The sequence below is a fragment of the Croceibacterium mercuriale genome (assembly GCF_000802385.1).
GTDB lineage: Bacteria > Pseudomonadota > Alphaproteobacteria > Sphingomonadales > Sphingomonadaceae > Croceibacterium > Croceibacterium mercuriale.
On record NZ_JTDN01000002.1, the window covers coordinates 1 to 55830 of the forward strand.

The window sequence follows — 55830 nt, forward strand, 5'->3', positions numbered from 1 at the left end:
TCAAACGTAATGGATACGAATGAACATGCTCAAGATCCCGATGCCCGTGGTGAGCACCAGAACCCGGCAACGACCTGGTTACTGCCAACCGGAGCCTTAAAACCCCCGGCAGCAGGCGCCGTCGCCCACATGTCCCTTCATCAAAATCAACAATGTCAAAGAACCACCAAATACCTTGCAGCGAACAACCATCCTACCCGATCTTCACCGAGTGTCAGATTGTCCGTCCAAGTTGGCGACCAACTGTTCGGCGCCGGTCAAAACCGGCAGCGCCCCGTCGGTGAAACGGCATATATGGGGCAGGTCCGGACCGGTCAACGGCCTTCTGCAATTTAATTGTAATGATGTGGCAAAATGCAGGAAAACTGCCATTTTGCGGCTGCCTGATCCTGCCGGGTCCGGCCACCGGGCAGGCGATGATGTCGAGAATCGAGCCGTCTAGGTGATTCTTCGTGCTGCCCTTGCGCTTTCCACCTGCTCGACCGCTCCCCACATCCGGCTGCAATGAACCAGCCATCCCCCGAGACACGTCGCGCCGACCCGGCCGACTGGCGCACCGTGCGCCGCTTCCTGCCGTATCTCTGGCCCGCCGGCCGCCCCGACCTGCGCTGGCGCATCATCGGGGCGGGTGTGTTCGTCATCATGGCCAAGGCGATCGTGCTCGCCCTGCCCTTCGCCTATGCCGGTGCAGTCGATGCGATGTCGGCCGACAGCGCCGAACCCGGCCTGTGGGTCGCCCTCGGCCTGGTGGTGGCTTACGCCGCCGGGCGCCTGGCCTCGATCGCCTTCGACAATATCCGCAACGTGATCTTCGAACGTGTCGGCCAGGATGCCGTCCGGGACCTGACACAGGACGTATTCGCCCGGCTCCATGCCTTGTCCCTGCGCTTCCACCTGTCCCGCCGGACAGGCGAAGTCACCAAGGTGGTCGAACGCGGGACCAAGTCCATCAACTCGATGGTCTTCTTCCTGCTGTTCAACATCGCGCCGACGATCGTGGAACTGCTGGTGGTCAGCGTGATCTTCTACACGAAGTTCGGCGTGGGCATGGTGGTCGCCACCGCGATCACCGTGGTCACCTATATCTGGCTGACCCGCATCGTCACCGAATGGCGCACCACCCTGCGTGCCCGGATGAACGAGCTGGACGGGCTGGCGCTGTCGCGCGCGGTCGATTCGCTGCTGAACTACGAGACGGTGAAATATTTCGGCGCCGAGGATCGCGAGCGAGAGCGCTTCGGCTCGGCAACGCAGCAATATGCCGAGGCCGCGATAAAGAGCGAGAATTCGCTGGCGCTGCTCAACATCCTGCAGGCAGGCGTCACCAACCTGATGATGGCCGGCGCCATGGCATGGACGGTCTATGGCTGGAGCCGCGGCGCGCTGTCGGTCGGCGATCTGGTGCTGGTGAATACCTATCTGCTGCAGCTCTTCCGCCCGCTGGACGTACTGGGCTGGGTCTATCGCACGATCCGACAGGGGCTGATCGACATGGCGCAGATGTTCCGCCTGATCGACACGCCGGTGGAGGTCGCCGACCTGCCCGGCGCCCCGGCCCTGCTGGTGCGGCGGCCGACCGTGGTGTTCGACAATGTCCGGTTCGGCTACGATCCGGACCGCGAGATCCTCCACGGCCTCAGCTTCGAGGTACCGGCAGGCGCGCAGGTGGCGATCGTCGGCCCGTCCGGTGCGGGCAAGTCCACCATCGGCCGCCTGCTGTTCCGCTTCTACGATCCGTCATCCGGCCGCATCCTGATCGACGGGCAGGATATCCGGCATGTCACGCAAGCCTCCCTGCGCCAGCGGATCGGCATCGTCCCGCAGGACAGCGTGCTGTTCAACGACACGATCGGCTACAACATCGCCTATGGCCGCAGCGGCGCCTCGGATGCGGAGGTCATGGACGCGGCGCGGGGTGCGGCGATCGACCGGTTCATCGCCGGCTTGCCGCAGGGGCTCGACACCGAAGTGGGCGAGCGTGGCCTGAAGCTCTCCGGCGGGGAGAAGCAGCGCGTTGCGATCGCCCGCACCCTGCTGAAGGATCCGCCGATCCTGCTGCTGGACGAGGCGACGAGCGCGCTGGACACGCGCACGGAACAGGCGATCCTGGCCACCCTGCGCAATGTGTCGGCCGACCGGACCAGCATTGCCATCGCACACCGGCTGTCCACCATCGCTGATGCCGACATCATCAACGTGCTGCATGAAGGGCGGCTGGAGGAGCAGGGTACGCATGCGCAATTGCTGCGGCATGACGGCCTGTACGCCGATATGTGGCAACGTCAGGCGGCAGAGGCGATCGAGCCGGTGCTGGCGGCGGAGTAGCGCCGCCGGGCGCCGCCCGCCATGCACAGGTCAGCTGATGAACAGCCCCGCAAGCGCCGCGCTCATCAGGTTGGCCAGCGATCCCGCCGCCAGCGCACGCAGCCCCATCCGGGCAATCAGCGGCCGCTGGTTGGGGGCCAGCCCGCCGGTCACCGCCATCTGGATCGCGATGGAGCTGAAATTGGCAAAGCCGCACAGGCTGAAGATGGCGATCGCCCGGCTGCGGTCGCTCAGCGCGCCCGGCGCCATGTCCTGCAGCGCGCTGAAGGCGATGAATTCGTTCAGCACGATCTTGGTGCCGAACAGCCCGCCGGCGATCTGCGCCTCCTGCCAGGGGATGCCGAGCAGGAACATGACGGGCGCGAACAGCGTGCCCAGCAGGCTCTGGAAGGTCACGTCGGCATAGCCCAGCAGGCTGGCGGCCCACCCGACCAGTCCATTCAGCAGCGCGGTCAGCGCCACGAACGCCAGCACCATGGCGCCCACCGCCACCGCCAGCTTCACGCCGGTCTGCGCGCCTTGTGCCGCGGCCTCGATGATGTTGGCGGCCTTGTGGTCCTCCACCCGCGCTGCCTTGACCTCGTGCGGGGTGTCGCCTTCGGTGATCGCCGCCGGTCCTTCGGCGCTGACGCGGCCGCGCGGCAGGACCACGTCCTGCACCAGATGCGCGGGCGTGCCTTCGTCCGGCATCATGATCTTGGCCATCAGGATGCCGCCGGGCGCGGCCATAACCGCGCCTGCCAGCAGGAACGGCAGATAGGCATCGCCCAGCAGGCCGGCATAGGCCGCCAGGATCGTGCCGGCGACGCCCGCCATGCCCACGCTCATCAGGGTGAACAGGCCGGACGGGGCCATGCCTGCCAGATAGGGGCGGACCACCAGCGGGCTTTCCGACTGGCCGACGAAGATGTTGGCCGCCGCGGCCAGCGCCTCGACCTGGGTGATGCCGGTGACCCACCCGATCGCCCCGCCGACCCAGCGCACCACCAGCTGCATGATCCCGATGTGGTAGAGGATGGAAACCAGTGCGGCGAAGAACACGATCACCGGCAGCGCGCCAAGGGCGAAGGTGTTGGCCAGCGGATTGTCCCGCCCGAACAGGAAGGCGGTGCCCTCTCCGGCATAGGCCAGCAGCCGCGATACCGCACCCGCCGCTCCGGCAATGGCGGCCCTGCCCCACGGCGTATACAGCACCAGGAACGCGATCACCGCCTGCAGCGCGAAGGCAGGTCCGACCACGCGCAGACGGATCGCCCGCCGGTTGGTGGACAGGACCAGTGCGATCATCAGGATCACGACGATCCCGACAAGGTTGATCAGGATGGAAGGCATCGGCCCCGCTTCTGCTGCCTTGGAAAGCGCCCTCTTCCCCGATCGGGCGGCGCGGGTCCACACTTTCCTTTTCAGGCGCGCTGACGGATAGGGACGGGGATGAAGCCGATCGACACCATGCCGCCCGCATCGATTCCCCTGCCGCTGTTCGCCATGGCACTGCTCTACGGGGGCATGACCTGCATCGCTGGGGTGCTGGGTTCGAAACAGATCGCGCTTGGCCCGCTGGCGGTGGAGGCGGGCATCCTGCCCTTCCTGTTGCTGGTCGCGATCTCGAGCGCGGTGACCCGGGTCTATGGCCGCGCGGCCGGCAGCCAGCTGGTGCGCTTCGGCTTCATCCCGCTCGCCACGGCCATCGCGCTGACCTGGGTCGTCATCCAGCTGCCCACCGACGCCGGCATGTACGAGCCTGCGAAGGAAGCCTTTCCCATCGTGCTGGGGCAGAGCGCCCGGCTGATGGTCGCCGGCATCATCGCCTATGGTGTATCGATGACGCTGAACGTGGTGCTGTTCGCCCGCCTGGCGGCGCGCACCGGCCGGTTCGGGCTGGTGGCGGGCGCGGTGGCCGCGGTGGTCAGCCAGGTCGTGGACACGCTGATCTTCATCACCGTCGCGTTCTATGGCGTGCGCCCGATCGGCGCGCTGATCGCCGGGCAGGCGCTGGCCAAGGTGGTGCTGTCGCTGGCGCTGGTGCCGCTGCTGATCGGCCTGTTCGTGACTCTCGCCCGCCGGTTCGACACGGCGCGCTGAACCGCGGGCGCGCCGGAGCTAGCGCGCCCGCGCCAGCGTCACCGCCAGATCGGTCCGCGCCACGCGGGCCGCAGGGATCAGCGCCGCCAGCAGGGCGATGCCCAGCACCGCCGCCACGATCGCCAGCTCGCCGGGGTGCAGCACGGAGGCGCTGATGCCCACCTCGCGCAGCGTGTCGAACGATCCGATTGCCAGCGCCAGCACGCCATGGCCCACCGCCAGACCGACCGCGCAGCCGGCCACCGCGATCAGCAGCGCCTCGATCACGATCGTGCCGAACAGCTGCGCCCGGCTCGCCCCCATGACCCGCAGCAGCGCCAGTTCGCCTTCGCGCGCATTGGCCGCCTGCAGCAGCGCGACAAAGATCGACAGCCCGCCTGTTGCTGCCAGCAGCCAGGCGAAGATGCGCGCACCATCCACACCTGCCCCCAGCAGCCCGAGCAGCCGCGCTGTCTCGACCGCGGGCACCGCCGCCTGCAGATCGGTCTGGCGATTGATGATGCCGGGCACGCTGACCGCACCGAAGGCGCTGCGGTACTTCACCAGAACCGCGGTGATCTCCGGCGCCATGCCGCTCTGGCCGCCATGGGCCTCGTGGCTCTCCTCGTCGGCATGATCCTCATGCGCGTCATGCGTGGCTTCTTCCTCATGCTGGATGCCGTGCGCGTCCCACACAGACGGCACATCCACCAGCACCAGCCGGTCGATCACCGTACCGGTCGGCTGCAGGATACCCACTGCCATGAAGGGCGCGTGCGCATGCTCGGTGCCGCCGGCTGACAGGCCGTGGCTGCCCACGAAGCGCTGTCCCAGGCCCATGCCCGTCGCTCGCGCAACCTCCGCCCCGATCACCGCCTCCTGATGATCGGCAAACATCCGCCCTTCCGCGATCCCGGCGCCGTACAGCTCGGCATAGGCGGGCTCCGTGCCGACGATCCGGAAACCCTGGAACTGGTCCCCCAGCGCCAGCGGTATCGCCTGCGCCACCGCCCGGTTGCCACGCAGCAAGGCCAGGCTTTCCAGCGGAATGTTCCCGGTTGGCGCATCCACCTGATACAGGCTCGACAGGATCAGCTGCAGCGGCGAACCCTTGGCACCGACCACCAGCTCGACCCCGGCGGCATCCCGTTCGAACCGGTTGCCGATCTGGCTGGAGAACAGCAGCAGGATCGCCAGCGTCGCCACGGCCAGCGCCAGCAGCAGGACGTTCAGCAGCGTGGTCAGCGCGCGATCGCGCAGATAGGCAACAGCCAGCCCGAACATCACGCCACCTCCTGCACGATCGGCGCCAGCACCAGCGCATGGGGGATATGGGCCTTCAGCCGCGCGTCATGGGTGGCGATCAGCAGCGTGGAGCCATGCGCATCGGCGGTGCCGACCAGCAGGCGGGCGATCCGCTCCGCATTGCCATCGTCCAGTGCGGATGTGGGCTCGTCCGCGATCAGCAGGTCCGGCCGGCCGACCAGCGCCCGGGCTACGGCGGCACGCTGCGCCTCCCCCTGGCTCAGGGCACGCGGACGCGCATGGGCCCGATGGCCCAGTCCCACCTCGTCCAGCAAGCGGCCGATCTCCGCATCGTCCCGCTCACGCCCGGCCAGCCGCTGCGCCAGCCGCAGATTGGCGGTGACGGATAACGCCTCCACCAGGCGCAGGGTCTGGAAGATGATGCCGATCCGCCGGCGGCGCAGATCGTCACGCACGCCGGGCAGGCCCGCCATCGTCTCGCCCGCAATCCGGATGGTGCCATGCTGCACCGTCAGCAGGCCGGCGATCAGGTTGATCAGCGTGGTCTTGCCGCTGCCGGACGGTCCCAGCAGCAGGCTGTGCTGGCCCCTGGTGGCAGCAAAGGAGAAATCATGCAGCACCGTGGCACTGCCGTAATCGTGCCGCAGGAACGCTATTTCCAGCACCGGTCCGGCAACTAGCGGGGCCTCGGCACCATCAGCCATGCGCATGGCCCGTCATAGCTGTGTCAGCGTCGATCATCTGTTTTCCCGTTCAGCGAACCGTCAGCACGATGTGACATTATCACCACCATTGCAACGGTGCATCAGCCTGAGCCGGGCAGAAAGATTGACTTATTGTTGGCCACAAGGCAGTTTTGTAGTCGAAACAGGCTGCCATATGGCACAAACCAGCAGAGTTTTCATCATGAGACTGTCTCTTGCCATCGGCTTTGTCGCCCTTGCCCTCGGTTCGGCCATCGCGCCGGCCCAGGCGCAGCGAAGCCCTGCCCTGCGCCCGTCCGAATCGGTGTGGCAGCCCGCGCGCACACCGCCCGGCGGCACATCATGGGCGCTGCTGGAATCCACGGAGGAGGACCAGCGGACCTCCGGTGGGGTGATCTACAGCAAGCCGAAATTTCCGCAGTCCGTGCGCGCCCTCGGGGGTCGCCGGATCAAGGTTGCGGGCTACATGATGCCGCTGCAGAACAGCGCCAGGCAGACCCATTTCGTGCTGCTGGCCTATCCGCCCGACTGCCCGTTCCACCTGAACCCGGCACCCGACCAGTTCATCGAAGTGCGCACCGGCGGTCCGGTCGCGGTCAAGAACGGTGTCGCCACCTTCGAAGGCACGCTGGTCCTGACGGGGCAGGATGAAAGCGGCGTGTTCTACCAGATGACCAACGCACGGGAGGTCTGACGATGCGCGCAACCTTGTCCACCTTGGCCCTGTCTGCCCTGGCCCTGACCACCGCCCTTGCTGGCCCGGCAGCCATCGCCTGCGACATGCATGGCTCGGCCGACAACTTCTTTCTCGCCTATATCGACTTCCGCGACATGACGGAGGCGGAGCAGCGCGCGGCGGAGCAGCGGGCGATCGACCAGTTCCATGCGCAGCAGCTGGAAACCGCCAAGGCGCGCTTCACACGCCGGTTCACGCCCGACCCGATGCCGGAGCCGGATCGGTCCGCGGTGTCGAGCCCGCAGGCACTCTGATCCCGCTGGCAGGACGGCGGGCCAGCTTGGCCATACCCTCCTGCCCTTGCTCCCACCCCATCCATTCGCTAGCCTTCCTGTCAGGTGCCGATCGCGGTCGGCAAGAACGATAAGGCGAATGACATAATGGCGGATACTTCTCCGCCGGCAGTGCAGCACGGGGGGTCGGCGCGGGCGGAGGCCGGGCCCCGGACGGGAGACAGGGGCAGCGGTCGTCACCGGCCTGCCGCTCATCTGCGCACCGCCGGATCTGACAGCGAAATGGATGGAGGCGAGCTGATGTCCGCCGCAGCGGAGCTGCCCCGTCAGGAGGGCGCGCGGCAGGCCTATGCCGCGATCGACCTCGGCACCAACAATTGCCGTCTGCTGATCGCCCGGCCACAAGGCGAGAACTTCACCGTCATCGATGCCTTCAGCCGCGTGGTGCGGCTGGGCGAGGGTCTTGCCCAGAGTGGCCAGCTGAGCGAGGCCGCGATGGACCGTGCCGTCGCCGCGCTGCGCATCTGCGCCGAGAAGCTGCGCCGCCGCAACGTCCACCTCGCCCGCTCGGTCGCCACCGAAGCCTGTCGCCGAGCCACCAACGGCGCGGCCTTCATCGAGCGGGTCCGTCAGGAGACCGGCATCCTGCTCGACATCATCTCCGCCCAGGAAGAGGCGCGGCTGGCCGTGCTGGGGTGCCACATCCTGCTGGAAAGCGGGATCGGCCCCGCGGTGATCTTCGACATCGGTGGCGGATCGACCGAACTGGTCCTGATCGAACCCGGCGCGCCGGTGCCGCGCATCGTCGACTGGCAGAGCGTGCCCTGGGGTGTCGTCTCGCTGACGGAGACCATGGGGGCGGAGCCGGATGGCACGCCGGCGCTGCTGGAACGCTATGCGGCCATGCGCGGCATGGTGGCGGACAGCTTTGCCGATTTCGCGCAGCGCATCGCCGTCCATCGCACGCCCGACCTGCGCCTGCTGGGCACCAGCGGCACCGTGACCACGCTGGCCAGCCTGCATCTCGCCCTGCCGCAGTATGACCGGCGCGCCGTGGACGGGCTGGTCGTGCCCAGCGCCGCCATGCGCCAGATCACCACGCGGCTGTCGGGCATGAGCCCGGCCGAGCGGCGCACCCTGCCATGCATCGGCAGCGATCGGGCCGATCTGGTCGTGGCCGGTTGCGCCATCCTGGATGCCATTCTCGACATCTGGCCGGCGCCGCGACTGGGCGTGGCCGATCGCGGTATCCGCGAAGGCATCCTGCGATCCCTGATGTCGGCCGATGTCGAAGGATCGATGGCGCAGGCGGCATTGCGCCGCATCGGGCGCAGGTGAGGACAATATGAGCAGATCCGGACAGGACGCGGACCGCCGCGTGAAGACCGCGCGCGGGCGCACGGCATCGTCGGTCCGCTGGCTGGAGCGCCAGCTGAACGACCCTTACGTCAAGCAGGCCAAGGCGGAAGGCTATCGCAGCCGCGCCGCCTACAAGCTGATCGAACTGGACGAGAAGTTCCCGCTGCTGAAAGGCGCCCGGCGCGTGGTCGACCTTGGCATCGCGCCCGGCGGCTGGAGCCAGGTGGTGCGCAAGGTCTCGCCCCGTGCGGCGATCGTCGGCATCGACCTGCTGGAGGTGGAGCCGATCGAGGGCGTCACCATCCTGCAGATGGACTTCATGGCGGATGCGGCACCCGCCGCGCTGATGGCGGCGCTGGACGGACCGCCCGATCTGGTCCTGTCGGACATGGCGGCCAACACGGTTGGCCACCGCCAGACCGATCACCTGCGCACGATGGGCCTGGTAGAGACTGCTGCCGATTTCGCGATCAGCGTGCTGGCGCCGGACGGCGCCTTTGTCGCCAAGGTGCTGGCTGGCGGCACCGATGCGGAGCTGCTCACCTTGCTGAAGCGCCATTTCCGCACCGTCAAACATGCCAAGCCGCCCGCCAGCCGCAAGGGCAGCTCCGAATGGTATGTGATCGCGCAGGGATTCAAGGGGCAAGACTGATACGAAACGGCCCGCATCACTGATGCGGGCCGCCTGATCCTGACTTCATGCAACCGGTCAGTTGCGGCCGATATTGTCACTCCCGTCGTCCGACGGTTCCTCGGACGCCACCGCACCGGCAGCGGCGGGGCTGTCGGCAGGTGGCGCACCGGCATTGGCGTCGTCCGGCTGCGCATCCTCTGCCGGCGCCTCTTCCGTGGCTGCGGCAGGCGTGGGCAGCGGCGGCCCGCCGCCATTTTCGTACAGGTAGCGGATCACGTTGGCGCGATCTTCCGCCTTGGACAGGCCTGCGAAGCTCATCTTGGTGCCGCTGGCGAAGGCGCGCGGAGAGGCGAGCCATTCGTTCATCGCCTCGTAGGTCCACTCGCCGCCATTGCCCGACAGATCGCTGGAATAGGCGAAGCCCGCCGCATGCTTGCCGATCGGCTTGCCCAGCACGGCCCACAGATTGGGGCCGATCTGGTTGGGGCCACCCTGCGCGATCGTGTGGCACGCGGTGCACTTGGCAAAGACCGCCTCGCCGGCTTCCGGCGTCGCCGTGGCCAGCAGAGTGGCCAGATCCGGCCCCTCTTCGCCGCCTTCCTCTTCCGCGCCTTCGATCACATAGCCCAGCTTCTCGGGGCGTTCAGGGTGGTCGGCCCGAAAATACAGGGCGCTGACAACCGACAGGCCCAGCGCCACGATCCCGGCAAACAAGACCCACCCAAAGATGGTATTCAGTCGATCAGTCATCCGGTCCTGGCCCAAACAGTTTCATGCCGGTCTAATTACCCGGCGCCGCCCACGCAAGACCGGTACGGCATATGGGGTCATTTGCCTCATCCGCCTTTGCACTTGTCCGGCGCAGCACCTGCCATTAGCGCGCCGATCCATGGAAAGTTTCGCCGCCCCGGCACTCGCCCTTGTCGATCAGATGACCCGCGCCGCCGCCGGGGAGCCCGGCCGCGCCATCGCCTTCCAGGGCGCACCCGGCGCCAATTCGCACAAGGCGGCGATCGAATGGGATCCCGGCTGCCTGCCGCTGCCCTGCTTCTCGTTCGAGGATGCGCTGGAGGCGGTCTCCAGCGGGCGTGCGGCCAGCGCCATCATCCCGATCGAGAACAGCCAGCACGGGCGGGTGGCCGATATCCACTTCCTGCTGCCGGGCAGCGGCCTCGCCATCGTGGCCGAACACTTCATGGTGGTGCACCATGCCTTGCTCGCCACCGGCCCCGGCCCCTTCACCGCCGCCTACAGCCACCCGCAGGCGCTGGGCCAGACGCGCCGCTACCTGCGGGATCGCGGCATCGTGCCGCTGAGCCATGCCGATACGGCGGGTGCCGCAGCCTTCGTCGCCGAACAGCGCGATCCCGCGATCGCCGCAGTCGCGCCGGCGCTCGCGGCGGACCTGTACGGCCTGCAGGTGATTGCCGACCGGATTGAGGATGCGTCCGACAACATGACCCGCTTCGTCGTGCTGGCGGCCGAACAGCCCGACCCGGCGACGCTGACGCCCGATGCACTGGCCGGCGCCACCGCCATGACAACCTTCGTGTTCCAGGTCCGCAACGTGCCCGCCGCGCTGTACAAGGCGCTGGGCGCGTTCGCCACCAACGGGGTCAACATCACCAAGCTGGAAAGCTACCAGGAAGGCGCCAGCTTTTCCGCCACCATGTTCTTTGCCGACATCATCGGTGCCCCGGGCGACCCGGCGGTGGACCGTGCGCTGGAGGAGCTCGCCTTCCATGCGCGGGAACTGCGCATCCTGGGCAGTTACCGCCAGGCGCGCGTGCGCGGCTGAGCGGTGCAGCCCGCCTCCCTCCCCACCTATCGCATCGTGCCCGATGATCTGACGGGCGAGCCGGTCACCACCCTGCTGCGGTTCCACCTGGACGAGATGCATCGCTGGTCCCCATCCGGGTCGGTCCACGCCATGCCTGTCGAGCGGCTGCGCCACCCCGATGTCGCCTTCTACAGCGCGTGGGATGGCGAGGCGCTCGCCGCCGTGGGCGCACTGCGGCAACTGGATGCTGCCCGTGGCGAGCTGAAGTCGATGCGCGCCAACCCGGCGTGGCGCGGACGCGGCGCCGGGCAGGCACTCCTGCTGCACCTAGTGGCCGAGGCACGCGGACGCGGCCTCACCTGGCTGGGGCTGGAGACCGGCCGCACCGAACCGTTCCATCCGGCGGTGGCGCTATACCGCAAGCACGGCTTCGTCTCGTGCCCGCCGTTCGCCGGCTATGTTGCCGACGAGTTCTCCCAATGCCTGGAACTGGTGCTGCCCGCATGACAGATCTCCGCCGCGCCATCCCCGCCGACGCCGCCGCGCTGGCGGCCTTTGCCGGCAAGGCCTTCGATGCCGCCTTTGCGCATCTCTACCCCCCGGCCGATCTCGCGCAGTTTCATGCCGAGAGCCGCTCCGTCGGCAAGTATGCCGCCGCCCTCGCCGACCCCGACACGCGTGTCGCGCTGGTGGAGGATGGGGGCGAGATCCTCGCTTATGCGCTGATCATCATGGGCGGCCACTTCCCCGATCGCCCGGCACCGCAACCGCAGCGGCCCGTGCTGCTGAGCCAGCTCTACTGCGCCGGGCACACGACCAGCCAAGGCCTGGGCGCCCGTCTGCTCGACTGGAGCGTAAGCGAGGCGGAAGGCTGGGGTGCCGATGCCATCCAGCTGTCGGTCTATAGCGGCAATCACGGCGCGCAGGCCTTCTACCGCCGGCACGGCTTCACGCATGTCGGCGACACCCACTTCTGGGTCGGCCAGACCTGCGACGACGAGTTCCTGTACGAGCGGGCGCTGGGCTAGACGGTTGGGTGCGTTTGGGTGGAATGCGGACATCTACTCGGTGCAGTTGATCGGCGAGCAGTATACCTCGAAGGAGAGGTTGTAGAGGTCCAATGACGCGACGTCAGGCCCGAAAGCATAGCCTTCTAGAAGATGTAGCCTGCCCTCGTTCATGAAGAGAACAAACCCAAATCCATGTTCTACACCCGCCACATGGGCATGTGTTGAGTGCCCGAGAACGTCCGGCGCATCGACCGGTGGAACATCACTCGGCACGGCTATGTCGGTGAAGAAACCGTGCTCGGTATCGACCCGCTTCGTAACGGTGGCGCGAGTAAGTTGACGCCTAAGCCCCGGTGCCAGCGTTGGAGTTTCTGCGAAGATGGTTCCAAGCACGGCCGTCTCGAGTTCGGTGAAGCTGCTCATCGCGAGGATCGTAGCAGGAATTCGTGACGTCTGCTTCTGGGGCGGAAGCCGCCACCATTCCGCCCATAACCATTTTCCTACATCCGCCCCGCGCGCCTACGCCCTCGCGCATGAGCAACCGCCGCAACTCGACCAAACGCCCCCGCCACAAGCCATGGGCGCCTTATCTCAAGCTGCCCGCCTTCCTGCCTGTGCCGCTGCGCACCCGCAAGGATGGCTGGACGCCGGCGCGGCAGGCCCGTTTCATCGCGCTGCTGGCGGAAACCGCCTGTGTGCGGAAGGCCGCACAGCTGCTCGGCCTCACCCGCGAGTCGGCCTATCGCCTGCGCAAGCATCCCGGTGCCGGCTCCTTCAGGGCCGCATGGGACACCGCGGTGCGGGGAAAACAGCAGCCCCGCTGGAAGTTCACACCGGCGGAGGCACACCAGCTGGCGCTCGCCGGGCCGTTCCACATCGCGCTGCATCGCGGCCGGGCACGCACCATCTGGCGAAAACCGGATGATTCCAGGCTGTTGAGCGCGGTGCACCGGCTCGACCGCGTGCTCGGCGCGGGCCTGCCCGGCTGGCTGGATGACCCGTTCGCCTGGCTCGACGTGCGGCGACAAATCCGCCGTTCGGTGTAACCCCCTTGCGCATCCGCAGCCGTGCCGTGCGATTACTTCCCGCTTTCGGTGATGATCAGGTCCATCGCTCCGGCGGCGCGGATGTCGCCCGCTTCCAGCTGCAATTGCAGCCGCTTGCGGTCCATCTTGCGATAGGACGCCTCCGCCTGGTCGATCTCCTCGTTGCCCAGGCCCAGCTTGGCCAGTGCCAGGCGCGCCATGATGATGGCGGAGCCGAGCACCTCGCGCACCACCGCCGCCGTGGGGTGACCATGCAGGCGGATCACGCTGCGCCGGTCGAATGCGCGGACATAGATCGCGGCCTGCGGGAAGGCGTCATGCACCGCATCGATCAGGTCGGGCGTGGCCTGGTCGTCGTCGATGCAGAACAGGATCAGCTGCACCTCCTCGGCTCCGGCCTGCCGCAGCAGATCCAGCCGGGTGCCGTCCCCGAAATAGACGGTGGCGCCGAATTCCTTGGCGACGTCGATGATCTCCACATCGGTGTCGATCAGCGTGACCGTCACCCCGCCCGCCAGCAGGGTCTGCGCCACCGTCTGGCCGAACCGGCCATAGCCGACGACCAGCGCACCGGCCGCTGCCTGCCCGCCGGGGCCATCCCGCTCGTCCAGGGCCTTGGGCTCCTCGGCGAAGCGGCGCATGACCTGCATCAGGAACGGGGTCGTCGCCATGGACAGCGTCACGATCGCGCCGAACAGGCTGGCCGCTTCCGGCGTGATCAGCAGCGCGCTGGTCGCCTGCGCGAACAGCACGAAGCCGAACTCGCCGCCCTGGCTCAGCAGCAGGCCCAATCCCACCGCGGCACGCCAGGTCATGCGGAAGCCCAGGCCCAGTACCGTGATGACCCCGGCCTTCACCGCGACCAGACCGACGGCCATGCCGACCACGAACAACGGCCGTTCGGCGATGGCGCCAAGGTCCAGCATCATGCCGACGGAGATGAAGAACAGGCCCAGCAGGATGGAGCGGAACGGCTCCACGCTGTTCTCCAGCTCGTGGCGATAGGGCGTGTCGGCCAGCATGACGCCCGCGATGAAGGCGCCCAGTGCGGTGGACAGGCCCAGTGCCTCCATTACGGCCGCGCTGGCCACCACCGTGAACAGCCCGGCGACGACGAACATCTCGCGCTCGCCCAAGCCGGCGATCAGGCGGAACATGGGGCGGATCAGAAACCGCCCGGCCAGGATCAGGCCGACGATTGCCGCCAGCGTCATCAGGATCAGCTGCCAGCCTGGCGGGCCGCCCTGGTCTGCCGGATTGCGGCTCAGCGCCGCGACGATCGTGATCAGCGGGATGATCGACAGGTCCTGAAACAGCAGCACGGCGAAGGCCCGCTCCCCGCTGGGGGTGCGCAGCCGCCCGGAGCTTTGCAGCATGGGCAACACCTGCGCGGTGGAGCTGAGGCCCAGCGGCAGGCCCAGCGCCAGCGCGGCTGGCCACGAGATGCCGGTGACCAGCCCGATCAGCAGCGCCAGTGCCAGCCCGCAGACCAGCACCTGCAGCAGGCCCAGACCGAAGATCTCGTTCCGCATCCGCCACAGCCGGCCGGGGTTCAGTTCCAGCCCGACGATGAACAGCAGCATGACGATGCCCAGTTCGGCGAAGCTGTTGATCGCCTCCGCCTCGCCCGCCCAGCCCAGCACCTGCGGCCCGACCGCGACGCCGGCGATCAGGTAGCCCAGCGTGGCACCCAGCCCGGCCCTGCGGAACAGCAGCACGAAGCCGAGGGCGAAGCCCAGCAGGATCAGCCCTTCGCGCAGCATCATGCCGCCGCCATGCGCTTCCATTGTCTGTTCCCCGCGTCCCTTGATGTCCCACGGGCCGTTTTGCCGATGAATGAACATAAGGCAATGCGGCAGAGCCCACGCATGGCGCGAATGCCTTGGACCCGTCATCCACAATGCCTATAGAGGTTCCCATGTCCTCCGTACGACCCTGGCGCGATATCGAGCGCCGCAAGAGCCGGCAGATCATGGTCGGCCGCGTGCCCGTGGGCGGCGACGCCCCGATCAGCGTCCAGACCATGACCAACACGCCCACCACCGATGTGGCCGCCACGATCGACCAGATCCGTCGCTGCGAGGAGGCCGGGGCGGATATCGTCCGTGTGTCGTGCCCCGACACCGATTCCGCCCGCGCCTTCCGCGAGATCGTGCGCGGATCCAACGTGCCGCTCGTCGCCGACATCCACTTCCACTACAAGCGGGCGCTGGAAGCGGCGGATGCGGGCGCGGCCTGCCTGCGGATCAACCCCGGCAATATCGGCGGTGCGGAGCGGGTGGGCGAGGTCGTCCGCGCGGCCAAGGCCAATGGCTGCTCCATCCGCATCGGCGTCAATGCCGGATCGCTGGAACGGCACCTGCTGGAGAAGTACGCGGAGCCCTGCCCGGAGGCGCTGGTGGAATCCGCGCTGGACCATATCAAGCTGCTGCAGGACCACGACTTCCACGAATACAAGGTGGCGGTGAAGGCGTCGGACGTGTTCCTGGCGGTCGCCGCCTACATGGCGCTGGCCGACGCGGTCGACTGCCCGTTGCACCTGGGCATCACCGAAGCCGGTGGCCTGATCGGCGGCACGGTGAAGAGCTCGGTCGGCATGGGCAACCTGCTGTGGGCCGGGATCGGCGACACGATCCGCGTCAGCCTCTCGGCCGAGCCTGAGCAGGAAGTGCGCGTCGGGTTCGAGATGCTGAAGACGCTGGGCCTGCGCACCCGCGGCGTGCGCGTCGTCAGCTGCCCGTCCTGCGCACGGCAGGGCTTCGACGTGATCCGCACCGTCACCGCGCTGGAGGAACGGCTGTCGCACATCAAGACGCCGCTCAGCCTGTCCGTGCTGGGCTGCGTCGTAAACGGACCGGGCGAGGCGCGGGAGACCGATATCGGCATCACCGGCGGTGGCGCGGGCAAGCACATGGTCTACCTGTCCGGCCTCACCAGCCACACGGTCGACAGCGATGCCATGCTGGACCACATCGTGCAGCTGGTGGAGAACAAGGCGGCCGAGATCGAGGCCGAGGCAAGCGATGCCGGCCAGTCGTCGAACGTCCCGGCCGAGGTGCTGCCCGGCGGTGCGATGCCGGGTGCCTCTCTGACCGCGGACGCGGTCGCCGACGCGCTGGCCACGCCGCGCGAGGCGGCGGAGTAGCGCCGGCGGCCTTGCTACACGTCGTTCATCATGTCGACTACATGGCCCCTGCGCCGACGCGGGGGACGTTCCGGTTCGACAAATACAAGGCGGTGATGGTCGCCCTGCGCGAATCCGGTCATCCGATCACCGAACACGCGCCCCAGCCCATGCCCCGCGCCTGGCTGGAGGCAGTGCATGATCCGGCCTATGTGGCGGAGGTGTTTGCCGCTGCCGTGCCGGCGATCAAGGAACGGCGCATCGGCTTCCCGGTAACGCCCCACATCGCCAGCCGTGGTGCGCATACCAGCGGCGGTACCTGGCTGGCGGCGCAGCTCGCCCGGCGGCACGGCTATGCCGCGAACAGCGCCGCTGGCAGCCATCATGCGCTGCACGACACGGGTGCCGGCTATTGCGTGTTCAACGATCTGGCCGTCACCGCCAACCGCCTGCTGGCCGAAGGCGACGCACAGCGCGTACTGATCGTCGATCTCGACGTGCACCAGGGGGACGGCACCGCCAGCCTCATGGCGGGCCGCGACGACGTGTTCACCCTTTCGTTCCATGCCGAGAAGAACTTCCCCGCCCGCAAGGCCCGCTCGACGCTGGACGTGCCCCTGCCTGACGGGGTGGAGGACGCAGCCTATCTCGCCACTCTGGCGCAGGTGCTGCCCGCGGTGCTGGACGAGTTCGCGCCGGACATCGTGCTCTACCAGGCCGGCGTCGATCCCCATCGGGACGACCGGCTGGGTCGACTGGCTCTCAGCGATGAAGGCCTGCAGGCGCGCGATCGCTATGTGCTAGCGCAGGCGCGGGGGCGCGGCCTGCCGGTCGCCAGCGCACTGGGCGGTGGCTACGGTCCGGATCCGATGGTGATCGGCCAGCGCCACGCCCGCACCATGCTGGCGATGGCGCAGGAGAATGCGCGCTATCCTGCCTTGGCCATGTAGATGTCGATGTAGTCGGTCAGACCGTCGCACCACTCGAACTCGCGCAGGCGCCAGTAGGGGCGGTTCTGCGTCACCGCAAAATGCCACAGCTTGTCCGCGCTGCATTGCCGGCCGGCGTCGGGCGTGTCGGTGATGCGAATGGTGCCGTTCAGGACGAAATAGTCGGCCCCGATCTCCTCTACCGTGCCCGACACCGACATGCGCCCAGGCCCGTCGGGCTGGTCCTGCGCCGCGTCCAGCCGGATCGTCCCGTTCTCCTCCACCACGCGCACCACGCCGCGTGTGTCCCAGCCGATCCATTGCAGCGTGGCGCCATCGGCCGCCAGCAACCGGTCGGCGGCCGCGCGATCAAGGATGCGGGTCGGCATGAGCGGCGCCTGGGGCGCCATTGCCTCTGCCGGCAATTGCGCCGATGCCGCTGGTGGCAATGCCGCAGTGCTGCATGCGCCAAGAGGCAGCAGGAACAGCATGTTCGTCCATCTCATCATCGACTCTCCTCTCCCGCCTCCAACGCATATCGCGGCGGAATGCCTCCCGTCCGGGACGCCCTGTTCACCCCGCGGCTAGACTCCGGCTGCTATCGCAGGGCATGGTCGCACATGTGGATCGACGGGGACTACTGACCGGGGCGCTGGCCGCCGCCGCCGCCGGCGTGGCAGCGTTGCCGGCGCGTGTCTTCGCGCAGGCGAGCAGCGCCAGCCCGCGCGATATCGCCATCCTGGATATTGCTCGGCGGGAGGTGGAGCGTGCCGGCGCCGTGCTGTGGCGGCGCGACATCGCCGGCATCGCGGATTTTGCGGTCCATTCCGCCGTGCCGCGTTTTCACTTCGCCAATCTGGAGAATGGCACGGTACGGTCGTTCCGCGTCTGCCACGGCACCGGCTCAGACCCGGAGCACGACGGCTACCTCAACTATTATTCGGATATCGAAGGGTCCAACTGCACCAGCCGCGGTGCCTATGTGACCTGGGAGTGGTACAAGGGCCGTTATGGCACCTCCATCCGCCTCGGCGGGCTGGACCCCACCAACCTCAATGCCCTGCCCCGGGCCATCGTGATGCACCCGGCGCAATATGCCACGGCCGATCACGTCGCCAGCTATGGCCGGATGGGTCGGTCGAATGGCTGCTTCGCCATGGACCCGAACGATTTCAATGAAGCACTGTGGAACCTGTCGGGCGGCCGCCTGCTCTTCGCGGACAGCCTCGGCATCAGCTGAGGCGCTCCGGAAGATAGGCGATATTACCTAGGCTCGCCTTTCGACAGCTTCGGGACGGGCGGATGTCGTGCATGGACGACATCCGCCCCGCCTGCCTCAGGTCGTCTGCAGGTCATCCTCGATCACGATCAATTCCTCGTCCGTGACCCGGTCCCGCTGCTGCACGCGCGGCGCCTTCAGCGCGGCCAGCACCGGGGCGTCACGACCGTAGATGTCGTTGAAGGTCCTGAGCTCGCCATCAATGTCGCGGGCCATGGTGAAGTAGGTGATGTAGACCGGCATGGAGCGGCTGACCGGAACACGGGTATATTCGCCCGACCGCGCGATCTCCACCGCTTCCTCCTTGCTGGCGCCCTGTCCCAGGATGGCGATGGTCATCGCCAGTTCCAGCGCCCGCTCCGTCCGGATGCAGCCATGGCTCAGCGCACGCTGCTCGTTGTTGAACAGGTTGCGGTTGGGCGTATCGTGCAGGAAGATGGCGTGCGGATTAGGCATGTCCAGCTTCATCATGCCCAGTGAATTGCCCGGCCCGGGTTGCTGCACCACCGTGATGAAGCCGTTGTCCGCCCGGGTGCCGCGATAGCCGTTGGCACGCGCCCAGCCGGGATTGCCAATCACCCGGTTGCCCAGCCCTTCACCGCGCACGATGGATTGCGGCACCGTCCAGGTCGGGTTGAAGATCACGCCTTCCACCGTTTCGGCCAGCTGCGGCGTAGCGGTACGGCCAGGCTTGCCCACGATCGTGCGATAGGACCGGATGATGCGGTTGTTCACCGTCATGCGCAGCTGGAACTCGGGCACGTTGGTCAGCAGGTACTGGCTGCCCAGGTCACGCGCCAGCCACCGCCAGCGGTCCATGTTGGCGCGGATCAGGTTACGCCGCGAGGTAGAGGCGCGCGGCGTCTCGGCCAGCGCATCCTTCAGCGCCTGATAGTCGGGATGCGTGGGAGCGAGCCCCTGCAGTGCTCCGGCAATGTCCCCGCTCGCCAGCGCCTGCTGCATCACCTGCCCGGTCGGCAGCAGGTCAGGGTCGGGATCGACCACGAACCATTGACGGCGCGCGTCCATCGGCGTGCGGCCGTCGCGCATATCCTCGACCAACCAGGTGAACGCCCGGCTCGCCTGCGCATCCAGCGCTGCACCTTCACCGGCGGCGATGGCGCTGCGCAAGGCTTCCGCCTGGTAGTCGGCCGGGTCCAGCCCCTCGGCACCGATCCCCTCGATCGCCTCCAGCAGCTTGCCCGCGGCGCTCGCGTTCCACTGCATGACCGCTGCATATTGCGGCGTCGGCGGCAGGGTCAGCGGCTGCACCACGCTGCCGTTGGTCGGCAAGGGAATGACGGTGGCATCGTTCCGGGCGTTGCGGGGCGGGGTCGTCTGCGACGTCGCCGCAGGGGGCAGCAGCGACTCCGGCGCGCGCTCCTGCGCGAAGACCGGCGCCACCAGCGCGAGCGCCAGTGCCGAACCCATCGCGGGGCGGAAGACCTTGGATGAAACGCGCATTGCCTTGTCCCTGTTCGTCAAATCGGAGAAAACCCTACATCAGTTCGCTTGCTGGCATGTGAATCCCGTGCCGGCAGCGGCCATTTATCGTCATCATCGCAGATCCCGCTCCATGTGGCGAGCCGCGCGTTGTTGCAACCGCGTTGCACTATCGCCGGGAATCGGTATTTTGGGTGCGACATATCGGAAGAACTGGCGTCCACCCGCGCCAGTTCCGCGTGGCGGCGCTTGACCTTGCGCCTGCGAACGCGCAACTGCCAGCCGGAAACGGCTGGCCCATTTCGCGTGCCGCCGCAACGGAACAGCGAAAGGGACCAATCCGCCATGACCCAGGTCGGCAAGAACTCGCTCGATACCCGCAGCACACTGGCTGTGGGTGACAAGAGCTACGCCTATTATTCCTTCGCCAAGGCGTCGGAAAAGATCGGCGACATCTCTCGCCTGCCCTTCTCCATGAAGGTGCTGCTGGAAAACCTGCTCCGGTTCGAAGATGCGGGCTTCACCGTTTCGGTCGGTGACATCCAGGCGATCGCCGACTGGCAGAAGAACCCGACCACCGGCAAGGAAATCCAGTACCGCCCGGCCCGCGTGCTGCTGCAGGACTTCACCGGCGTCCCCTGCGTGGTCGATCTGGCCGCCATGCGCGATGCGATCGTGAAGCTGGGCGGCGATACCAGCAAGATCAATCCGCAGGTGCCGGTCAACCTGGTGATCGATCACTCCGTCATGGTGGACGAGTTCGGCCACCCCCGGGCGTTCGAACAGAACATGGAGATCGAGTACGAACGCAACATGGAGCGTTACGACTTCCTCAAGTGGGGCTCCAAGTCGCTCGACAACTTCTATGCCGTGCCCCCGGGCACCGGCATCTGCCACCAGGTCAATCTGGAGAACATCGCCAAGACCGTCTGGTCGAGCGAGGACCAGGACGGCCAGCTGGTCGCCTATCCCGACACCTGCGTCGGCACCGACAGCCACACCACCATGGTCAACGGCCTGGGCGTGCTGGGCTGGGGCGTCGGCGGGATCGAGGCGGAGGCCGCGATGCTTGGCCAGCCCGTGTCCATGCTGATCCCCGAAGTGGTCGGCTTCAAGTTCACCGGCGAACTGATGGAAGGCGTCACCGCCACCGATCTGGTGCTGACCTGCACCTCCATGCTGCGCAAGCATGGCGTGGTCGGCCGGTTCGTGGAATATTTCGGCCCCGGCCTCGCTTCGCTGTCGCTGGCCGATCGCGCGACGCTGGCCAACATGGCGCCGGAATATGGCGCCACCTGCGGCTTCTTCGGCATCGACGACAAGACGCTGGACTATCTGCGCCTGACCGGGCGCGAGGAAGAGCAGATCGCGCTGGTCGAAGCCTATGCCAAGGAACAGGGCTTCTGGATGCTGCCGGATGCCGAGGATCCGGTGTTCTCCTCCACGCTGGAACTGGACCTGGCGACCGTCGTCCCTTCGCTCGCCGGCCCCAAGCGTCCGCAGGACTGGGTCGCGCTGCCGGACGTCGATGACGTGTTCAACCGTGACATGGCCGAAACCTACAAGAAGTCGGCCCGGCGCGTGCCGGTGGAAGGCAAGGATTTCGACATCGGCGATGGCGACGTGATGATCGCCGCCATCACCAGCTGCACCAACACCTCCAACCCGTCCGTGCTGGTCGCCGCCGGTCTCGTCGCCAAGAAGGCGGACGAGCTGGGCCTGAAGCCCAAGCCTTGGGTCAAGACCAGCCTGGCGCCGGGCTCGCAGGTCGTCACCGACTACCTGAACAAGGCCGGGTTGCAGACCCATCTCGACAATATCGGCTTCAACCTGGTCGGTTATGGCTGCACCACCTGCATCGGCAATTCCGGCCCGCTGGCCGAACCGATCAGCAAGGCGATCAACGAGAACGGCCTGGTCGCCAGCGCCGTGATCTCCGGCAACCGCAACTTCGAAGGGCGCGTATCGCCGGACGTGCGCGCCAACTTCCTCGCCAGCCCGCCGCTGGTGGTTGCCTACGCGCTGAAGGGCACGGTGATCAGCGACTTCATCACCACTCCGATCGGCACCGGCAGCAACGGGCAGGACGTGTTCCTGAAGGACATCTGGCCCACCAATCTGGAAGTTGCCGAACTGATGACCGCCAGCGTCGATCGCCAGATGTTCCAGGCCCGTTATGCCGACGTCTACAAGGGTGACGAGCACTGGCAGGCGATCGACGTTACCGGATCGGAAACCTATTCGTGGCGCGCCGATTCGACCTACGTCGCCAACCCGCCCTATTTCGAGGGCATGGACATGACCCCGGCGCCGGTGACCGACATCGTTGAGGCGAAGCCGCTGGCGATCCTGGGCGATTCGATCACCACCGACCACATCAGCCCGGCGGGTTCGATCAAGGCCGACAGCCCGGCAGGCCGCTGGCTGATGGAGCACGGGGTGGAGCGCAAGGATTTCAACTCTTACGGCTCGCGTCGTGGCCATCACGAGGTGATGATGCGCGGCACCTTTGCCAACATCCGCATCCGCAACGAGATGGTGCCCGGGATCGAGGGCGGCATGACCCGCTACGGCACGGAGGTCATGGCGATCTATGACGCTGCGCAGAAGCACAAGGCGGACAACACCCCGCTGGTGGTGATCGGCGGCAAGGAATACGGCACCGGCTCCAGCCGCGACTGGGCGGCCAAGGGTACCGTGCTGCTGGGTGTGCGCGCGGTGATCGTGGAAAGCTTCGAGCGTATCCACCGCTCCAACCTGGTGGGCATGGGCGTGCTGCCGCTGCAGTTCCAGAATGGCGACACGCGCGAGACGCTGGGCCTGACGGGCAATGACAGCTTCACCATCCTGGGCCTGGCCACGCTGAAGCCGCTGCAGGACGTGGAAGTCCAGGTGACCCGCGCCACGGGCGAGACCTTCACCTTCACCGCCAAGTGCCGCATCGATACCGCCAACGAGTTCGAGTATTACCAGAACGGCGGCATTCTGCAGTACGTGCTGCGCAACCTGGCTGCGTAAGCCTTACCGGACCTGAGAAAGAGAGGGCGGCCCTGGCGACGGGGCCGCCCTTTTCTATTCCGCCTCGTCGAACAGCCCGCCCTGCGGTCCGCTGGGTGGCGAGAGGCCGAGATGCTTCCACCCGCCATCGTTCAGGCACCGCCCGCGCGCGGTGCGGGCGACGAGGCCGAGCTGGATCAGGAACGGCTCCACCACCTCCTCGATCGTGTCGCGCGGTTCGGCCAGGCCGGCGGCGAGCGTCTCCACCCCCACCGGCCCGCCCTTGTAGATACCGGCGATCATCTGGAGGTAGCGGCGGTCCATCGCATCGAGGCCGAGGCTGTCGACCTCCAGCCGGGTCAGCGCCTCGTCCGCCAGGGTCCGCGTCACCACGTCGCGGCCCGCCACATGGGCGAAGTCGCGCACGCGGCGCAGCAGACGGCCGGCGACGCGCGGCGTGCCGCGGCTGCGGCGGGCGATCTCCCGCGCGCCGTCCGGGTCGATGACGAGGCCGAGCAGGCCGGCGGCGCGGCTGACCACCCGGGTCAGTTCGCCTTCGGTATAGAACACCAGTCGCAGCGGGATGCCGAAGCGGTCGCGCAAGGGGGTGGTCAGCAGCCCCTGCCGCGTGGTGGCGCCGATCAGGGTAAAGGGCGGCAGGTCGATGCGCACGCTGCGCGCCGAGGGCCCTTCGCCGATGATCAGGTCGAGCGCGCGATCCTCCATAGCCGGATAGAGCACCTCCTCGACCACAGGATTCAGGCGGTGGATCTCGTCGATGAACAGCACGTCATGCGGTTCGAGATTGGTCAGCAGCGCCGCCAGGTCGCCCGCCTTGGCGATCACCGGGCCGCTGGTGGCGCGGAAGCCCACGCCCAGTTCCTTGGCCACGATCTGCGCCAGCGTGGTCTTGCCCAGACCCGGCGGGCCGAAGAACAGGACATGGTCCATCGCTTCCCCCCGCCCCTTCGCCGATTCGATGAAGACGCGCAGGTTCTCCCGCGCGGCTTCCTGCCCGGTGAAGTCGCGCAGGCTCTTGGGCCGCAGCGCAGCGTCGACATCCTCCGGCTGACGGGCGGGCGACAGTTCGGGATTGGTGCTCATGATCCTGCTCCGCTCATCCTGCCGCCAGCTTCAGCGCCACGCGGACCAGCGTGTTGAGGTCGGCGTCCTCGCCCAGCTCCTCCTGCGCGCGGGCCACGGCGCCGGCCGCGACCGCTGGCTTGAAGCCGAGGTTCTGCAGCGCGCTGACCGCATCGCCGCTGAGGCTGCCCGGCGTGGCCGCCGCCATCGCCGCGACGCCGCCGCCACCGGGCATGGCGCCGGCCTTGTCCTTCAGTTCGTTGACGATGCGCGCCGCCAGCTTCGGCCCCACGCCCTGGGCCCGCGACACGCTGGCCGCATCACCAGCGGCGCAGGCATCGCGCAGCTCGGCCGGCGCGAGGGCGGAGAGGATCGCCAGCGCGACCTTCGACCCCACGCCCTGCACATGGGTCAGCAGACGGAACCAGTCCCGTTCCTCCCCCTTGGCGAAGCCGAGCAGGCGCAGGTCGGTTTCCGACACCTGCAGGTCGGTATGCACGGTACACGCCTCCCCCACATGGCCCAGCGCGGACAGGGTGCGGCTGGAGCAATGGACCATGTAGCCGACCCCGCCGACATCGATGATCGCCCAGTCGAGCCCGGTCTCCAGCAGCCGGCCGGAAAGGCGGGCGATCATCGCCCGCCCCCCGCCGGGGGGGTGACACAGGTTGCACTGTAGACCGCCCGGAACGCGCCACCTTGCCGGGGGCGGCCGGCACCATGGCGCGGGAAGGCGTCACGGTGGCGGCCGCAGGTGTCGCCCGGGCGCGGGCTGGTGTCGCGATGGCGAACCGATGTGTCGCCTTGCCGGTGCGCGATGTCGCGACAGGCGACGCGAGTGTCGCGGTGAGCGCCGGCAGTGTCACGGTGGGAAGCGGGGGAAAGCTGCATGGCGCCCACCTGCCAGATCGGCGGCGAGTAGGAAAGTTTCGCCATGTTGCCGGCCATGGACAGATGCCGTCATTCTGGCGATAGCGCGTGCCATGAGCTGGAACACATTCGGGCGGGTCTTGCGGTTCACCACCTGGGGCGAGAGCCACGGGCCGGCGCTGGGCGCGGTGGTCGACGGGTGCCCGCCGGGGCTGCGCCTGAGCGAAGCGGACATCCAGCCCTTCCTAGATGCACGCAAGCCCGGCACCAGCCGCTTCACCACGCAGCGGCGCGAGGCAGACGAGGTGCGGATCCTGTCCGGCACGTTCGAGGGGCAGACCACCGGCACGCCGATCAGCCTGATGATCGAGAACACCGACCAGCGGTCCAAGGATTATGGCGAGGTCGCCAAGGCATACCGCCCCGGCCATGCCGATTATGCCTATGACGCGAAGTACGGCCTGCGCGATTATCGCGGCGGCGGGCGGTCCAGCGCGCGGGAGACCGCGGCGCGGGTGGCGGCGGGCGCCGTGGCGCGGCTGGTGATCCCGGAAGTGACAATCACGGCCTGGGTCAGCGCGATCGGCGGCGATGCGGTCGATCCGGCGAACTTCGATGCGGCGGAGATCGGCCGCAACCCGTTCTTCTGCCCCGACCCTGTCGCCGCCGCGCGCTGGGAGGGATTGGTGGATGCGGCCCGCAAGGACGGGTCGAGCCTGGGCGCGCTGGTCGAATGCGTGGCCACCGGCGTGCCGGCGGGCTGGGGCGCGCCGCTTTATGCCAAGCTGGATGCGGATCTGGCGGCGGGGATGATGGGGATCAATGCGGTCAAGGGCGTGGAGATCGGCGAAGGCATGGCCGCCGCTGCGCTGCGGGGCGAGGACAATGCCGATCCGATGCGGCCCGGGGTTGATGGTGTCGAGTTCACCGCCAATCATGCGGGCGGCATCGCCGGCGGGATCGCCACGGGGCAGCCGGTGGTGGTGCGCGTCGCGTTCAAGCCGACCAGTTCGATCCTGATCCCGCAGGACACGATCACGCGCGACGGTGAGGCGACGCAGCTGGCCACCAAGGGGCGGCATGATCCGTGCGTCGGCATCCGCGGGGTGCCGGTGGTGGAGGCGATGATGGCGCTGGTGCTCGCCGACCACAAGTTGCTACACCGCGCACAGATGGGGTGAAGCAGGGGGCAGGCGCGAGTCGATGGAAGCAAGCGCCGCGCAGATGCCCTGGGACAAGATCATCGGCGCCGCCGCGAGCAGCGCGCTGGGCGTCATTTCGCTCGTCATCCTGATTGCCGGCGGCGTGGCGGTGCTGCTGTTCCGCAATGCCGGTGAACGGACGCGGCTGCTGGTGTTCGGCATGCTGGTGTTCGGACTGGCCGGGGTGGTGGCGGCGGTGCTGCTGCAACGCGAGACGACCGTCGTACCGGTGCCGGACGACACGGCCGGCCCGCAACAGTCCGGGCCGGTCACCCCTGTCCCGCGCCCGGACGACGCCGACGTGCCGGACGCGCAGCGGACAGACGATCCGCCAGCCGAACCCGACCCGCCGGAGCCGGCACGGCTGGTCGCGACCGTGCCGCAGATCGACGGCCTGTGGCGTGATCCCGACGGTTTTACCTACCGCATCATGCAGGACGGGACGGATGTGGCCATCGAAGGTTATGCCGCCGGGCAGCTTATCGCGCAGGGCGAAGGCACGATCGCCGGTCAGCAGCTGCAATACAGCTTCCGCAACCAGGCCAACGGATCGAGCGGCGATTGCTCCGGCCGGATCGCCCCGGGCGAACGCTCCATCTCGGGCAGCTGCGACAGCACGATGGGAACGATGTTCTTCGCCGTCGCGCGCTAGGGCCCCTTCCCTAGATCACCTCCACTGCTCTACAGCGCGCGGAGACGGGGGAAGATAGAATGCACATGAATGCCGCTGAAGCATTCCTGCTGGCCATGCTGGTGATCTATGCGCTGCCATGGCTGGTCTGGCGGCTGGGGCGGACCGATGGCTGGGCACCGCTGGTGGTGGTGCAGATCGTCGGCGGCATCCTGCTGGGGCCGGGCGTGCTGGGCGTGGCCTGGCCGGCGGCTTACGCCACGATCTTCACCCCTGCCACGATCACTTCCCTGAACGGCGTTGCGATGTGGGCGGTGATGATGTTCGTGTGGGTCGCCGGCATCGAGCTGGACATCGTGGAGGCCTGGCGCCGACGGACGGAAACGGGCGTCACCGCGGGCCTCGCGCTGGCCGTGCCGCTGCTGGCGGGCAGCGGGGCGGCGCTGCTGCTGCTGCAGGCGCCCGGCTGGCGCGGGCCGGCGGGGGCGGACTGGCAGGTGGTGCTGGGCATCGGCATGGCGTGCGCCGTCACCGCGTTGCCGATCCTGGTGCTGTTCCTGGAACGGCTGGACATCCTGCGCGCGCCGCTGGGCCAGCGCGTACTGCGCTATGCCAGCCTGGACGACGTAGCGATCTGGGGCGTGCTGGCGCTGATCCTGCTGGATTGGGAGCGGGTGGGCCGGCAGGGCGCGTTCCTGATCGGGTTCGTGCCCGCTGCGCTGGCGGTACGCTGGCTGATGGCACGGGTCAGCGCGGCGGATCGCTGGGCACTCAGCCTGATCTGGCTGGCCGCCTGCGGCTTTGCCGGCGACTGGGCGGGCCTGCACTTCATGGTCGGTGCCTTCCTGTCGGGCATGGTGCTGGATGCCCGGCTGTTCGACCAGGCGGCGATGGACCGGTTCCGCGGCTTCGTGCTGCTGGCGCTGATGCCGGTGTTCTTCCTGTCCACCGGCCTGCGCACCGAATGGGGCATGGGCGGATGGACGGTGTTTGCGGCGGCCGGCCTGCTGCTGGTGGCGTCGGTCGGCGGCAAGCTGGCGGGCGTGGGGCTGGCCGGGCGGCTGCTCGGCTGGCCGAAGGGCGAAGGGCTGACGATCGGCTGGCTGCTGCAGACCAAGGCGCTGATCATGATCATCTTCGCCAACATCCTGCTGGACCGGCAGATCATCACCGCCGACACCTTCACCGCGCTGCTGCTGATGGCGCTGGGCAGCACGATGCTGACCATGCCCATGGTGCGGAGCCGGATCGCGGAGATGCGGTCCCATGCGAAAACCAGCCCCGCCCTGCCAGAGGACGGGACCGGTTCCCGCGACCCCGTCTAGGGCCTCGCCCCCTCCCCGTTACGGGGCAGGGGGAAGTCAGGTATCGGCATCAGATCAGACGCGGCGATCGCCCACAGGGCGGCTTTCCACGTCGAAGCGGTCGGCATCCATCACCTTGCACCAAGCCTTGATGAAGTCGCGCACGAACTTCTCCTCGTTGCCGCGTTCGGCATAGACCTCGGCCGTGGCGCGCAGCTGCGAGTTGGAGCCGAAGATCAGGTCCGTGCGGGTGGCGCGCCACTTCTCCTGCCGGCCGCCGCGATCATAGCCGATGAACTCCTCGTCGCTGGTGGAATCGACCAGCTCCCACATGGTGTCCATGTCGAGCAGGTTGACGAAGAAGTCGTTCGTCAGCTGCCCCTTGCGGGTGGTGAACACGCCTTCCGGCTTGTCCCCGTGATTGGCGCCGAGCACCCGCAGCCCGCCCACCAGCACCGTCATCTCGGGGCCGGAGAGGCCGAGCAGCGAGGCACGATCGAGCAGCAGCTCCTCCGTCTTTACCGATTGCCGCGTCTTCAGGTAGTTGCGGAAGCCATCGGCCAGCGGCTCCATCACGGCGAAGCTTTCGGCATCGGTCCAGTCCTGCGTCGCATCGCCACGGCCGCCCTTGAACGGCACATCCACAGCGAACCCGGCGTCCCGTGCCGCCTTCTCCACCGCGGCGGTGCCGGCGAGGACGATGGCATCGGCCATCGACAGCGATCCACGCACCGCATCGATGCCGGCCAGGACCTGCGACAGCTCCTCCGGTTCGTTGACCGCCCAGCCACGCTGCGGCTCCAGCCGGATGCGCGCCCCGTTGGCGCCGCCGCGATGGTCGGACCGGCGGTAGGTCGAGGCGGAGGCCCATGCCGTGCGGACCAGCTGCCCGACCGTGAACCCGGCGCCCAGGATCGCCTGCCTGAAGGCGGCGACATCAGCGTCGGACGGCATCGTGCCGGCGGGGACCGGGTCCTGCCAGATCAGGTCCTCTTCCGGCACTTCGGGACCGAGGTAGCGGACCTTGGGCCCCATGTCGCGATGGGTCAGCTTGAACCAGGCGCGGGCGAAGGCATCCTTGAATGCCTCGTGATCGTTGCGGAACCTTTCGGAGATTGCGCGGAATTCCGGGTCCATCTTCATCGCCATGTCGGCCGTCGTCATCATGGTCGGCACCTTGCGGGACGGATCATGCGCGTCCGGCGCCATGTCCTCCTCCCGCTGGTTGATCGGCTGCCACTGGCGTGCGCCGGCGGGGCTTTCGACGATCTCGTAATCGTAATCGAGCAGCAGGCGGAAGTAGTTCTCGCTCCATTCGGTGGGCGTGTTGACCCACGCGCCCTCGATCCCGCTGGTGATGGTGTGCGCGCCGTTGCCGGTCTCGAACTTGCTGGTCCAACCCAGGCCCTGCAGGTGGATCTCCGCCTCGCCGGGCGACTTGTCGACCAGGCTGGCATCGCCCGCGCCGTGCGCCTTGCCGAAGGTGTGGCCGCCGGCGGTGAGCGCCACCGTCTCCTCCGGGTTCATCGCCATCCGCTCGAACGTGACCTTGATGTCGTGCGCGGATTGCAGCGGGTCCATGTTGCCGCCGCGCCCTTCGGGATTGACGTAGATGAGGCCCATCTGGATCGCGGCGAGCGGAGTCTCGAGGTCGAGTTCCTCCTCCGGCAGGATGCGCGTCTTGTTGTCCGCATGGCCGACCATGGTCTCTTCCGAGCCCCAGTAGACGTCACGCTCCGCCTCGAACACGTCGGCCCGGCCGCCGCCGAAGCCGAACACCGGCCCGCCCATCGATTCGATGGCCACGTTGCCGGTCAGGATGAACAGGTCGGCCCAGCTGATGTGCTTGCCGTACTTCTGCTTGATCGGCCACAGCAAGCGCCGCGCCTTGTCGAGGTTGCCGTTGTCGGGCCAGGAGTTGAGCGGCTCGAACCGCTGCTGCCCGCTATTGGCCCCGCCGCGGCCATCCGCCGTGCGGTAGGTGCCCGCCGCGTGCCAGGCCATGCGGATGAAGAACGGGCCGTAATGGCCGTAATCCGCCGGCCACCAGGGCTTGGAATCGGTCATCAATGCCAGGATGTCGGCCTTCAGCGCGGCGTAGTCGAGCTGCCTGAATGCCTCGCTGTACACGAAGTCGCTGCCCATCGGGTCGGGCGAGAGGCCGCCATAATGCAGGATTTCCAGCGGCAGCGAATCGGGCCACCAGTCACGGTTGGTCCGCCCGAGCAGCGTGCGTGGCTTGACGTTGTCGTTGAACGGGCAGCCGCCCGTCATCTCGCCGGTCTTCATGTCCATGGCATCTCTCCTTGCCTTATGGCGAGGAGACTATGCGCCAAACGTGTCACCGCCAAACGGTTCGTTCCGAACAGATTGAACGAGGAAAGCGATGACAGGTAAAGGCGCGCCGCAGCCGAAGCCACGACGCGCCCTGCCCTGCGACCATCCGCCCTGCGATCAGGCGGCTTCGAAGGCCTGCGCGATCTCTTCCACCGCCTCGTTGCGGATCAGGTAGTCGAAGGCGGACAGCGCCGCCTTGCTGCCTTCGCCCATGGCGATGATGATCTGCTTGTACGGCACCGTGGTGCAGTCGCCCGCCGCGAACACGCCGGGCAGGTTGGTGGCGGCATGGCCGTCGATCACGATCTCGCCGTGCTTCGACAGTTCCAGCCCGCAATCCTTCAGCCATTCGGTGTTGGGCACCAGGCCGATCTGCACGAACACGCCTTCCAGCGCGACATGCTGTTCGGCGCCGGTGGCGCGGTCCTTGTAGCGCAGCCCGTCCACCCGGGCGCCGTCGCCGGTCACCTCCGTGGTCTGGGCGTTCACCAGGATATCGACGTTGCGCATGGAGCGCAGCTTGTCGACCAGCACCTGGTCCGCCCGCAGCTTCGTGTCGAATTCCACCAGCGTGACGTGGCCGACGATGTTGGCGAGGTCGATTGCCGCCTCCACGCCGGAATTGCCGCCGCCGATCACCGCCACGCGCTTGCCCTTGAACAGCGGGCCGTCGCAGTGCGGGCAATAGGCCACGCCCTTGTTGCGGTACTCCTGCTCGCCCGGCACGCCAAGATTGCGCCAGCGTGCGCCGGTGGACAGGATGATGGATCGCGCCTTCAGCGATGCACCGTTGTCGAACACCACCTCGTGCATGCCGCCGGGCCGGTCGGCCGGGATCAGCCTGGTCGCGGTCTGCAGGTTCATGATGTCCACCGGATATTCGCGGACATGCGCCTCCAGCTGGGCGGCCAGCTTGGGCCCTTCGGTGTAGGAGGTGGAGATGAAGTTCTCGATCCCCAGCGTGTCCAGCACCTGCCCGCCGAAGCGTTCGGCCGCCACGCCGGTGGCGAAGCCCTTGCGCGCGGTATAGACCGCGGCCGCCGCACCGGCGGGGCCTCCGCCGACCACCAGCACCTCGAACGGGGTCTTGTCGGCCAGCCTGGCGGCGGCGCGCGCGCCGGCATTGCCGTCCAGCTTGGCGAGGATCTCCTCCACGCTCATCTTCCCGCTGGCGAACATCTCGCCATTCAGGAAGGTGGCGGGCACGGCCATCACGCCGCGCTCGTCCACCTCAGCCTGGAACGAGCCGCCTTCCACCAGGGTGGCGGTGATGTGCGGGTTGTACAGCGCCATCAGCGTCAGTGCCTGCACCACGTCCGGGCAGTTGTGGCAGCTGAGGCTGAAGTACATCTCGAAGGCGTATTCACCCTCCAGCGCGGCGATCTGCTGCAGCACCTCGTCCGACACCTTGGGCGGGTGGCCGCCGGCCCACAGCAGCGCCAGCACGAGCGAAGTGAATTCATGCCCCATCGGCAGGCCGGCGAAGCGGACCCACTTGGCGGCATCGCCCGCGCGACGGATGATGAAGGAAGGCCGACGCGCATCGTCGCCATCGAAGCTGGCGGTCACGAGGTCGGACAGGGCCGCGATCTCGGTCAGCAAGGCGCGCGTGTCGGCGCTGCGCTTGCCGTCGTCCAGCGAGGCGACGAGCTCGATCGGCTCGCGCAGATTGCCCAGATATTGCCGCAGCTGCTGCGTCATGGTGGCGTCGAGCATGGGGAAACTCCTGTGCGGGGGTGAGTACTGCAGACGCGAAGGCCCGGGGCATCCTGCTCGGAAGGGGGAGAGAGCAGGAGACCCCGGGCCACGCGACCCGATGCTAGGCTCGGGGTTTATCGGTCGGTGTCAGGTCAGAGCTTGCCGACCAGATCCAGCGAGGGGGCCAGCGTATCTTCGCCTTCTTCCCACGCGGCCGGGCAGACCTGACCCGGATTGTTGCGGACATACTGCGCGGCGCGAATCTTGCGGACCAGTTCGTTCGCGTTGCGGCCCACGCCTTCCGAGGTGATCTCCATGATCTGGATCACGCCATCGGGATCGATCACGAAGGTCGCGCGATCAGCCAAGCCGCTTTCCTCGCGCAGCACGCCGAAGTTCTTGGACAGCGTGTGCAGCTGGTCGCCCAGGAAGGCATACTTGATCTTGCCGATCTTCTCGGACGTGTCGTGCCAGGCCTTGTGCGCGAAGTGGGTGTCGGTCGACACGCCGAACACTTCCACGCCCAGCTTCTGCAGCTGCGGGTAATGCTCGTTCAGGTCTTCCAGTTCGGTCGGGCACACGAAGGTGAAATCGGCCGGGTAGAAGAAGAAGATCGCCCACTTGTTGGCGATGTCGGCATCCGTCACGTCGAAGAACTCGCGGCCTTCCTGATAGGCGGTCGCCTTGAACGGCTTGATGGTGCTGCCGATGATACCCATGGGTTGCGATGCTCCGATGTTGTTGGTGACTGTGTCTATCCAGGAGATAGTGCGCTGCACCATCCTTCGCCAATGCAACAATCCGATCGGTCTGATCGATTGCGGCAATGGGTGGCGGAGGCGCGACGGATGTTGCCAGCCCGGTCTGGCTGGCGCCGCACTCGCCCGCCTGGCACGCTTCACCGCGAGCGGCGCAGCACCAGGTAGAGTGCGCCATCACCGCCATGCCGGCGATGCGCGGCGCGGATCGCCACCACATCGCTGGCGTGCGGCCCGGCAGCGAGCCAGTCGAGCACCTTGGCACGGATCGCGCCGCGCCGGGTGCCGCGATCGGCCGCCTCGACCGGACGCGGGCGACCGGTGACCAGCAGCACCAGCCGTGCCCCCATCACCCGCGCCTGCCCCAGACCCAGGTGCAGCCGGTCATAGGCCTGATCCAGCGTGTGGCCGTGCAGGTCGATGGTGAAGTCGGGCGCGATCGCAGCCTTGGCCAGACGCCGCTCCCAGCTGGAATCAAGCCCTACCTGCTGGGCCAGAGGGGGTACGCGGCCCTTGTCCGGCTGCGGCGGGGCGGGGATGACGCGCGCCGCGGGTTTGCGGGCGGCCTTGGCCGGTACCGGCGGCGGCGCGGCGGCCGGGGCGGGCTCCGGCGGCAGGGCACGGCCGGGCAACGGCGTCACGCTGCGCGCCAGCCGGCTCCAGAGTGCCTGCTCGTCGGCGGAAAGACCGCGCGGCGGGCGGGGCATGGGTGTCGGTGCGCGTGAACGGACGGAGCGGATCAGCCCTCGTCCGTCTCGTCCAGCAGCCAGTCGGGATCGGCGGAGGACACATCGCGGCTGAAGGTCCAGATGTCGCGCGCCTCGATCGCGTCGACCAGCGAGCCGGCGATGACATGACCATCCCGGTCGCGCGTCACAGCGGCGACGTCGGCCACGAACAGGACCGCGATGCGGGCGATGCGGCCATCCAGGCTGGCGCCTTCGATCTGCACGTTCTCGATCCGGACCAGCCGGTTCTCCAGCGTCTCGCCCGCAGCCTCCCGCGCGTCGATCGCAGCGGCGAAGCTGGCGTAGACGTCATCGTCGCACAGGCTGCGCAGTTCCTCGCGATCGCCGCGCCAGAACGCCTCCAGCACCATGCGGTAGGCGCCCCGCGCACCGCCAAGGAACTGCGCCATGTCGAACCGGCGGTCGGCCGCGGCGATCTGCCGCAGCGCGCCTTCGATGGCGGGCGACACCCCGGGGATCTCGCGCTGCACCTCGCCCGGGCGGCGGGCCATATCGGGCTGCGACGGTGCGGGCACCGCGCGCGGGGCGGTGCCTTCGGGCCGTTCGAAACGGGTCGGCACCGGCTCCTCCTCATGCTCGGCCCGGCGGCCCAGCACGGAATACAGCCGCAGCCCCAGAAAGGCTGCGATCATGGCGAGGATGACGATCTCGATCACGTGTTTGTCCCGCTGCGGACCGGCACGGGCATGCGTGTCGTCCTGAGTTACCTGCTGTCCTGCCAAAAATAGGCACACAACACAAATCCGCAACGCGCAAGGCGGCACAACGGCCCCGGTGGCAGACGGGATGGCGCCCGTTGCAGCGATCGAGGGGCGATGCTACGCGCCGGCGCCTGTTTCATCTTAGCGACCGAAAGCATTTTCATCATGGCCGACCAAGGCGACGTCCTCACCAACCTCGACAACATCATGGGCGGCAACGGCGCCAGTGGCGCCAACGGCCATGATGACGGGCCGATCGCCGGGCTGGTGACGCAGTATGTCAAGGACCTGTCGGTCGAGAACCCGCGCGCGCCCGAAAGCTTCCAGTGGACGGAGCAGCCGCAGCTGGACGTGCAGTTCAACATCGCCGCGCGCCAGATCAGCGACGAGTTCACCGAAGTCGAACTGAAGATCACCACCTCCGCCAAGAGCAGCCAGGGCACCGCCTACATGGTGGAGCTGGCCTATTGCGGGCTGGTGGGCATGCGCAACATGAGCGACGACCAGCGCCACGCCTTTTCGTATGCCGAGGCACCGCGCATCCTGTTCCCCTTCGCCCGCCGCGTGATTGCCGATGCGGTGCGCGATGCCGGTTTCCAGCCGCTGCTGCTGGACCCGATCGACTTCCAGGGCCTGTACCTGCAGCAATTGCAGCAGCAGCGTCTGCAGGCCGAGCAGCTGGCGGGCGAGCCGGCGGGCGAGGCCTGATCGCCTGAACGGCAGGGCCGGCGCATGAGCCCAGTCTTTCCATGAGCCCGGTCTTTTCATGAGCCTGGTCAGGAATGTCGGTACGATCGGCGGGCTGACCGCGGTCAGCCGGGTGTTCGGCTTCATCCGCGACATGCTGGTGGCCCGCGTGCTGGGCGCGGGGCTGGCGGCAGATGCCTGGCAGCTGGCCTTCACCCTGCCCAACACCTTCCGCCGGCTGTTTGCCGAAGGCGCGTTCTCCGTAGCCTTCGTCCCGATGTACACCCGCCGGCTGCATGGCACCGAGGACGGCGCCAGCGGCGAGGAGGCGGCCGACCGCTTCGCGGGTGACGTGCTGTCCGTGTTCGTGTGGGTGCTGCTGGGCTTTTCCGCGCTGGCGATGCTGGCCATGCCGGGGATCGTCTGGCTGCTGGCGCGCGAGTATCAGGCGGTGCCCGGCAAGTTCGAGCTGGCGGTGACGCTGTCGCGGGTCACCTTCCCCTATCTGCTGCTGGTCAGCCTGGTGGCGATGCTGTCCGGCCTGCTGAACGCGCGCAGCCGCTTCGCGCCGGGCGCCTTCGTGCCGGTGCTGCTGAACCTGGTGCTGATCGCGGGCGTGGTCACCGGCTATTTCTGGCGGCAGCGGACCGGCAGCGACGTGTCGGTGGCCTGGGCCCTGGCGTGCGCACTGGCGGCGGCGGGCGTGGCGCAGCTGGCCTACATGGCGTGGGCCACGCGCCGGGCCGGCGTGCGGCTGCGGGTGACGCGCCCCCGCTTCACGCCCGACGTGCGGCGGCTGGGCATGCTGATCCTGCCGGCCACCTTCGGCGCGGGGATCTACCAGATCAGCCAGCTGGTCGACACGTTCTTCGCCACGAGCCTGCCGCAGGGATCGCTCACGCTGCTGAAGCTGGCGGACCGGCTGAACCAGATGCCGCTGGGCATCTTCGGCATCGCGCTGGGCACCGCGATCCTGCCGATGCTGGCGCGCCATATCCAGGGCGGGGACATGCGCGAGGCGCAGCGGCTGCAGGCCAATGCGGTGGAGGTGGCGACGCTGCTGACGCTACCCGCCGCCGCCGCGCTCGCGATCTGCGCGCCGGCCTTCGTCACCGCGTTCTTCGTGGGTGGCAAGATGACGCTGGCGAGCGGCGCGATCATGGCGGACATCGTGGTAGCTCTGGTCTGCGGCCTGCCCGCCTATGTGCTGGTGAAGGTGTTCCAGCCCGCCTTCTTCAGCCGGGAGGATACGCGCACTCCGGTGTGGAGCGCGGCCGCCACGCTGGCGGTGAACATCGCGCTGAACTTCTACGTGGTGCCGCGATACGGCATCGTGGGGCTGGCGGCGGCCACCGCCTTCACCGCGACGCTGAACGTGGCGGTGCTGTATGCGGTGCTGCAGCTGCGCGGCTGGTTCCGCTTCACCGCCCGGCTGGGCTCGCGCATCGCGCGGCAATTGCTGGCGACCGGGGTGATGAGTGCGGTGCTCTGGCTGCTGATGCCGTTGCTGGCCCCTTATTTCGGTGGAACGGTGGTGGAACGGGTGCTGTCGCTGGCGGTGCTGGTCGGCGCCGGTGTGGTGGTGTTCTTCGGCGTGGCGTATGCGGCCGGCGCGATCGACCGCGACCTGCTGGGGCAGCTGCGACGGCGGCGTCCCGCGAAACCGGTCGATCTTGCCGAGTGATGTGCTAGGGGCCGTGCCCATGCGTATCGTCTCCGGCATCCAGCCCACCGGGCAGCTTCATCTCGGCAATTATCTCGGCGCCATCCGCAACTGGGTGCGCATGCAGGACGAGCTGCCGGACGGGGCGGAATGCCTGTTCTTCCTGGCGGACATGCACGCCATCTCCATGCCGCACGACCCCGCCGCGCTGCGCGCGGGCACGCTGGAGCTGGCGGCGGCGCTGGTGGCCTGCGGGATCGATCCGGCGCGTTCCATCCTGTTCAACCAGGCGCAGGTGCCCCAGCATGCGGAGCTGCAGTGGCTGCTCAACGGCACCGCCCGGATGGGCTGGCTGAGCCGCATGACGCAGTTCAAGGACAAGTCCGGCAAGAACCGCGAGGGCGCCAGCGTGGCGCTGTTCACCTATCCCGTGCTGCAGGCCGCCGACGTGCTGCTGTACCAGGCGACGCATGTGCCGGTGGGCGAGGACCAGAAGCAGCATCTGGAGCTGGCGCGCGACATCGCGCAGAAGTTCAACAACGACTTCGCGACGGAGGACCAGCCGGTCTTCACCCTGCCGGACCCGATCATCCCGCCCGCAGCGGCACGGATCATGAGCCTGCGCGACGGAACCGCCAAGATGAGCAAGTCCGATCCGTCGGACCTGAGCCGGATCAACCTGACCGATTCGGCGGACGAGATCATGAAGAAGGTCAAGAAGGCCAAGACCGATCCCGAGCCGCTGCCTGGCGAGCCGGCAGGTCTGGCCGGCCGGCCGGAGGCGCTGAACCTGCTGACCATCCATGCCGCGCTGACGGATCAGACCGTCGACCAGGTGCTGGCCGAGCATGCGGGCCAGGGTTTCGGCGCGTTCAAGCCGAAGCTGGGCGAGCTGCTGGTGGAGGTGCTGGCGCCGATTACCGTCCGGTTCACGCAGCTGCTGGACGATCGCACGGCGCTGGCGCAGGTGCTGGCCGACGGTGCCGCCCGTGCCCGCGAACTGGCGAAGCCCACGCTGGAGCAGGCCTACAGCGCGCTGGGGATGGTGCGCTGAACGCTCGGGCGATCAGCTCCCGTCAATAAACTTTTCGTTACTCCGCAACCACTTAGACGGCAAACGCGTTCAATCAGCGTTCACAGCGTCGCGCCTATAGCCCGGCCTATCGTATAAAGACTGGGCAGCATTATATACAGGCGGGTCGCTGATCGGGCCTGACCGTTCCGGCCCAGCATCGCTGGAGAAGACTGCATGTCGTTCCTGTCCAAGTATTCCCGCACTGCCAAGCTGGCCACCGTGCCGCTGCTGCTGCTGGGTGTCGCCGCCTGTGCCAGCCCGTTCCGCGCAGATGTATCCCGCTTCCAGGCGCAGTTGCCGGCCCCGCAGGGCCAGACCTTCGCCGTCGTGCCCGAAGACCCGCAGCTGGCCAACAGCCTGGAATTCGCCACCTATTCCAACTGGGTGGCGCAGGAGATGCAGCAGCTTGGTTATGCCCCGGCGCCCAGCGCCGACAGCGCCACGCTGCTGGTCCGCTTCGATTATGGCGTCGACAACGGGCGGGAACGCATCCGCACCACGCCGGGTCTGGGCCCGTGGGGTGCCTGGGGCGGCGGCTTCGGTGGCTATGGCGGGTATGGCCGCTTCAGCCGCTTCGGTGGCGGCCCATGGGGCTATGGCTGGAACCCGGGCTTCTTCGGCGGTGGCTGGGGTGGCGGCTGGGGCGGCGGTCCCGATGTCCGCAGCTACACTGTCTTCACCAGCGGCATCGACGTGAAGATCGACCGCGTGGCCGATGGCCAGCGCCTGTTCGAGGGCAAGGCCCAGGCCGTGTCGACCAGCAACCGCCTGCAATATCTGGTCCCCAACTTGGTAGAGGCGATGTTCACCGACTTCCCCGGCAATTCGGGCGAGACGCTGCGCATCTCCATCGCGCCGGAAAACCAGCCGGTGCAGCGTTCGCGCTGAGCCCAGGTTTCGAGCGAGATGAGACAGACGGCGGTCCAGCGATGGGCCGCCGTCTTGCGTTACAGTGCCTGCGCCGCCGCCCAGCCGCTGGCCCAGGCCCACTGGAAATTGTAGCCGCCCAGCCAGCCGGTGACATCCACCGCCTCCCCGATGAAGTGCAGGCCCGGCAGATGGCGCGCCGCCATGGTCTGCCCGGACAGGCCGGTGGTGGCGACACCGCCCGCGGTCACCTCCGCCTTGGCATAGCCTTCGCTGCCATTGGGCGTGAAGCGCCAGCCCGCCAGCCGATCCTCCGCCGCGGCCAACTTCGCATCGGCCATGCCGACCAGCTCGCCGCCAAGTCCGAGTCGCTCCGCCAGCGCCTCCGCCAGCCGTTCGGGCAGGTGCCGCGCCAGCAGGCGCGGCAGGGTCTGGCGCGGCATGTCGCGCTTGGCCTGTCGCAGCCAGCCGGTGCCAGCCTCCGGCAGGAAGTCGATCACCACCGGCTGGCCACGCCGCCAGTAGGACGACACCTGCAGGATCGCCGGGCCGGACAGGCCACGATGGGTGAACAGGGCCGCCTCCCGGAAGCTGGCCTTGCCGGCCGTTGCAGCGACCGGCGCGGCGATGCCGGACAATTGCCGGAACATCAGCTCCTCCCCCGGCAGGGTCAGCGGCACCAGCGCGGGGCGCGGCTCCACCACCTTCAGCCCGAACCGGCGCGCCAGATCATAGGCGAAGCCGGTCGCACCCAGCTTGGGGATCGACGGCCCGCCGGTCGCGACCACCAGCGCCGGCGCCTGCCAGTGCTGCCCGCCGGCGGTGACGCGGAACATGCCGTCGGCATGGATGACGTCGGTGATCGCCTGCCCGCATTGCACATCGACCTGGCCCCCGTGCGCCCCGGCAGCGGCACATTCGTCCAGCAGCAGGTCCACGATCTGCCGGGCGGAGCCGTCGCAGAACAGCTGCCCCAGCGTCTTCTCGTGCCAGGTGATGCCATGGCGATCGACCAGGGCGACAAAATCGGCGGCGGTGTAGCGCGCCAGCGCGGAGCGGGCGAAATGCGGGTTGGCCGAAAGGAAGCGATCGGGCGCGGTGGCGATGTTGGTGAAGTTGCAGCGGCCCCCGCCGGAAATCAGGATCTTGTTGCCCGGCCGCTCCGCATGGTCGAGCACCAGCACCCGCCGTCCGCGCTGCCCCGCCACGCCGGCGCACATCAGCCCTGCGGCGCCGGCGCCCAGGACGATGGCATCATGGGAAGACGGCATGATCAGCTGTCAGAGACGGGCATGGCCGCCGGTCGAGCCGAAGCCGCCGGCGCCGCGCTCCGTCGTATCCAGCGCCTCGACCTCGTCCCACGCGGCCTGCACCACCGGTGCCAGCACCAGCTGCGCCACGCGGTCGCCGCGTGCGATGGCGAAGGGTTCGCTGCCGTGATTGATCAGGATCACCTTCAGCTCGCCGCGATAGTCGCTGTCGATGGTGCCAGGGGTGTTGGGCACGCTGATGCCATGCTTCAGCGCCAGGCCGGAGCGGGGACGGACCTGGATCTCGAAGCCCGGCGGGATCGCCAGCGCGAGGCCGGTGGCGACCGCATGGCGGGCACCAGGGGCAAGGGTCACGTCCTCGGCCGCCAGCACGTCCATCCCGGCGGCACCGGCGGTGGCATAGGCCGGCAGCGCCAGGCCGGCACCGTGCGGCAGGCGCAGGATCCGGACCGAAACCGGGTCAGTCATTGCCATGATTCTGCAAGGCCTGTGCCATGCGCGCGACGAGGCGGCGAGCGACCTCCTCCTTGGGCAGATGCGGCCAGCTTTCGGCACCATCGGTGGTGACGAGGTGGATCTGGTTGGCGGTGCCGCCCATCACGTCGCCCGAAACATCATTTGCGACGATCCAGTCGGCGCCCTTGCGCACCAGCTTCTCCGCCGCGCTGGCGCGCGGATCGCCGGTTTCGGCCGCAAAGCCGACCAGCAGGCGGGGGCGCTGCGGATGGCGGCCGAGATCGGCCAGGATGTCGGCGTTCGGGGCTAGGCGGATGCCCTCGTCCGTCAGCGCGCTCTTCGGCAGTTTCCTTCCGGCGGCAGCGACCGGACGCCAGTCCGCGACGGCAGCGACCATCACCGCCACATCCGCCGGCAACGCCGCAATCACCGCGGCCTGCATCTCGGCCGCGCTCTCCACGTCGATCCGGTCCACGCCCACCGGGGTCGGCAGCGCAACCGGGCCGGACACCAGCGTCACGCGCGCGCCGGCCTCGGCCGCAGCGGCGGCGATGGCGAAGCCCTGCCGCCCGCTGGACCGGTTGGCGATGTAGCGCACCGGGTCGATCGCCTCATGCGTCGGCCCCGCGGTGACCAGCAGGTGGCGGCCATGCAGCGGGCGCGGACTGGCGGGTGCGAAGTCGGGCTGGCCGGCGAGCGGGTCGGGCAGCAGGCGCGCGATCTCCGCCGCGATCTGCTCGGGTTCGGGCAGGCGGCCGGGGCCGTACTCGCCGCAGGCCATCGGCCCTTCGTCCGGATCCATCACCATCACGCCATCGGCCCGCAAGGTGGCGAGGTTACGTTGCGTGGCGGGGTGCTGCCACATGCGCACGTTCATGGCCGGCACCGCCAGCACCGGCGTGTCGGTCGCCAGCAGCAGCGTGGTGGCAAGATCGCCGGCGATGCCACCGGCCATCTTGGCCAGCAGGTCCGCCGTGGCGGGGCACACCACCACCAGGTCGGCCGCGCGGCTGAGCTGGATATGGCCGATCTCCGCCTCCTCGCCCGCATCCCACAGTGACGTGTGGACGCGGTTGCCCGACAGGGTGGCCAGCGTCATGGGGGTGACGAACTCGGCCCCGGCATCGGTCAGCACGCAGGTGACGGCCACGTCGCGCCGCGCCAGCTGCCGCACCAGCTCGCAGGATTTATACGCCGCGATCCCGCCGCCGACGATCAGGAGGACGCGGCGCTGCACGCTCATGCGCCGATCAGCGTGCCGTGGCGCGTAGGCCGATGGCCGAGCGCCGCCTGCACCCAGTCCGCCAGTGCGCGTGGCGCCAGCGCCAGGCCGATGAAATAGCCGGGCAGCATCAACAGCACCCAGTAGAATGTGTTGGAACGGGCAAACAGGGCGACGGCGATGCTCATGCCACCGAACCACAGCAGCGCGAACAGCCCGGTGCGGCCGCCGATCCCCGCCCAGCCGACCAGTGCCAGCAGCGCGATCGGCCCGGCGAGCCAGGCAGGGCCGTTCTTCAGCGGGGTGACATCGGCGAAGCTGCCCCAGACCAGTGGCAGGCCCTGCATCTCCGTCCAGCCGGGCGAGCGTGGATCGTTCGGCAGCTGCGCGCCATGCACGGCGGAGGCGTGCAGCGCGATGGCGGCGACGCACACTGCCAGCAACAGCAGCACGGCGCGGAATTCCCCCCAGCGTCGGCCGGCGAGCGCCATGACGGCCCAGACCAGCACGAAGGGCAGCGCCAGTTCGCGCACCAGCACCGCGAGCAGCACCGCGATCCAGGCCGGCCACCAGCGATTGGGCCGGTACAGCGCGAAGCCGAGGGAAAGCAGCAGGCCCGCGACCACGTCATGCTTCAGGCCGATCATGGGCAGCGTCGCCTGCCAGCCGGCGGCCACGGTCAGCGCCATCGCCGCCAGCCGTTCCGGCGCGGCGGCGAGGCGGCGCAGTTGCGCCGCCCAGGCCAGCGCCGTGGCGGCCAGCAGGCCGAGGCCCAGCCACTTCCAGCCAGTCGTTCCCAGCAGCAGGGAGGACCAGGCGAGCGTGGGCATGCGCACGGTGACGAAGGGGCGCGTGGGGTAATGGTTGTTGCGCTGCTCATCCAGCGCGACCGTGTGGTAGGCCTCGCCTTTGGCGACCCGGTCGTTGATGCGCTGGTACAGGGCCAGATCGCCCTTGCGGCCGGCGGCGCGTTTCTTGACGATCTCCGCCGCGCGCGCCTGCTTCACCTCGTCGAACCGCTGCGTGCCGACACCGCTCCACACCAGCGCCAGTGCCAGCAGGACCAGCCCGATCAGCGCCGGACCGGGGCGCAGGGCACGGAAGGGGCGGCCGAGCGCCTCCACCCGGCCGAGGGGGGTGAGCGGCCGGACGCGCGGCCCGATGACGGTACCCAGCATCAGCCGATCCAGCCCAGCAGGGTGCCCGCCCAGACCAGCACACCGCCCGTGGCGGCCGCGAGGAGGTAGCCGGGCCAGAACCGGCCCTTGCCCTGCCCGCGCCGTTCCCAGATCAGGTCGACCTTGGCCAGCGGCGGCGGATCGGGCGCGCCGCCCTTCGGCGGGTAGCGTTCCTCCATGCGGCGGATCAGGCCGGGCAGGCGCAGCAGCGTGTCGGCATCGGTGCGCAGGCGATCGGCCAGCGCCGCCTCCGGCCCCAGCTCGTCACGAATCCAGCTGCGCACGAAGGGCGCGGCCACGTCCCACATGTTGATGCCGGGATCGAGCTGGGTGGCGATGCCTTCGACCATCACCATGGTCTTCTGCAGCAGCAGCAGATGCGGCTGGGTCTGCATGTCGAAGTCGCGGGTGATGGCGAACAGCCCGTCCAGCATCTGGCCGACGCTGAGTTCGCTGACCGGCTTGCCGCGCATCGGCTCGCCCACGGCGCGCAGCGCGGTGGCGAACTCCTCCACCGAGTGGTGGGCGGGGACATATTGCGCCTCGAAATGGATCTCCGCCACGCGCCGGTAATTGCCGGTGGTGAGGCCATAGAGGATCTCTGCCAGCCATTGCCGGGCGCGCTTGTCGATCCGGCCCATGATGCCGAAATCGATCGCCACGATGCCGCCATCGGCGCGCACGAACAGGTTGCCCTGGTGCATGTCGGCGTGGAAGAACCCGCCGCTGATCGCCTGCGTCAGGAATGCGAGCACCAGCCGGCGGGCAAGGTCCGGCATGTCGTGGCCGGCGGCGCGCAGGGCGGCGATGTCGGCGATCTTGATGCCGTCGATCCATTCGACCGTCATCACCCGGCCATTGGTCCGGTCCCACTCGATCGTGGGTACGTTGTAACCGGCGAACCCGCGCATCGCCTCCGCCAGTTCGCTGGCGCTGGCGGCTTCGCGGCGCAGGTCGAGCTCGCGATTGGTCCAGCGCTTGAAATTGGCGATGGTCAGGCGCGGGCGCAGGCGGCCGGCTTCCCCGCCCAGCGCCTCCAGATGGGCGGCGGCCCATTCATACGTGTCGATGTCCCGCGCCAGCCGCTCCCGCACGCCGGGGCGCAGGACCTTGATCGCCACGGTCCGGCCATCCAGCGTGACGCCCTTGTGCACCTGCGCGATGGAGGCGGCGCCGACCGGGACCGGATCGACGGAGGCGAACAGCCGGTCGAGCGGCGCCTCGAAGCTCGATTCGATCGCTGCCCGGATACCGTCGAACGGCACGGGCGGCAGGTTGTCCTGCAGGCTGAGCAGATTGTTCGCCGCCTCGTCGCCCACGATGTCCGGCCGGGTGGCGAGCGACTGGCCCAGCTTGATCGCCGCCGGGCCGATCGCGCGGAAGGCGGCGGCGTAGTCGGGCGCGGCCTGCTGGCGCGTGCCCAGCCGGGCGATGCGCACCAGCCGGCGCACCGGCGCAGGCGTGTTGGGATTGCGCTCGATCCCGCGCAGTGCGCCATGGCGGGCGAGCGTGCGGCCCCAGCCCAGCAGGCGCAGGATATGCGTGGCAGGTGCGGTCATGCGAAGTTGATCAGGCCTTCCAGCCGGAATGGATCGCCACGGCGCCGCCCAGGATCGGCTCCACCTTGGTGCGCACGAAGCCGGCCTTGCGGATCATGGCTTCAAATTCCGGCATGGAAGGGAAGCGGCGGATCGATTCGACCAGGTAGCGGTAGCTTTCCGCATCGCCGGCGATCGCCTGCCCGATGCGCGGCACCAGCTGGTGCGAATACAGGTCGTAGGCTTCCTTGAAGCCGGGCCAGGTGGTGGTGGAAAATTCCAGGCAGAAGAACCGTCCGCCATAGCGCAGCACCCGGTACGCCTCGTCCAGCCCGGCCTGCACGTCCGTCACGTTGCGGATGCCGAACGCGATGGTGTAGGCGTCGAACACCTTGTCGGGGTAGGTCAGCTGCGATGCGTCCTGCCGCGACCAGACCAGCGTGTCGATCCCGCGTTCCACCGCGCGCTCGATCCCGACATCCAGCATGTCCTGGTTGATGTCCGCCACCGTGACCGAGCCGCCGCCGGCGGCCAGGCGGAAGGCGATGTCGCCGGTGCCGCCCGCCATGTCCAGGATCGCCTCGCCGCTGCGCGGTTTCACCCGGCGCACGAAACGGTCCTTCCACAGCCGGTGCATGCCCACGCTCATGGCGTCGTTCATCACGTCGTATTTGGCGGCCACGTTGCTGAACACGGCGCCGACGCGCCGGGTCTTCTCCTCCGGCGCGACATCCTGATAGCCGAAGGAAACCTGTTCTGCCGAAGTATTGTCGATCATGCCCTGTCCTCTAGCGGCGCCGCGCCCCCGGCGCCAGCGGCGGATTGACGCGAGCCGAGCGCCGACAGGGCAATGCCCGCCACGATCGCGGCCATGCCGGCGAAGTGGTAGGAGTGCAGCTCCTCCCCCAGCAGCCCCGCCGACAGGAAGGCGCCGAACAGCGGCATCAGCGTCAGCGTCTGCGTCGCGCGCGCGGCCCCCACCACACCGGCTGCCCAGTTGTAGATCAGGTAGGACACGAGCGAGGGCAGGATCCCCACATACAGGAACGCGGCCACCACCCCGCCCGACCAGGTGACGGCCAGCCCGCGCACCGCCTCCCACGCGGCGAGTGGCGCCATGGTGACGACACCGATCAGGAAGGTCACGGCGACCAGGCTGGTGCCGGCCACCGCCGGCTTGAACCGCAGCAGCAGGGTGTAGAACGACCAGACCAGCGCCGATCCCAGCAGCAGCAGGTCCGCCCGGCCCAGCGCCAGCCGCATGGCGGCGGCCAGGTCGCCCTTGAACACGATCATGCCGACGCCGACGATGGAGGCGGCGATGCCCGCCAGCCGCAGCAGCGTGGTGCGGGTTCCGAACAGCACCCGATCCAGCACCGTCACCAGCGCCGGCGTCATCGCCTGCAGCAGCAGCGCGTTGGTGGCGGTGGAATATTGCAGACCGGTATAGAGCAGCGCGTTGAACGCGCCGATGCCCAGCAGGCCCAGCAGCAGCACGACCGGCCAGCTGGCCAGCAGCGCGCCCCGGTCCCGCCGCAGCTCCTTCCATGCGAACGGCAAGATGATGGCCGAAGCGATCACCCAGCGGCCCAGCGCCAGGGTAAAGGGCGGGATGTCCAGCCGGAACGCCCGCGCGACGATGGAATTGCCCGCCCACAGCACCATGACCAGCCCCAGCAGGGCGAAGGCTTGCCACTGGCGGCGGGCGGCGGGCGATGCGGCGGCGGGCATGATGCGCGCCGTAGCGCCTGCGGCGCGGCTTGGCGACAGGCGGGGCGGCGCCTATCTGCAGGTCATGCCGGAACTGCCAGAAGTCGAGACCACGATGCGGGGACTGTCCCGCGTGCTGGAAGGCGCCCGGCTGGAACGGGTGGAGCCGCGCCGCCCGGACATGCGCTTCCCGTTCCCGCCCGACCTGGTGCAGGCGCTGACCGGCGCGACGGTCACCGGGCTGGGACGGCGGGCCAAATACGGGCTGATCCACACGGACCGGGATCGCACGATGATCTTCCACCTGGGGATGAGCGGGCGCTGGCGGATCGATCCCGATGAGGTCGGCAAGCATGACCATCTGCTCCTGGCCACCGGCGATCACCTGCTGGCGCTGTGCGATCCGCGCCGGTTCGGCTTCGTGTCGCTGGCCGATACGCCCTTGCTGGCGGACTATCCCGCCTTTGCCGCGATGGGGCCGGAACCGCTCGGCCCCGAACTGACCGCAGCGCACCTGCATGCGGCGTTTGCCGGCCGCAAGCAGGCGATCAAGCTGCTGCTGCTGGATCAGCGCATCGTCGCGGGGCTGGGCAACATCTATGTGTGCGAGGCGCTGCACCGGGCGCGGATCGATCCGCGCAAGGCCGCAGGCGCCGTGTCGCGGGCGGCGCTGGTGCGGCTGGTGCCGGCGATCCGCGCGGTGCTGGAGCTGGCCATCGAACAGGGCGGATCATCGCTGCGCGACTATGCCCATCCCGATGGCCAGCTGGGCTACTTCGCCAGTTCGTTCACCGTCTATGATCGGGAGGGCGAACCATGCCTGCGGGATGACGGCGCCACCATCACCCGCATCGCGCAAGGCGGGCGCAGCACCTGGTTCTGTTCCCGCTGCCAGCGCTAGGCCGGCACCACGTCCTTCTCCGACAGGGTGGAGATCACCTGCGCGGCGACCAGGTCGCCCACCACGTTCAACGCCGTGCGGCACATGTCCAGGAAGCGGTCGACGCCCAGGATCAGGCCGATGCCTTCGGGCGGCACGCCGACGCTGGCCAGGATCAGCGCGACCACCGGCAGCGATCCGCCGGGCACGCCGGCCGTGCCGATGCCGGCCAGGATCGCCACCAGCATCACGAACAGCTGGTCGCCCAGGTTCAGGTCCACGCCGAAGAACTGCGCCAGGAACAGCACCGTGACGCCTTCGAACATGGCGGTGCCGTTCTGGTTGGCGGTGGCGCCGATGGTCAGCACGAAGCGGGCGACGCGCGGCGGCAGCTTCAGCTCGGTATCCGCGATCCGGAGCGCGGTGGGCAGCGTGGCGTTGGAGCTGGCAGTGGAAAAGGCCATGATGCTGGCCTCCCGCGTCTCCCGGAAGAAGGCGACGGGGCTCTTCCTGGCGACGAATTTCAGGATGGCGGAGAACACGCCGAACATCTGCAGGCCGAGCGCCAGCACTACCACCGCGACATAGGCCGCCAGCTTGAACAGCAGGTCCCAGCCGAACTGGGCGGACAGATTGAACATGAAGCAGAAGATCGCGATCGGCGCCAACTGGATGACGATGCCGATCAGCCGCATGGCAATCTCGAACAGGCCCTCGATTCCGTCCTTCAGCGATGCGGTGCGGCGGGTCTGCACCAGCAGCATGCCGATGCCGAACACCAGTGCGAAGAACATCACGGCCAGGATGTCGTTGTCCGCCATGGCGGCGATGATGTTGCTGGGGACGATGGCGATCAGCTGGGCGATGCCCGGCTGCGTTTCGGAACTGGCGGCGACGATGCTGGCCGCGCCCTGCCCGCCCTGCGCCAGCAGCTCGCGCGCGGCGACCGGGTCCACGCCGTCACCCGGGCGCAGCACGTTGACCAGCAGCAGCGCCAAGGCCACGGAGATGGAGGAGACAATGATCGTATAGACCAGCGTCCGCAGGCCGATCTTCTTCAGCGCGCGGATCTCGCCCATCTCGGCCACGCCGATCACCAGCGCGCTGAACAGCAGTGGTATCACCAGCATGAACAGCAGCCGCAGGAACACCTGTCCGATCGGGCCGGTGACATAGGTCACCACGTTCTCGATCCAGGCGGCGCCCGGCGTCAGCGTGTACGCCGCCAGCCCCGCCGCCAGCCCCAGGACGAAGCCGAGCAGGATGCGCCATTGCAGCTTCCCGTGGCCGATCGGGGCGGCTTCGGCCGCGATCTGTTCGGCGTCGGTGCTCATGCTGCAACTCCAGGTTCGAGGGCTGCCGCGGCGACGCGGCGGTAGATGTTGGTCAGCGCATGCAGGTCGTCCAGCGCGACCGCTTCGTCCCGCTTGTGCATGGTGGCGTTGTTCAGGCCCAGCTCGATCACCGGGCACAGCGCGGTCAGGAACCGGGCATCGGATGTGCCGCCGCTGGTGGAGGCTTCCGGCACCAGCCCGACTTCCGCCTGCACGGCATCGGCCACCAGTTGCGAGAAGGCGCCGGGCGCGGTCAGGAACGGTTCGCCGGAGATGACGGCGCGGGCCGTGCCGCCATGTCGCGCGGCGATGGCGGCAACGCGGTCGGCCAGCGCCTGCCCGGTATGCAAATCGTTGAAGCGGATGGAGATGCGCGCGCTTGCCCGGCCCGGGATCACGTTGGTCGCCGGATTGCCGATGGCGATCTCCGTGATCTCCAGGTTGGACGGCTGGAACCAGTCGGTCCCGCCGTCCAGCACCAGCGCGTCCAGTTCGGCCAGCAGGGCGACCAGCCGGGGTGCGGGATTGTCCGCCAGATGGGGATAGGCAACATGCCCTTCCCGCCCGGCGACCTCCAGCCAGAGATTGACCGATCCGCGCCGGCCGATCTTCATCGTGTCGCCCAGGCGATGGACGCTGGTGGGTTCGCCGACCAGGCACAGGTCCGGGCGGATCGCACGTTCGCTCATCCAGGCGATCAGGGCGCGGGTGCCATGAATGGCCTCGCCCTCCTCGTCCCCCGTGATGATCAGGCTGATGGTGCCGGCGTCTGCCGGGATGCTGGCGCAGGCGGCAACGAAGCAGGCAATCGCACCCTTCATGTCCACCGCGCCGCGGCCATACAGCAGCGGTCCGCGCACTTCCGGCACGAAGGCATCACCGGACCAGCCCTCGCCCGCAGGCACCACGTCGAGATGACCGGCAAAGGCGAAGTGCCGGCTTCCGGGCGGACCCGGGCGAATGGCGAGGCAGTTCTCCACCGCGTTACCGGCGATGAAGCGATGACAGGTGAAGCCCAGCGGCACGAGCATGGATTCCAGTGCGTCGAACACCGGCCCGCGCGCCGGCGTCACGCTGGCGCAGGCAAGCAGGCGGGCGGCAAGCTCCGGGGCGGCAGGCAGGGTGGTCAAGCCACCTCGAACTGTTCGATGACCCATTCCTCCGCCTCGGCCGCGGCGATCCATTCCTGCATCCAGGCATGATCCCACACCGCCTGCATGTACGCCTGCGCAAAGCCGGGCACGCCGATGCCGTAGGTGATGAAGCGGCTGATCACCGGCGCGTAGAAGATGTCCGCCGCGCTGAACGATCCGAACAGGAACGGTCCGCCGGCGCCGAAGCGCGCACGTGCCTCCGCCCACAGGCCCAGGATGCGCACGATGTTCTCCCGTGCCTCGTCCGTCAGGGTCAGGCCGGTGATGCGGCGGCGGATGTTCATCGGGCACAGCCGGCGCAGCGGCAGATATCCGCTGTGCATTTCGGCGACCATCGCCCGCGCCATGCCGCGGGCCGCGGGATCCTTGGGCCAGAACCGTTCGCGCCCGACCTTGTCGCTGAGATATTCCAGGATGGCGAGCGAGTCCCATACGACCACGTCATCGTCCCACAGGACAGGCACCTTGCCGGCGGAGGGCTGGAACTCGCCATCCAGGCGCTTGGTCGCCTGCCAGTCGTCGCCGTCGATATGAACGGTCAGCTCCTCGAACGGCAGGCCAGCCTGGCGCGCGGCCAGCCAGCCGCGCAGCGACCAGCTGGAATAATTCCTGTTGCCGATGATCAGCTTCACGCAGGCCTCCGCTGCAATTCGCGCCCCCGCGCAACCTGTGCGCACCCGCCCGGGTCAGCCCGGTCGGTGCCACACCTCCTAATCACCCGCATCGCCGCTTGTCGAGGTGGAACAGTTACCCGAAGCACGGCATTATCGAACGGATGTTGCAGCGCGGCGCGTTTCTGGTCGTGCGCTAACACCCTCTTTACCGCACCGGAGGTATGGACGTGGCGGGTGGGCCAGCGGGGGCTTTATGGATATTGCGGTATCTGCGCAGGGCGATGCGCCATCGGCCGACACGGGCAAGGCAGGCATAGCATTCCGGCCCGTTGCCGGCATGGGCACCCTGGCCGTCCATGGCTTCGCAGCGCGGCCACCCGCGCCGGGCCTGCCTGTCGGCGCGTGGCTGCAGCAGGCGATCGACCGGTTCGTGGCGGCAGGGCTGGCGCCCGGCACCCGGCTGTTCTGCCCGCTCGATCCCCGCAGCCTGGATGATGCCACCGTGCCCGCCCGGCTGGCAGCGCTGGCCGTGCGGCACGGCCTGCCTGCCGGCGACCTGGTGCTGGAGCTGTCGGGTGCGCAGCAGAAGCTGTCCCCGGCACTGGTCCATCGGCTGGCGGAGTGCAACCTGCGGGTGGCGCTGGCCGGCTTCGGCTGCGGCTGCGGGGAGATGGAGTGCCTGTCGGGCGCCAGCCCTGATTACCTGACGCTGGATCCGCATTTCACCACCGGCATCGCCGGCAACACGCGGGCGCAGGCGGTCGTCGCCAAGCTGATCGGGCTCGGTCATGCGCTGGGTGTGCCGGCCATCGCCACCGGAGTGACGACGGAAGCGGATTTCCGGATGCTGCGCGAACTGGGCTGCAACATGGCGGAAGGTGATCTGATCGGCGGCGCCGCTGCCATGCCGGGGGCGACCGGCTCTGTCACCCTGGCCAAGCGGCTGGGACGCGGAGCCGCCATACCGCCGCGGATCGCCGACCTGATGATGGCCGTGGAGCCGCTGTCAGCCCACGACACGCTGACCGATGTCGTGGGCCGGTTCCGCCAGGGTGTGCAGCTGGGCCTGCTGCCGGTGGTCGACGAGGCCGGCCGGGTGCTGGGTGCGGTGTTCGAGCGCGACCTGCGCACATACCTGTTCAGCGATTTCGGCGCCGCGCTGATCGAGAACCGCGGCTTGCGGCGCAGCGTGGCGGACCTGATCCGGCCGTGCCCGGTGGCGGAAGCGACCGCCGCGATCGAGGCGATCGTGGAAAGCTACATGGTCGCCCCCGACGCACGCGGGCTGGTGCTGACACAGGACGGGCGACTGGCCGGCATGATGAGCAGCCACAACGTCCTGCAACTGACCAGCGAGCGCGCGGTGGCCGATGCGCGCGACCGCAACCCGCTGACCGCGCTGCCGGGCAACGCCTCCATCCGCCGGTATCTGTCCCGCTCCGGCGTGGGCACGCCGCACACGGTGATCTTCTTCGACTTCGACAATTTCAAGGCGTTCAACGACGCTTACGGCTTTGCCGAGGGCGACCGGGTCATCCTGCATTTCGCCGATGTGCTGAAGGCCGCAGGCCGCGATCATGGCGGCTTCGTCAGCCATGTGGGCGGCGACGATTTCTTTGCCTGCTTTCCGCTGGAAGAGGCAGCCGCCGACCTGGTCACGCGCCGGCTGCTGCACGCCTTCCGCCTGCGGGCGGAGGCGCATTACAGCCCCGAGCACCGCATCGCGGGCGGGTTCCGCGGCAAGGACCGGTATGGCGAGCAGCGCTTCTTCCCGCTGATCCGCGCGGCCGCGGTGCTGCTGCACCTGCCGGCGGAGCGGCCCGAAGTCGACCCGGACGCGATCGTGGCCGCGCTGGCCCACGGCAAGAGCGCTGCCAAGGCCAGTGTGGAAGGACTGCACCGGATCAGTCTGGAGATGCTGCTGGGTGGCCAACGGACCCAGGGCGCCGAATGGCCGACGACCGGCCGGCAGGGTCCACGGTCCGGCTTCGTGGCGGAACCGCGGGCGCCCTACTTCGCGCCAGCCGCGGCGCGCGCGCACTGAACCCGGCGGTTCAGCGCTGCATGGCGTCCGCCAGGATGGCGGCGCGCAGTTCGGCGATGCCCATGCCCTTTTCCGCGCTGGTGACGTGCAGCTGCGGGTAGGCAGCCGAATGCTTGCGCGCCTCCGCCGCGACTGCCGCGCGGGTCGCCTCCAGCTCGCTGGCCTTGACCTTGTCCGCCTTGGTCAGCACCAGCCGGTAACCGACAGCGGCCTCGTCCAGCATCTTCATCATTTCCAGATCGGGCGGCTTCACGCCGTGGCGGCTGTCGATCAGCACCATCGTGCGGCGCAGCACGGTGCGACCCATCAGGAAGGTGCGGACCAGCTCCTTCCAGCGTTCCACCACCTTCACCGGGGCCTTGGCAAAGCCGTAGCCGGGCATGTCCACCAGCCGCAGCTGCACCGGATCGCCGACTTCGAAGAAGTTCAGCTCCTGCGTGCGGCCCGGCGTGACGGAGGCGCGCGCGATCGACTTGCGGCCGGTGACCGCATTGATCAGGCTGCTCTTGCCCACATTGGACCGCCCGCCGAACGCCACTTCGGGGAAGTCCGGCTCCGGCAGGAATTGCAGCTGCGGGGCCGAGAGCAGGAAGTCCACCTTCCCGGCAAACAGGCGGCGCGCCTGCTCGACCAGTTCGGGCGGCAGTTCAGGGGGGACCAGCTGTTCCATCAGGAGCCCTTCTTCGCCTCGGCCGCCAGCGCCTTCTCCGCGCGATCACGCGCCATCGCCTCCTTCAGCTGCGGGTTGCGGGCGTAGAGGTAGCGCTGCTGCGCCAGGGTCAGGATGTTGCTGGTGATCCAGTAGATCAGCAGGCCGGCGGCGAATGGCGCCATCACGAACATCAGCACCCATGGCATGATCATGAAGATCTGCTGCTGCGTTGGATCCATCGCCTGCGGGTTCAGCTTGAACTGCAGCCACATGGTGATGCCGAGCAGCACCGCGAGCACGCCGATCGCAAGGAAGCTGGGCGGATCGAACGGCAGCAGGCCGAAGCCGTTCAGGATGGTCGCCGGATCGGGTGCGGACAGATCGCGGATCCACAGCACGAACGGCTTGTGGCGCATCTCGATCGCGATCAGCAGCACCTTGTACAGCGCAAAGAAGATCGGGATCTGCAGGAAGATGGGCAGGCAGCCGGCCAGCGGGTTGACCCCTTCGGCCCGGTACAGCTTGCCGATTTCCTGCTGCAGCTGCGCGCGGTCATCCTTGTAGCGTTCCTGCAGCGCCTTCATCTTGGGCTGCACGGCGCGCATCTGCGCCATGCTGGCAAACTGCTTCTGCGCCACCGGGAACATCAGCCCGCGGATGATCACGGTCAGCAGGATGATGGCCACGCCGAAATTGCCGGTCGCGTCGAACAGGGTCCGCAGCAGCCAGAAGATCGGCTTCATGAACCAGCGGAACCAGCCCCAGTCGATCGCCAGGCCGAAATTGGTGATGCCGCCATCCTCGTAATGATCCAGCACCTCGCTTTCCTTGGCACCGGCGAACAGCCGTGTGGTGCGGCTGGCCTGCTGCCCGGGGGTCAGCGTGACAGGATCGTAGATCAGGTCTGCGCGGTAATCGGCATTGCCCAGCGACCGGAATGTCCCGGTGACGCGCGCGCCATCCTGCGGGATCAGGGTCGACAGCCAGTAGATGTCGGTGAACCCGATCCAGCCGGTGGTGCCTGCCGGATCCGCCGTGCCGGCCTCGTCCACATCGTCATAGTTCCAGGAGAAATCGACGGAGCCGTTGAACAGGCCGATCGGACCCGAATGCACGTTCCAGGTGCTGGCACTGGCGGTACGGCTGGTGCGGTTGATGAAGGCATAGGGCCGCACGGCCACCGGGCCGGCGCCGGCATTGCCGATCGTCTGGCGCACGGTCAGCATGTAGAATTCATCGATGTCGAAGCGGATCGTGAAGACCTGTCCCTGCCCGTTGTTCCAGGTCAGCGTGACAGGGCGGCCGGGCGCGAGCGGCCCGCCACTCGCCTGCCACACCGTATTGGCGGAAGGCACCGCGACGCCTTCGCCGACCCAGCCGAACTGTGCGAATTGCTGCGTCGGTGTCCCGCCGGGCGCGAACAGGCGCACCGGGCCGCTGTCGCGCTCCACCGTATCGCGGTGGGTCTTGAGCGTGATGTCGTCGATCCGAGCGCCGACCGGGTTGATGGACCCGGCCACCTCGGGCGCATCGATCCGCACGCGATCGGCACTGGCGACGGCGGTCTGGACGTCCTGCACCCGCATCTCGCCGGTGGTCGGCTCAGGCACGCCCGCGTTGACGGCGGCGCGCTGGACCGGCGTGTCGGCGGTCGGGGTGACCGGAGCGGGCGCATCGGGATAGATCCGGCCCATCGCGAAATCGAAGCCGAGCAGCAGCACAAGGCTCAGCAGGACGGCGATGATCAGGTTACGCTGGTTGTCCAAGACGTTGAATCGCTTTCACTTATGGTGGTGGCGATCGGGCCCTTGCAGTGCCTCAGGGCACCGGATCGTGGCCGTGACCCCCCCAAGGGATGGCAGCGCATTAGCCGCTTGGCCGCCAGCCATCCACCCTTGATCGCGCCGTGGCGTCCCAGCGCCTCGATTGCATACTGGCTGCACGATGGCTGGAAACGACAGGTGGGCGGCAGGATCGCCGACGGGCCGAGCTGCCAGCCGCGCGCCAGCAGGATCAGCAGCCGGGCCGGCAGGCCGCTCACCGGCGCGGCTTCGTGCGCGATTTGCGGGGCGGATCACCCTTGCCGGCAGTCGCCCGGTCGAGGGCGATGGCGAGTTCGACGCCCAGCTGGGCAAAGTCCCGCTCCACCCCGCCGTCGCGACCGATCAGCACATGATCATGGTCGGCGAGGCCCGCATCGGGCAACGCCGCGCGCAGCAATTCGCGGAAGCGGCGCTTCATGCGGTTGCGCACCACCGCATTGCCGATCTTCTTGGTGACGGTGATACCATAGCGGATGCCCTGCCCGCCATTCGGACGGCTGAGCAGCACGAAACCGGGGCGCGCAACACGCAGGCCCCGGTTGGCGGCGACAAAATCCGCGCGCCGCGTCAATACGCTGATGGAGCGGGGCTGCGCGCCCCGCCCGTCCCCGTTCAGGCGCAGAGCACCTTGCGGCCGCGACGGCGACGCGCGGCCAGGATCTTGCGACCGCCCGGGGTCGCCTTGCGCGCGAAGAAGCCATGACGGCGCGCACGCACAAGGTTGCTCGGCTGGAAAGTGCGCTTCATCTCGAATAACCCCGATCTTGCAAAACAGCAGGCGGCCGCCAATCGATATGGCAGCCGGACAGGCGCGGGCGGTTACGCAAAGGCCGTGCGGGAGTCAAGCACCGGGGGCTGGTCGGGTGTCGCCAGATGCAGCACATGGCCGGCCAGCCGCTCCACCTCCGCCGCCGCATGGCTGATCAGCAGTATGGGCACCGGCAGGGTATCGCGGATGCGTTCGATCAGATCCAGCAACGCCGCCACACGCGCACCGTCCAGCGATGCGGTCGGCTCGTCCAGCAGCAGGAAGCGTGGACCCGACAGCAAGGCCCGGCCGATCGCTACCCGGCGCACCTCCCCGCCGGACAGGGTGGCCGGCCGGCGGTCCAGCAGATGCCCGATGCCCAGCAGTTCCACGACCTCGCCCTGCCCGATCCAGCCATCGTCTGCGCGCGCCAGCCGCGCGCCATAGGCAAGATTGCCGGCAACGCTCAGATGCGGGAACAGCCGGGCATCCTGGAAGACATAGCCGGCGCGGCGCCGATTCGGCGGCAGGTCGATGCCGGCCGCGCTGTCGAACAGGACCTGCCCGTCGACCACGATCCGCCCGGCGGCCGGGCGCCGCAGCCCCGCGATGCAGTTGGCGATCGTCGTCTTGCCCGTGCCCGATGCCCCCGTGA

At 68.3% G+C, this 55830-nt stretch carries 54 protein-coding genes and 1 pseudogene (1 of these 55 only partly in view); 24 read left to right on the plus strand and 31 right to left on the minus strand.

Going from position 1 to position 55830, the window contains the following annotated elements; translation table 11 throughout:
• Both PK98_RS17390 and PK98_RS09625 read left to right on the plus strand, forming a co-directional pair.
• Positions 1-336: hypothetical protein (locus PK98_RS17390; protein WP_235425478.1), on the plus strand; the 336-nt coding region annotated here is incomplete at its 5' end.
• A gap of 168 nt (positions 337-504) precedes the next feature.
• Positions 505-2325, plus strand: coding sequence for an ABCB family ABC transporter ATP-binding protein/permease (locus PK98_RS09625; protein ID WP_039096652.1), 1821 nt, complete (start codon positions 505-507; stop codon positions 2323-2325).
• 30 nt (positions 2326-2355) lie between these two features.
• Here PK98_RS09625 and PK98_RS09630 read toward each other — a convergent pair whose 3' ends face one another.
• The gene (locus PK98_RS09630) at positions 2356-3657 is read right to left on the minus strand and encodes a NupC/NupG family nucleoside CNT transporter (protein ID WP_039096658.1); all 1302 of its coding nucleotides are present in this window, start codon (positions 3655-3657) and stop codon (positions 2356-2358) included.
• A 99-nt stretch (positions 3658-3756) separates the two neighbouring features.
• Between PK98_RS09630 and PK98_RS09635 the strand changes: the two genes are divergently transcribed.
• Complete coding sequence (locus PK98_RS09635; protein WP_081996179.1) at positions 3757-4407, plus strand: queuosine precursor transporter; 651 nt, start codon at positions 3757-3759, stop codon at positions 4405-4407.
• A gap of 18 nt (positions 4408-4425) precedes the next feature.
• Here PK98_RS09635 and PK98_RS09640 read toward each other — a convergent pair whose 3' ends face one another.
• Complete coding sequence (locus tag PK98_RS09640) at positions 4426-5670, minus strand: ABC transporter permease (protein WP_039096659.1); 1245 nt, start codon at positions 5668-5670, stop codon at positions 4426-4428.
• Positions 5670-6356 carry an ABC transporter ATP-binding protein gene (locus tag PK98_RS09645; protein WP_039097489.1) on the minus strand — a complete coding sequence of 229 codons (687 nt, stop codon included), beginning with the start codon at positions 6354-6356 and terminating at the stop codon, positions 5670-5672. The genes PK98_RS09640 and PK98_RS09645 overlap by 1 nt, the downstream gene beginning before the upstream one ends.
• A 202-nt stretch (positions 6357-6558) precedes the next feature.
• Between PK98_RS09645 and PK98_RS09650 the strand changes: the two genes are divergently transcribed.
• The 4 genes from PK98_RS09650 (at position 6559) to PK98_RS09665 (ending at position 9336) form a co-directional block, all read left to right on the plus strand.
• A complete protein-coding gene (locus PK98_RS09650) occupies positions 6559-7050 on the plus strand; it encodes a DUF3299 domain-containing protein (protein WP_052208469.1) in 492 nt (163 codons plus the stop codon).
• A 2-nt stretch (positions 7051-7052) separates the two neighbouring features.
• Positions 7053-7346, plus strand: coding sequence for a hypothetical protein (locus PK98_RS09655; RefSeq protein WP_039096660.1), 294 nt, complete (start codon positions 7053-7055; stop codon positions 7344-7346).
• 279 nt (positions 7347-7625) lie between these two features.
• Complete coding sequence (locus tag PK98_RS09660) at positions 7626-8663, plus strand: Ppx/GppA phosphatase family protein (protein ID WP_407637618.1); 1038 nt, start codon at positions 7626-7628, stop codon at positions 8661-8663.
• 7 nt (positions 8664-8670) lie between these two features.
• Positions 8671-9336 carry an RlmE family RNA methyltransferase gene (locus PK98_RS09665; RefSeq protein ID WP_039096661.1) on the plus strand — a complete coding sequence of 222 codons (666 nt, stop codon included), beginning with the start codon at positions 8671-8673 and terminating at the stop codon, positions 9334-9336.
• A gap of 57 nt (positions 9337-9393) precedes the next feature.
• On the opposite strand, the gene PK98_RS09670 is transcribed toward PK98_RS09665, so the two are convergent.
• Positions 9394-10068: a c-type cytochrome gene (locus PK98_RS09670; RefSeq protein WP_052208470.1), complete on the minus strand. Its 675-nt coding sequence runs from the start codon at positions 10066-10068 to the stop codon at positions 9394-9396.
• Between the two features lie 139 nt (positions 10069-10207).
• On the opposite strand from PK98_RS09670, the gene PK98_RS09675 reads away from it, so the two are divergent.
• From PK98_RS09675 to PK98_RS09685, 3 genes are read left to right on the plus strand one after another with little or no spacing between them, the layout of a single operon-like run.
• Positions 10208-11116, plus strand: coding sequence for a prephenate dehydratase (locus PK98_RS09675; RefSeq protein ID WP_039096664.1), 909 nt, complete (start codon positions 10208-10210; stop codon positions 11114-11116).
• Positions 11117-11119: 3 nt separating this feature from the next.
• Positions 11120-11605, plus strand: coding sequence for a GNAT family N-acetyltransferase (locus PK98_RS09680; RefSeq protein ID WP_039096666.1), 486 nt, complete (start codon positions 11120-11122; stop codon positions 11603-11605).
• Positions 11602-12126 carry a GNAT family N-acetyltransferase gene (locus tag PK98_RS09685; protein ID WP_039096667.1) on the plus strand — a complete coding sequence of 175 codons (525 nt, stop codon included), beginning with the start codon at positions 11602-11604 and terminating at the stop codon, positions 12124-12126. Before PK98_RS09680 ends, PK98_RS09685 begins: the two co-directional genes overlap by 4 nt.
• A 33-nt stretch (positions 12127-12159) precedes the next feature.
• Here the strand turns inward: PK98_RS09685 and PK98_RS09690 are convergent, their stop codons facing one another.
• Positions 12160-12531: a hypothetical protein gene (locus PK98_RS09690; protein WP_039096668.1), complete on the minus strand. Its 372-nt coding sequence runs from the start codon at positions 12529-12531 to the stop codon at positions 12160-12162.
• Positions 12532-12641: 110 nt separating this feature from the next.
• Here PK98_RS09690 and PK98_RS16000 point away from each other — a divergent pair, with 110 nt between their 5' ends.
• A complete protein-coding gene (locus PK98_RS16000) occupies positions 12642-13154 on the plus strand; it encodes a hypothetical protein (protein ID WP_052208472.1) in 513 nt (170 codons plus the stop codon).
• Positions 13155-13186: 32 nt separating this feature from the next.
• On the opposite strand, the gene PK98_RS09700 is transcribed toward PK98_RS16000, so the two are convergent.
• On the minus strand, positions 13187-14941 hold the full coding sequence (locus PK98_RS09700; RefSeq protein WP_039097494.1) for a monovalent cation:proton antiporter-2 (CPA2) family protein: 1755 nt from the start codon (positions 14939-14941) through the stop codon (positions 13187-13189).
• 131 nt (positions 14942-15072) lie between these two features.
• Here PK98_RS09700 and ispG point away from each other — a divergent pair, with 131 nt between their 5' ends.
• Positions 15073-16299 carry a flavodoxin-dependent (E)-4-hydroxy-3-methylbut-2-enyl-diphosphate synthase gene (gene ispG / locus PK98_RS09705; RefSeq protein WP_081996180.1) on the plus strand — a complete coding sequence of 409 codons (1227 nt, stop codon included), beginning with the start codon at positions 15073-15075 and terminating at the stop codon, positions 16297-16299.
• Positions 16300-16310: 11 nt separating this feature from the next.
• Positions 16311-17228, plus strand: coding sequence for a histone deacetylase family protein (locus tag PK98_RS09710; protein ID WP_039096669.1), 918 nt, complete (start codon positions 16311-16313; stop codon positions 17226-17228).
• Here PK98_RS09710 and PK98_RS09715 read toward each other — a convergent pair.
• Positions 17207-17716 (minus strand): hypothetical protein, encoded by a 510-nt coding sequence (locus tag PK98_RS09715; protein ID WP_200885021.1) that lies wholly within the window; start codon positions 17714-17716, stop codon positions 17207-17209. The two genes, PK98_RS09710 and PK98_RS09715, sit on opposite strands and share 22 nt — an antisense overlap.
• 113 nt (positions 17717-17829) lie before the next feature.
• On the opposite strand from PK98_RS09715, the gene PK98_RS09720 reads away from it, so the two are divergent.
• A complete protein-coding gene (locus PK98_RS09720) occupies positions 17830-18447 on the plus strand; it encodes a murein L,D-transpeptidase catalytic domain-containing protein (RefSeq protein WP_235425479.1) in 618 nt (205 codons plus the stop codon).
• 96 nt (positions 18448-18543) lie between these two features.
• Here the strand turns inward: PK98_RS09720 and PK98_RS09725 are convergent, their stop codons facing one another.
• Entirely contained in the window at positions 18544-19950 is a 1407-nt protein-coding gene (locus PK98_RS09725) for a L,D-transpeptidase scaffold domain-containing protein (protein ID WP_052208474.1), read from the minus strand.
• Between the two features lie 324 nt (positions 19951-20274).
• On the opposite strand from PK98_RS09725, the gene acnA reads away from it, so the two are divergent.
• Positions 20275-22947: an aconitate hydratase AcnA gene (gene acnA, locus PK98_RS09730; protein WP_039096674.1), complete on the plus strand. Its 2673-nt coding sequence runs from the start codon at positions 20275-20277 to the stop codon at positions 22945-22947.
• A 54-nt stretch (positions 22948-23001) separates the two neighbouring features.
• Here acnA and ruvB read toward each other — a convergent pair whose 3' ends face one another.
• Both ruvB and ruvA read right to left on the minus strand, forming a co-directional pair.
• Entirely contained in the window at positions 23002-24030 is a 1029-nt protein-coding gene (gene ruvB / locus PK98_RS09735; protein WP_039096676.1) for a Holliday junction branch migration DNA helicase RuvB, read from the minus strand.
• A 13-nt stretch (positions 24031-24043) separates the two neighbouring features.
• Positions 24044-24646, minus strand: coding sequence for a Holliday junction branch migration protein RuvA (ruvA, locus tag PK98_RS09740; protein WP_039096678.1), 603 nt, complete (start codon positions 24644-24646; stop codon positions 24044-24046).
• A gap of 346 nt (positions 24647-24992) precedes the next feature.
• Here ruvA and aroC point away from each other — a divergent pair, with 346 nt between their 5' ends.
• The 3 genes from aroC (at position 24993) to PK98_RS09755 (ending at position 28037) form a co-directional block, all read left to right on the plus strand.
• On the plus strand, positions 24993-26060 hold the full coding sequence (aroC, locus tag PK98_RS09745) for a chorismate synthase (RefSeq protein ID WP_039096680.1): 1068 nt from the start codon (positions 24993-24995) through the stop codon (positions 26058-26060).
• A gap of 22 nt (positions 26061-26082) precedes the next feature.
• Positions 26083-26733 carry a hypothetical protein gene (locus PK98_RS09750; protein ID WP_039096681.1) on the plus strand — a complete coding sequence of 217 codons (651 nt, stop codon included), beginning with the start codon at positions 26083-26085 and terminating at the stop codon, positions 26731-26733.
• A 65-nt stretch (positions 26734-26798) separates the two neighbouring features.
• Complete coding sequence (locus tag PK98_RS09755; RefSeq protein WP_200885022.1) at positions 26799-28037, plus strand: cation:proton antiporter; 1239 nt, start codon at positions 26799-26801, stop codon at positions 28035-28037.
• A 54-nt stretch (positions 28038-28091) separates the two neighbouring features.
• Here the strand turns inward: PK98_RS09755 and katG are convergent, their stop codons facing one another.
• The 5 genes from katG to PK98_RS09780 all read right to left on the minus strand — a co-directional run bounded on the left by katG (position 28092) and on the right by PK98_RS09780 (position 34214).
• Positions 28092-30311 (minus strand): catalase/peroxidase HPI, encoded by a 2220-nt coding sequence (gene katG, locus PK98_RS09760; RefSeq protein ID WP_039096683.1) that lies wholly within the window; start codon positions 30309-30311, stop codon positions 28092-28094.
• Between the two features lie 159 nt (positions 30312-30470).
• Complete coding sequence (ahpF, locus tag PK98_RS09765; protein WP_039096685.1) at positions 30471-32069, minus strand: alkyl hydroperoxide reductase subunit F; 1599 nt, start codon at positions 32067-32069, stop codon at positions 30471-30473.
• A 134-nt stretch (positions 32070-32203) separates the two neighbouring features.
• Entirely contained in the window at positions 32204-32770 is a 567-nt protein-coding gene (gene ahpC, locus PK98_RS09770; protein WP_039097499.1) for an alkyl hydroperoxide reductase subunit C, read from the minus strand.
• A 179-nt stretch (positions 32771-32949) separates the two neighbouring features.
• Positions 32950-33516: a Smr/MutS family protein gene (locus PK98_RS09775; protein ID WP_039096687.1), complete on the minus strand. Its 567-nt coding sequence runs from the start codon at positions 33514-33516 to the stop codon at positions 32950-32952.
• 32 nt (positions 33517-33548) lie between these two features.
• On the minus strand, positions 33549-34214 hold the full coding sequence (locus tag PK98_RS09780; protein WP_152608629.1) for a Tim44/TimA family putative adaptor protein: 666 nt from the start codon (positions 34212-34214) through the stop codon (positions 33549-33551).
• Positions 34215-34424: 210 nt separating this feature from the next.
• Here PK98_RS09780 and secB point away from each other — a divergent pair, with 210 nt between their 5' ends.
• From secB to PK98_RS09800, 4 genes are all read left to right on the plus strand, one after another.
• A complete protein-coding gene (gene secB / locus PK98_RS09785; protein WP_039097501.1) occupies positions 34425-34967 on the plus strand; it encodes a protein-export chaperone SecB in 543 nt (180 codons plus the stop codon).
• A 58-nt stretch (positions 34968-35025) separates the two neighbouring features.
• Complete coding sequence (gene murJ / locus PK98_RS09790) at positions 35026-36630, plus strand: murein biosynthesis integral membrane protein MurJ (RefSeq protein ID WP_039096689.1); 1605 nt, start codon at positions 35026-35028, stop codon at positions 36628-36630.
• A gap of 19 nt (positions 36631-36649) precedes the next feature.
• A complete protein-coding gene (trpS, locus tag PK98_RS09795; protein ID WP_039096691.1) occupies positions 36650-37663 on the plus strand; it encodes a tryptophan--tRNA ligase in 1014 nt (337 codons plus the stop codon).
• Positions 37664-37858: 195 nt separating this feature from the next.
• Entirely contained in the window at positions 37859-38572 is a 714-nt protein-coding gene (locus tag PK98_RS09800; RefSeq protein ID WP_039096699.1) for a DUF4136 domain-containing protein, read from the plus strand.
• A 59-nt stretch (positions 38573-38631) separates the two neighbouring features.
• Here the strand turns inward: PK98_RS09800 and PK98_RS09805 are convergent, their stop codons facing one another.
• From PK98_RS09805 to PK98_RS09835, 7 genes are read right to left on the minus strand one after another with little or no spacing between them, the layout of a single operon-like run.
• Positions 38632-39822, minus strand: a complete 1191-nt coding sequence (locus tag PK98_RS09805; protein WP_039096706.1) for a BaiN/RdsA family NAD(P)/FAD-dependent oxidoreductase — start codon at positions 39820-39822, stop codon at positions 38632-38634.
• Between the two features lie 9 nt (positions 39823-39831).
• Positions 39832-40290, minus strand: coding sequence for a dUTP diphosphatase (dut, locus tag PK98_RS17270; protein ID WP_200885023.1), 459 nt, complete (start codon positions 40288-40290; stop codon positions 39832-39834).
• Positions 40283-41521: a bifunctional phosphopantothenoylcysteine decarboxylase/phosphopantothenate--cysteine ligase CoaBC gene (coaBC, locus tag PK98_RS09815; protein ID WP_200885024.1), complete on the minus strand. Its 1239-nt coding sequence runs from the start codon at positions 41519-41521 to the stop codon at positions 40283-40285. The genes dut and coaBC overlap by 8 nt, the downstream gene beginning before the upstream one ends.
• Positions 41518-42678 carry a hypothetical protein gene (locus PK98_RS09820; RefSeq protein WP_039096708.1) on the minus strand — a complete coding sequence of 387 codons (1161 nt, stop codon included), beginning with the start codon at positions 42676-42678 and terminating at the stop codon, positions 41518-41520. The genes coaBC and PK98_RS09820 overlap by 4 nt, the downstream gene beginning before the upstream one ends.
• Entirely contained in the window at positions 42678-44237 is a 1560-nt protein-coding gene (ubiB, locus tag PK98_RS09825) for a 2-polyprenylphenol 6-hydroxylase (protein WP_039096709.1), read from the minus strand. Before ubiB ends, PK98_RS09820 begins: the two co-directional genes overlap by 1 nt.
• A gap of 10 nt (positions 44238-44247) precedes the next feature.
• A complete protein-coding gene (locus PK98_RS09830) occupies positions 44248-44994 on the minus strand; it encodes a class I SAM-dependent methyltransferase (RefSeq protein WP_039096718.1) in 747 nt (248 codons plus the stop codon).
• Positions 44991-45947, minus strand: a complete 957-nt coding sequence (locus PK98_RS09835) for a DMT family transporter (RefSeq protein WP_052208479.1) — start codon at positions 45945-45947, stop codon at positions 44991-44993. Before PK98_RS09835 ends, PK98_RS09830 begins: the two co-directional genes overlap by 4 nt.
• Before the next feature lie 64 nt (positions 45948-46011).
• Between PK98_RS09835 and mutM the strand changes: the two genes are divergently transcribed.
• Complete coding sequence (gene mutM, locus PK98_RS09840; protein WP_039097504.1) at positions 46012-46827, plus strand: bifunctional DNA-formamidopyrimidine glycosylase/DNA-(apurinic or apyrimidinic site) lyase; 816 nt, start codon at positions 46012-46014, stop codon at positions 46825-46827.
• Here the strand turns inward: mutM and PK98_RS09845 are convergent.
• Genes PK98_RS09845 through PK98_RS09855 form a run of 3 tightly spaced genes read right to left on the minus strand, consistent with a single transcriptional unit; the run spans position 46824 to position 49926 of the window.
• On the minus strand, positions 46824-48140 hold the full coding sequence (locus PK98_RS09845; RefSeq protein WP_052208481.1) for a dicarboxylate/amino acid:cation symporter: 1317 nt from the start codon (positions 48138-48140) through the stop codon (positions 46824-46826). The genes mutM and PK98_RS09845 overlap by 4 nt on opposite strands.
• A complete protein-coding gene (dapE, locus tag PK98_RS09850) occupies positions 48137-49297 on the minus strand; it encodes a succinyl-diaminopimelate desuccinylase (RefSeq protein WP_052208483.1) in 1161 nt (386 codons plus the stop codon). The genes PK98_RS09845 and dapE overlap by 4 nt, the downstream gene beginning before the upstream one ends.
• The gene (locus PK98_RS09855) at positions 49267-49926 is read right to left on the minus strand and encodes a glutathione S-transferase family protein (protein WP_039096719.1); all 660 of its coding nucleotides are present in this window, start codon (positions 49924-49926) and stop codon (positions 49267-49269) included. The genes dapE and PK98_RS09855 overlap by 31 nt, the downstream gene beginning before the upstream one ends.
• 235 nt (positions 49927-50161) lie before the next feature.
• On the opposite strand from PK98_RS09855, the gene PK98_RS09860 reads away from it, so the two are divergent.
• Positions 50162-51952, plus strand: a complete 1791-nt coding sequence (locus PK98_RS09860) for a GGDEF domain-containing protein (protein WP_081996181.1) — start codon at positions 50162-50164, stop codon at positions 51950-51952.
• Positions 51953-51962: 10 nt separating this feature from the next.
• Here the strand turns inward: PK98_RS09860 and yihA are convergent, their stop codons facing one another.
• The 6 genes and pseudogenes from yihA to PK98_RS09885 all read right to left on the minus strand — a co-directional run.
• Complete coding sequence (gene yihA, locus PK98_RS09865) at positions 51963-52622, minus strand: ribosome biogenesis GTP-binding protein YihA/YsxC (RefSeq protein ID WP_039096724.1); 660 nt, start codon at positions 52620-52622, stop codon at positions 51963-51965.
• Positions 52622-54370, minus strand: coding sequence for a membrane protein insertase YidC (gene yidC / locus PK98_RS09870; protein WP_039096726.1), 1749 nt, complete (start codon positions 54368-54370; stop codon positions 52622-52624). Before yidC ends, yihA begins: the two co-directional genes overlap by 1 nt.
• Positions 54371-54422: 52 nt before the next feature.
• Positions 54423-54636: pseudogene (yidD, locus tag PK98_RS16385) on the minus strand (membrane protein insertion efficiency factor YidD).
• 5 nt (positions 54637-54641) lie between these two features.
• The gene (gene rnpA / locus PK98_RS09875) at positions 54642-54998 is read right to left on the minus strand and encodes a ribonuclease P protein component (protein ID WP_039096729.1); all 357 of its coding nucleotides are present in this window, start codon (positions 54996-54998) and stop codon (positions 54642-54644) included.
• 41 nt (positions 54999-55039) lie between these two features.
• Positions 55040-55174, minus strand: coding sequence for a 50S ribosomal protein L34 (gene rpmH, locus PK98_RS09880; protein WP_039096731.1), 135 nt, complete (start codon positions 55172-55174; stop codon positions 55040-55042).
• A gap of 72 nt (positions 55175-55246) precedes the next feature.
• Positions 55247-55830: the 3' portion of an ATP-binding cassette domain-containing protein gene (locus tag PK98_RS09885; RefSeq protein WP_052208485.1), read on the minus strand. The gene runs 85 nt beyond the window's last position; 584 of the gene's 669 nt are visible here — the last part of the coding sequence; its start codon lies beyond the right edge, outside the window; the stop codon is at positions 55247-55249.

Bases quoted from the DNA above. Each gene is read 5' to 3' on its own strand.
- acnA (WP_039096674.1), top strand. From the start codon at position 20,275: ATGACCCAGGTCGGCAAGAACTCGCTCGATACCCGCAGCACACTGGCT.
- PK98_RS09675 (WP_039096664.1), top strand. From the start codon at position 10,208: ATGGAAAGTTTCGCCGCCCCGGCACTCGCCCTTGTCGATCAGATGACC.
- ispG (WP_081996180.1), top strand. From the start codon at position 15,073: ATGTCCTCCGTACGACCCTGGCGCGATATCGAGCGCCGCAAGAGCCGG.
- PK98_RS09685 (WP_039096667.1), top strand. From the start codon at position 11,602: ATGACAGATCTCCGCCGCGCCATCCCCGCCGACGCCGCCGCGCTGGCG.
- PK98_RS09690 (WP_039096668.1), bottom strand. From the start codon at position 12,531: ATGAGCAGCTTCACCGAACTCGAGACGGCCGTGCTTGGAACCATCTTC.
- PK98_RS09750 (WP_039096681.1), top strand. From the start codon at position 26,083: ATGGAAGCAAGCGCCGCGCAGATGCCCTGGGACAAGATCATCGGCGCC.
- PK98_RS09655 (WP_039096660.1), top strand. From the start codon at position 7,053: ATGCGCGCAACCTTGTCCACCTTGGCCCTGTCTGCCCTGGCCCTGACC.
- mutM (WP_039097504.1), top strand. From the start codon at position 46,012: ATGCCGGAACTGCCAGAAGTCGAGACCACGATGCGGGGACTGTCCCGC.
- PK98_RS09670 (WP_052208470.1), bottom strand. From the start codon at position 10,068: ATGACTGATCGACTGAATACCATCTTTGGGTGGGTCTTGTTTGCCGGG.
- PK98_RS09660 (WP_407637618.1), top strand. From the start codon at position 7,626: ATGTCCGCCGCAGCGGAGCTGCCCCGTCAGGAGGGCGCGCGGCAGGCC.
- PK98_RS09835 (WP_052208479.1), bottom strand. From the start codon at position 45,947: ATGCCCGCCGCCGCATCGCCCGCCGCCCGCCGCCAGTGGCAAGCCTTC.
- PK98_RS09635 (WP_081996179.1), top strand. From the start codon at position 3,757: ATGAAGCCGATCGACACCATGCCGCCCGCATCGATTCCCCTGCCGCTG.
- PK98_RS09860 (WP_081996181.1), top strand. From the start codon at position 50,162: ATGGATATTGCGGTATCTGCGCAGGGCGATGCGCCATCGGCCGACACG.
- PK98_RS09625 (WP_039096652.1), top strand. From the start codon at position 505: ATGAACCAGCCATCCCCCGAGACACGTCGCGCCGACCCGGCCGACTGG.
- trpS (WP_039096691.1), top strand. From the start codon at position 36,650: ATGCGTATCGTCTCCGGCATCCAGCCCACCGGGCAGCTTCATCTCGGC.
- PK98_RS09830 (WP_039096718.1), bottom strand. From the start codon at position 44,994: ATGATCGACAATACTTCGGCAGAACAGGTTTCCTTCGGCTATCAGGAT.
- coaBC (WP_200885024.1), bottom strand. From the start codon at position 41,521: ATGAGCGTGCAGCGCCGCGTCCTCCTGATCGTCGGCGGCGGGATCGCG.
- PK98_RS09800 (WP_039096699.1), top strand. From the start codon at position 37,859: ATGTCGTTCCTGTCCAAGTATTCCCGCACTGCCAAGCTGGCCACCGTG.
- ubiB (WP_039096709.1), bottom strand. From the start codon at position 44,237: ATGACCGCACCTGCCACGCATATCCTGCGCCTGCTGGGCTGGGGCCGC.
- PK98_RS09715 (WP_200885021.1), bottom strand. From the start codon at position 17,716: ATGATGAGATGGACGAACATGCTGTTCCTGCTGCCTCTTGGCGCATGC.
- PK98_RS09725 (WP_052208474.1), bottom strand. From the start codon at position 19,950: ATGCGCGTTTCATCCAAGGTCTTCCGCCCCGCGATGGGTTCGGCACTG.
- ahpF (WP_039096685.1), bottom strand. From the start codon at position 32,069: ATGCTCGACGCCACCATGACGCAGCAGCTGCGGCAATATCTGGGCAAT.
- PK98_RS09640 (WP_039096659.1), bottom strand. From the start codon at position 5,670: ATGTTCGGGCTGGCTGTTGCCTATCTGCGCGATCGCGCGCTGACCACG.
- PK98_RS09650 (WP_052208469.1), top strand. From the start codon at position 6,559: ATGAGACTGTCTCTTGCCATCGGCTTTGTCGCCCTTGCCCTCGGTTCG.
- PK98_RS09630 (WP_039096658.1), bottom strand. From the start codon at position 3,657: ATGCCTTCCATCCTGATCAACCTTGTCGGGATCGTCGTGATCCTGATG.
- rpmH (WP_039096731.1), bottom strand. From the start codon at position 55,174: ATGAAGCGCACTTTCCAGCCGAGCAACCTTGTGCGTGCGCGCCGTCAT.
- PK98_RS16000 (WP_052208472.1), top strand. From the start codon at position 12,642: ATGAGCAACCGCCGCAACTCGACCAAACGCCCCCGCCACAAGCCATGG.
- dut (WP_200885023.1), bottom strand. From the start codon at position 40,290: ATGACTGACCCGGTTTCGGTCCGGATCCTGCGCCTGCCGCACGGTGCC.
- ruvA (WP_039096678.1), bottom strand. From the start codon at position 24,646: ATGATCGCCCGCCTTTCCGGCCGGCTGCTGGAGACCGGGCTCGACTGG.
- PK98_RS09755 (WP_200885022.1), top strand. From the start codon at position 26,799: ATGAATGCCGCTGAAGCATTCCTGCTGGCCATGCTGGTGATCTATGCG.
- murJ (WP_039096689.1), top strand. From the start codon at position 35,026: ATGAGCCTGGTCAGGAATGTCGGTACGATCGGCGGGCTGACCGCGGTC.
- PK98_RS09845 (WP_052208481.1), bottom strand. From the start codon at position 48,140: ATGAGCACCGACGCCGAACAGATCGCGGCCGAAGCCGCCCCGATCGGC.
- PK98_RS09645 (WP_039097489.1), bottom strand. From the start codon at position 6,356: ATGGCTGATGGTGCCGAGGCCCCGCTAGTTGCCGGACCGGTGCTGGAA.
- ahpC (WP_039097499.1), bottom strand. From the start codon at position 32,770: ATGGGTATCATCGGCAGCACCATCAAGCCGTTCAAGGCGACCGCCTAT.
- katG (WP_039096683.1), bottom strand. From the start codon at position 30,311: ATGGACATGAAGACCGGCGAGATGACGGGCGGCTGCCCGTTCAACGAC.
- PK98_RS09700 (WP_039097494.1), bottom strand. From the start codon at position 14,941: ATGGAAGCGCATGGCGGCGGCATGATGCTGCGCGAAGGGCTGATCCTG.
- ruvB (WP_039096676.1), bottom strand. From the start codon at position 24,030: ATGAGCACCAATCCCGAACTGTCGCCCGCCCGTCAGCCGGAGGATGTC.
- yihA (WP_039096724.1), bottom strand. From the start codon at position 52,622: ATGGAACAGCTGGTCCCCCCTGAACTGCCGCCCGAACTGGTCGAGCAG.
- PK98_RS09805 (WP_039096706.1), bottom strand. From the start codon at position 39,822: ATGCCGTCTTCCCATGATGCCATCGTCCTGGGCGCCGGCGCCGCAGGG.
- aroC (WP_039096680.1), top strand. From the start codon at position 24,993: ATGAGCTGGAACACATTCGGGCGGGTCTTGCGGTTCACCACCTGGGGC.
- PK98_RS09665 (WP_039096661.1), top strand. From the start codon at position 8,671: ATGAGCAGATCCGGACAGGACGCGGACCGCCGCGTGAAGACCGCGCGC.
- PK98_RS09820 (WP_039096708.1), bottom strand. From the start codon at position 42,678: ATGCTGGGTACCGTCATCGGGCCGCGCGTCCGGCCGCTCACCCCCCTC.
- dapE (WP_052208483.1), bottom strand. From the start codon at position 49,297: ATGGGTCATCGAACAGTTCGAGGTGGCTTGACCACCCTGCCTGCCGCC.
- secB (WP_039097501.1), top strand. From the start codon at position 34,425: ATGGCCGACCAAGGCGACGTCCTCACCAACCTCGACAACATCATGGGC.
- PK98_RS09775 (WP_039096687.1), bottom strand. From the start codon at position 33,516: ATGCCCCGCCCGCCGCGCGGTCTTTCCGCCGACGAGCAGGCACTCTGG.